The organism is Helicobacter labetoulli (genome assembly GCF_003670275.1).
In the GTDB taxonomy this organism is placed as follows: Bacteria; Campylobacterota; Campylobacteria; order Campylobacterales; family Helicobacteraceae; genus Helicobacter_C; species Helicobacter_C labetoulli.
The window spans coordinates 77,420-135,090 of sequence record NZ_QXJF01000001.1; the positions used below are offsets into that span (position 1 = coordinate 77,420).

Annotated in this window: 52 protein-coding genes, 1 other RNA gene and 1 pseudogene (1 of these 54 cut by a window edge); 9 read left to right on the forward strand and 45 right to left on the reverse strand. The window is 39.1% G+C overall.

What is annotated here, in order from left to right; translation table 11 throughout:
* Positions 1 to 277: 277 nt before the first annotated feature.
* Positions 278 to 1,255 (reverse strand): catalase, encoded by a 978-nt coding sequence (locus EBF12_RS00375; protein WP_121725886.1) that lies wholly within the window; start codon positions 1,253 to 1,255, stop codon positions 278 to 280.
* A 146-nt stretch (positions 1,256 to 1,401) separates the two neighbouring features.
* Positions 1,402 to 1,582 (reverse strand): annotated as a pseudogene (locus EBF12_RS12290) (flagellar basal body rod C-terminal domain-containing protein); the annotation flags it as partial.
* A 334-nt stretch (positions 1,583 to 1,916) separates the two neighbouring features.
* Here EBF12_RS12290 and ciaB point away from each other — a divergent pair.
* Positions 1,917 to 3,989, forward strand: a complete 2,073-nt coding sequence (gene ciaB / locus EBF12_RS00385; protein ID WP_121725887.1) for an invasion protein CiaB — start codon at positions 1,917 to 1,919, stop codon at positions 3,987 to 3,989.
* Positions 3,990 to 4,231: 242 nt separating this feature from the next.
* Here ciaB and EBF12_RS00390 read toward each other — a convergent pair whose 3' ends face one another.
* The 11 genes from EBF12_RS00390 to EBF12_RS00430 form a co-directional block, all read right to left on the reverse strand.
* Positions 4,232 to 5,527 (reverse strand): CCA tRNA nucleotidyltransferase, encoded by a 1,296-nt coding sequence (locus EBF12_RS00390; RefSeq protein ID WP_121725888.1) that lies wholly within the window; start codon positions 5,525 to 5,527, stop codon positions 4,232 to 4,234.
* Positions 5,528 to 5,554: 27 nt separating this feature from the next.
* The gene (locus EBF12_RS00395; RefSeq protein WP_121725889.1) at positions 5,555 to 6,730 is read right to left on the reverse strand and encodes an FAD-binding protein; all 1,176 of its coding nucleotides are present in this window, start codon (positions 6,728 to 6,730) and stop codon (positions 5,555 to 5,557) included.
* 100 nt (positions 6,731 to 6,830) lie between these two features.
* On the reverse strand, positions 6,831 to 7,898 hold the full coding sequence (locus tag EBF12_RS00400; RefSeq protein WP_121725890.1) for an aminotransferase class V-fold PLP-dependent enzyme: 1,068 nt from the start codon (positions 7,896 to 7,898) through the stop codon (positions 6,831 to 6,833).
* 20 nt (positions 7,899 to 7,918) lie between these two features.
* Entirely contained in the window at positions 7,919 to 8,620 is a 702-nt protein-coding gene (locus EBF12_RS00405) for a phosphocholine cytidylyltransferase family protein (RefSeq protein ID WP_121725891.1), read from the reverse strand.
* Entirely contained in the window at positions 8,620 to 9,474 is an 855-nt protein-coding gene (locus tag EBF12_RS00410) for a class I SAM-dependent methyltransferase (RefSeq protein ID WP_121725892.1), read from the reverse strand. The genes EBF12_RS00405 and EBF12_RS00410 overlap by 1 nt, the downstream gene beginning before the upstream one ends.
* A gap of 117 nt (positions 9,475 to 9,591) precedes the next feature.
* A complete protein-coding gene (locus EBF12_RS00415) occupies positions 9,592 to 11,964 on the reverse strand; it encodes a thiamine pyrophosphate-dependent enzyme (protein ID WP_121725893.1) in 2,373 nt (790 codons plus the stop codon).
* Positions 11,964 to 13,334, reverse strand: coding sequence for a phosphoenolpyruvate mutase (aepX, locus tag EBF12_RS00420; RefSeq protein ID WP_244196267.1), 1,371 nt, complete (start codon positions 13,332 to 13,334; stop codon positions 11,964 to 11,966). The genes EBF12_RS00415 and aepX overlap by 1 nt, the downstream gene beginning before the upstream one ends.
* A gap of 85 nt (positions 13,335 to 13,419) precedes the next feature.
* Positions 13,420 to 13,923, reverse strand: a complete 504-nt coding sequence (locus EBF12_RS11220) for an alkaline phosphatase family protein (protein WP_167444776.1) — start codon at positions 13,921 to 13,923, stop codon at positions 13,420 to 13,422.
* Positions 13,924 to 14,026: 103 nt separating this feature from the next.
* Positions 14,027 to 15,088: a hypothetical protein gene (locus EBF12_RS11510; RefSeq protein ID WP_244196268.1), complete on the reverse strand. Its 1,062-nt coding sequence runs from the start codon at positions 15,086 to 15,088 to the stop codon at positions 14,027 to 14,029.
* Positions 15,089 to 15,231: 143 nt separating this feature from the next.
* The gene (locus EBF12_RS11515) at positions 15,232 to 15,924 is read right to left on the reverse strand and encodes a YidC/Oxa1 family membrane protein insertase (RefSeq protein WP_244196269.1); all 693 of its coding nucleotides are present in this window, start codon (positions 15,922 to 15,924) and stop codon (positions 15,232 to 15,234) included.
* Entirely contained in the window at positions 15,921 to 17,549 is a 1,629-nt protein-coding gene (locus EBF12_RS00430; RefSeq protein WP_121725894.1) for a CDP-glycerol glycerophosphotransferase family protein, read from the reverse strand. The genes EBF12_RS11515 and EBF12_RS00430 overlap by 4 nt, the downstream gene beginning before the upstream one ends.
* Before the next feature lie 265 nt (positions 17,550 to 17,814).
* Between EBF12_RS00430 and EBF12_RS00435 the strand changes: the two genes are divergently transcribed.
* On the forward strand, positions 17,815 to 18,321 hold the full coding sequence (locus EBF12_RS00435; RefSeq protein ID WP_121725895.1) for a DUF4149 domain-containing protein: 507 nt from the start codon (positions 17,815 to 17,817) through the stop codon (positions 18,319 to 18,321).
* A 39-nt stretch (positions 18,322 to 18,360) separates the two neighbouring features.
* Here EBF12_RS00435 and flgE read toward each other — a convergent pair whose 3' ends face one another.
* The gene (gene flgE / locus EBF12_RS00440; protein WP_121725896.1) at positions 18,361 to 20,517 is read right to left on the reverse strand and encodes a flagellar hook protein FlgE; all 2,157 of its coding nucleotides are present in this window, start codon (positions 20,515 to 20,517) and stop codon (positions 18,361 to 18,363) included.
* A gap of 173 nt (positions 20,518 to 20,690) precedes the next feature.
* Between flgE and EBF12_RS00445 the strand changes: the two genes are divergently transcribed.
* Entirely contained in the window at positions 20,691 to 21,131 is a 441-nt protein-coding gene (locus tag EBF12_RS00445) for a Sua5 YciO YrdC YwlC family protein (protein ID WP_121725897.1), read from the forward strand.
* A complete protein-coding gene (locus tag EBF12_RS00450; RefSeq protein WP_121725898.1) occupies positions 21,132 to 21,395 on the forward strand; it encodes an RNA-binding S4 domain-containing protein in 264 nt (87 codons plus the stop codon).
* Between the two features lie 60 nt (positions 21,396 to 21,455).
* On the opposite strand, the gene EBF12_RS00455 is transcribed toward EBF12_RS00450, so the two are convergent.
* From EBF12_RS00455 to EBF12_RS00515, 14 genes are all read right to left on the reverse strand, one after another.
* Positions 21,456 to 23,291: an alkaline phosphatase family protein gene (locus EBF12_RS00455; protein ID WP_121725899.1), complete on the reverse strand. Its 1,836-nt coding sequence runs from the start codon at positions 23,289 to 23,291 to the stop codon at positions 21,456 to 21,458.
* Between the two features lie 265 nt (positions 23,292 to 23,556).
* Positions 23,557 to 24,354: a diaminopimelate epimerase gene (gene dapF / locus EBF12_RS00460; protein ID WP_121725900.1), complete on the reverse strand. Its 798-nt coding sequence runs from the start codon at positions 24,352 to 24,354 to the stop codon at positions 23,557 to 23,559.
* Between the two features lies 1 nt (position 24,355).
* Positions 24,356 to 24,964: a dephospho-CoA kinase gene (gene coaE / locus EBF12_RS00465; RefSeq protein ID WP_121725901.1), complete on the reverse strand. Its 609-nt coding sequence runs from the start codon at positions 24,962 to 24,964 to the stop codon at positions 24,356 to 24,358.
* A 9-nt stretch (positions 24,965 to 24,973) separates the two neighbouring features.
* Entirely contained in the window at positions 24,974 to 25,762 is a 789-nt protein-coding gene (locus EBF12_RS00470; protein WP_121725902.1) for a spermidine synthase, read from the reverse strand.
* A 93-nt stretch (positions 25,763 to 25,855) separates the two neighbouring features.
* An RNA gene (ffs, locus tag EBF12_RS12295) (signal recognition particle sRNA small type) lies at positions 25,856 to 25,953 on the reverse strand.
* A gap of 44 nt (positions 25,954 to 25,997) precedes the next feature.
* Positions 25,998 to 26,678: a homeostatic response regulator transcription factor HsrA gene (gene hsrA / locus EBF12_RS00475; RefSeq protein WP_121725903.1), complete on the reverse strand. Its 681-nt coding sequence runs from the start codon at positions 26,676 to 26,678 to the stop codon at positions 25,998 to 26,000.
* Positions 26,679 to 26,726: 48 nt separating this feature from the next.
* Positions 26,727 to 27,485 carry a polysaccharide deacetylase family protein gene (locus EBF12_RS00480; RefSeq protein ID WP_121725904.1) on the reverse strand — a complete coding sequence of 253 codons (759 nt, stop codon included), beginning with the start codon at positions 27,483 to 27,485 and terminating at the stop codon, positions 26,727 to 26,729.
* Complete coding sequence (gene flgL, locus EBF12_RS00485; protein ID WP_121725905.1) at positions 27,482 to 30,049, reverse strand: flagellar hook-associated protein FlgL; 2,568 nt, start codon at positions 30,047 to 30,049, stop codon at positions 27,482 to 27,484. The genes EBF12_RS00480 and flgL overlap by 4 nt, the downstream gene beginning before the upstream one ends.
* 157 nt (positions 30,050 to 30,206) lie before the next feature.
* Positions 30,207 to 33,923 (reverse strand): carbamoyl-phosphate synthase large subunit, encoded by a 3,717-nt coding sequence (gene carB / locus EBF12_RS00490; RefSeq protein WP_121725906.1) that lies wholly within the window; start codon positions 33,921 to 33,923, stop codon positions 30,207 to 30,209.
* Positions 33,924 to 34,026: 103 nt separating this feature from the next.
* Positions 34,027 to 34,341 carry a hypothetical protein gene (locus tag EBF12_RS00495; RefSeq protein WP_121725907.1) on the reverse strand — a complete coding sequence of 105 codons (315 nt, stop codon included), beginning with the start codon at positions 34,339 to 34,341 and terminating at the stop codon, positions 34,027 to 34,029.
* Between the two features lie 9 nt (positions 34,342 to 34,350).
* Positions 34,351 to 34,569 carry a hypothetical protein gene (locus tag EBF12_RS00500; protein ID WP_121725908.1) on the reverse strand — a complete coding sequence of 73 codons (219 nt, stop codon included), beginning with the start codon at positions 34,567 to 34,569 and terminating at the stop codon, positions 34,351 to 34,353.
* An 18-nt stretch (positions 34,570 to 34,587) separates the two neighbouring features.
* A complete protein-coding gene (gene purU / locus EBF12_RS00505) occupies positions 34,588 to 35,457 on the reverse strand; it encodes a formyltetrahydrofolate deformylase (RefSeq protein WP_121725909.1) in 870 nt (289 codons plus the stop codon).
* A complete protein-coding gene (sppA, locus tag EBF12_RS00510; protein WP_208630924.1) occupies positions 35,454 to 36,338 on the reverse strand; it encodes a signal peptide peptidase SppA in 885 nt (294 codons plus the stop codon). The genes purU and sppA overlap by 4 nt, the downstream gene beginning before the upstream one ends.
* Before the next feature lie 19 nt (positions 36,339 to 36,357).
* Positions 36,358 to 36,738: a RidA family protein gene (locus tag EBF12_RS00515; protein ID WP_121725910.1), complete on the reverse strand. Its 381-nt coding sequence runs from the start codon at positions 36,736 to 36,738 to the stop codon at positions 36,358 to 36,360.
* A gap of 83 nt (positions 36,739 to 36,821) precedes the next feature.
* On the opposite strand from EBF12_RS00515, the gene EBF12_RS00520 reads away from it, so the two are divergent.
* Entirely contained in the window at positions 36,822 to 37,289 is a 468-nt protein-coding gene (locus EBF12_RS00520) for a hypothetical protein (protein WP_121725911.1), read from the forward strand.
* An 83-nt stretch (positions 37,290 to 37,372) separates the two neighbouring features.
* Here EBF12_RS00520 and oadA read toward each other — a convergent pair whose 3' ends face one another.
* From oadA to pgsA, 7 genes are all read right to left on the reverse strand, one after another.
* A complete protein-coding gene (gene oadA, locus EBF12_RS00525) occupies positions 37,373 to 39,172 on the reverse strand; it encodes a sodium-extruding oxaloacetate decarboxylase subunit alpha (protein ID WP_121725912.1) in 1,800 nt (599 codons plus the stop codon).
* 105 nt (positions 39,173 to 39,277) lie between these two features.
* Positions 39,278 to 40,024 carry a YaaA family protein gene (locus EBF12_RS00530; protein ID WP_121725913.1) on the reverse strand — a complete coding sequence of 249 codons (747 nt, stop codon included), beginning with the start codon at positions 40,022 to 40,024 and terminating at the stop codon, positions 39,278 to 39,280.
* The gene (locus EBF12_RS00535) at positions 40,021 to 41,193 is read right to left on the reverse strand and encodes a DUF3298 and DUF4163 domain-containing protein (protein ID WP_121725914.1); all 1,173 of its coding nucleotides are present in this window, start codon (positions 41,191 to 41,193) and stop codon (positions 40,021 to 40,023) included. The genes EBF12_RS00530 and EBF12_RS00535 overlap by 4 nt, the downstream gene beginning before the upstream one ends.
* Before the next feature lie 26 nt (positions 41,194 to 41,219).
* A complete protein-coding gene (locus EBF12_RS00540; protein WP_121725915.1) occupies positions 41,220 to 41,603 on the reverse strand; it encodes a hypothetical protein in 384 nt (127 codons plus the stop codon).
* A gap of 13 nt (positions 41,604 to 41,616) precedes the next feature.
* Positions 41,617 to 42,297: a YggS family pyridoxal phosphate-dependent enzyme gene (locus EBF12_RS00545; RefSeq protein WP_121725916.1), complete on the reverse strand. Its 681-nt coding sequence runs from the start codon at positions 42,295 to 42,297 to the stop codon at positions 41,617 to 41,619.
* Positions 42,298 to 42,311: 14 nt separating this feature from the next.
* On the reverse strand, positions 42,312 to 43,391 hold the full coding sequence (rseP, locus tag EBF12_RS00550; RefSeq protein WP_121725917.1) for an RIP metalloprotease RseP: 1,080 nt from the start codon (positions 43,389 to 43,391) through the stop codon (positions 42,312 to 42,314).
* Positions 43,388 to 43,933, reverse strand: coding sequence for a CDP-diacylglycerol--glycerol-3-phosphate 3-phosphatidyltransferase (pgsA, locus tag EBF12_RS00555; protein ID WP_121725918.1), 546 nt, complete (start codon positions 43,931 to 43,933; stop codon positions 43,388 to 43,390). Before pgsA ends, rseP begins: the two co-directional genes overlap by 4 nt.
* 184 nt (positions 43,934 to 44,117) lie before the next feature.
* On the opposite strand from pgsA, the gene corA reads away from it, so the two are divergent.
* The 4 genes from corA to EBF12_RS10990 all read left to right on the forward strand — a co-directional run bounded on the left by corA (position 44,118) and on the right by EBF12_RS10990 (position 47,598).
* The gene (corA, locus tag EBF12_RS00560; RefSeq protein WP_121725919.1) at positions 44,118 to 45,086 is read left to right on the forward strand and encodes a magnesium/cobalt transporter CorA; all 969 of its coding nucleotides are present in this window, start codon (positions 44,118 to 44,120) and stop codon (positions 45,084 to 45,086) included.
* Positions 45,086 to 45,835 (forward strand): TerC family protein, encoded by a 750-nt coding sequence (locus tag EBF12_RS00565; protein ID WP_121725920.1) that lies wholly within the window; start codon positions 45,086 to 45,088, stop codon positions 45,833 to 45,835. The genes corA and EBF12_RS00565 overlap by 1 nt, the downstream gene beginning before the upstream one ends.
* A gap of 79 nt (positions 45,836 to 45,914) precedes the next feature.
* Entirely contained in the window at positions 45,915 to 47,465 is a 1,551-nt protein-coding gene (locus tag EBF12_RS00570) for an OmpP1/FadL family transporter (protein WP_121725921.1), read from the forward strand.
* Positions 47,443 to 47,598: a hypothetical protein gene (locus tag EBF12_RS10990; RefSeq protein ID WP_157979019.1), complete on the forward strand. Its 156-nt coding sequence runs from the start codon at positions 47,443 to 47,445 to the stop codon at positions 47,596 to 47,598. The genes EBF12_RS00570 and EBF12_RS10990 overlap by 23 nt, the downstream gene beginning before the upstream one ends.
* Before the next feature lies 1 nt (position 47,599).
* Here EBF12_RS10990 and EBF12_RS00575 read toward each other — a convergent pair whose 3' ends face one another.
* The 10 genes from EBF12_RS00575 to EBF12_RS00620 form a co-directional block, all read right to left on the reverse strand.
* On the reverse strand, positions 47,600 to 48,157 hold the full coding sequence (locus tag EBF12_RS00575) for a Fe-S-containing hydro-lyase (RefSeq protein ID WP_121725922.1): 558 nt from the start codon (positions 48,155 to 48,157) through the stop codon (positions 47,600 to 47,602).
* Positions 48,158 to 48,175: 18 nt separating this feature from the next.
* Positions 48,176 to 49,021, reverse strand: a complete 846-nt coding sequence (locus tag EBF12_RS00580) for a fumarate hydratase (protein WP_034589277.1) — start codon at positions 49,019 to 49,021, stop codon at positions 48,176 to 48,178.
* 146 nt (positions 49,022 to 49,167) lie between these two features.
* Positions 49,168 to 49,860: a 3-methyladenine DNA glycosylase gene (locus tag EBF12_RS00585; protein ID WP_121725923.1), complete on the reverse strand. Its 693-nt coding sequence runs from the start codon at positions 49,858 to 49,860 to the stop codon at positions 49,168 to 49,170.
* Entirely contained in the window at positions 49,854 to 51,467 is a 1,614-nt protein-coding gene (locus tag EBF12_RS00590; protein ID WP_121725924.1) for an ATP-binding cassette domain-containing protein, read from the reverse strand. Before EBF12_RS00590 ends, EBF12_RS00585 begins: the two co-directional genes overlap by 7 nt.
* Positions 51,461 to 52,615 carry an ABC transporter permease gene (locus EBF12_RS00595; RefSeq protein ID WP_121725925.1) on the reverse strand — a complete coding sequence of 385 codons (1,155 nt, stop codon included), beginning with the start codon at positions 52,613 to 52,615 and terminating at the stop codon, positions 51,461 to 51,463. The genes EBF12_RS00590 and EBF12_RS00595 overlap by 7 nt, the downstream gene beginning before the upstream one ends.
* Positions 52,608 to 53,660 (reverse strand): microcin C ABC transporter permease YejB, encoded by a 1,053-nt coding sequence (gene yejB, locus EBF12_RS00600; protein WP_121725926.1) that lies wholly within the window; start codon positions 53,658 to 53,660, stop codon positions 52,608 to 52,610. Before yejB ends, EBF12_RS00595 begins: the two co-directional genes overlap by 8 nt.
* 92 nt (positions 53,661 to 53,752) lie before the next feature.
* Positions 53,753 to 53,956 (reverse strand): KCU-star family selenoprotein, encoded by a 204-nt coding sequence (gene kcuS / locus EBF12_RS00605; protein WP_415579705.1) that lies wholly within the window; start codon positions 53,954 to 53,956, stop codon positions 53,753 to 53,755.
* Between the two features lie 31 nt (positions 53,957 to 53,987).
* Positions 53,988 to 54,875: a hypothetical protein gene (locus tag EBF12_RS00610; protein ID WP_244196270.1), complete on the reverse strand. Its 888-nt coding sequence runs from the start codon at positions 54,873 to 54,875 to the stop codon at positions 53,988 to 53,990.
* 11 nt (positions 54,876 to 54,886) lie between these two features.
* Positions 54,887 to 55,717, reverse strand: a complete 831-nt coding sequence (locus EBF12_RS00615; RefSeq protein WP_244196271.1) for a hypothetical protein — start codon at positions 55,715 to 55,717, stop codon at positions 54,887 to 54,889.
* A gap of 211 nt (positions 55,718 to 55,928) precedes the next feature.
* Positions 55,929 to 57,671: the 3' portion of a carbon starvation CstA family protein gene (locus EBF12_RS00620; protein WP_121725928.1), read on the reverse strand. It continues 414 nt past the right edge of the window; only the last 1,743 of its 2,157 coding nucleotides appear in the window; the start codon falls outside the window, past its right edge — the gene reads right to left on this strand; it ends in the stop codon at positions 55,929 to 55,931.

A 57,671-nucleotide genomic window follows, 5' to 3' on the forward strand; every position in this document is an offset into this window, starting at 1 on the left:
AAAATGGCAATATACACGCATAAAACAGCGTAGGTTTTAAGCTGATTTTGTCTAATAATGCGTTCAAAACGAGAATCCATAAGCTCACTTGAATCCATATTTGCCTCCCTTGCTTAAGTCATTTATTAAGCGATATTATGGCAAAGTTTTGCTAATTTATCTTTTTAATCTTTGAAGAGTGATGTAAGAAGAGAGATATGGGGGATGCTTTGTTAGATGTAGAGGGGGGGGGGCTTAGAGGGTAAGCCCCTTTTTATGGGATGTGTGGATGGTGTAGTTATTGTCTTTTACTAAAGGTAATAGCATAGGTGCTATCGCGTAAGTTAAATAATGGATCTTTGGGTTCACCTATGCCTTGAGGGAGGGTACCTGGCATAAACACATCGCCATTGCAGTCTATGCCATTGTATTTATTTACTTTGAGTGTGCCTATAGCCAACTCTTTATGCTCACCACTCCAAAGGGCTGTTGTGTCATTAAGGGTGTCATTGGCATTAGCAAATACTACTATGAGCTTGTATTCAATAGGTTTTTTAGCTACTTTAGCTTTGAAATCAGATTCTAAAAAGTCATCACCGCGAGCTTGAAGCTCTTCATCTGTGAGGTAGGATACGCCATTTAAGGGCACGAGTTTAAAGCGAGCAGGGAGCATGTCGCCACTTTTGGCGTCTTTAAAATAAAATGCGTGAATGCTGTGATACATTGTGTTAGCTACGCTTCCTGTAATACCTATGGTGCTTAGTAGGGCTTCAAAATTGCGATATGAGGCTACTTTTTGTGTACGCTTTTGAATATTTTTGGTATCTAGCTTGCCATTTTTGGGCACTTTCATAGCAAAAAACTCATAAAACTCCTTAGGATTCTTAGCAAAGTTGATTTCAGTATTAAGCATAACAAGCTCCCAGCTTTCGCTTTTGCCCTCTAGTTTGATAGCAATGCCTCGGGGCTTTGATTTGTCACTTGCTTGTGGGTTACCACCACCTAGAGAAAAGCGAATCTGTGCAGGAATAGAGCTTTGATTGAGTATGGGGATTTGGAGTGTTTGCGTGATGTTTTTAACGGGTTTAAACTCACCAAGAGCACAAAAACCCTTAGCATGGTTGATTTTCTTATGAGGGTTGGCGGCATCTCCATTGAGTGCGTAGAATACATTAGCGATATCTTGGGCATCATATTCTTTTGCCTGGACTTGTAGAAGTAGGGTAGATGAGTATATGCCTATAAGCAATACTTTTGTTATGTTGATTTTTAGCATTTTCTTTCCTTTGGTATTTGAAATAGAAATAGAATACTAAAGGTTCTATGTAAATATTATCTAAATATATAAATTTTCCACTCTATCTTTTTATGCCTTGTGCAAGGCTTTAAAGTAAGGGTAATCTATAGCAAGAAAACTATAGATTACAAGAGGTTAAGGAGAGTATTGAGAATTTGGTCTGAGGTGGCTACGGCTTTGGAGTTTGCTTGGGAATCCTCTCTATACAACAATGAGTTGTGTTAAGCTGCGACTTAAATCCACATTACTCATCGCAAGTTTAGAGCCAGATACCCCACCTTTTCGCCCTGTATTTGGCACTCCAATCATCGGCTCACTATCTTTCATCAAATACGCCGCACCAGAATCCGCCATATACTCGCGGTTGCGAGAAATAAACAAACTGCAATACAAACAAAATATTTCTAGCCATACGCACCCCTTGAGAGTTTGAGCTACTAAAATAAAAGGCAAAATGGCAATATACACGCATAAAACAGCGTAGGTTTTAAGCTGATTTTGTCTAATAATGCGTTCAAAACGAGAATCCATAAGCTCACTTGAATCCATATTTGCCTCCCTTGCTTAAGTCATTTATTAAGCGATATTATGGCAAAGTTTTGCTAATTTATCCCACACAAGCAAAAATCAAGGAGATATTATGAAAAAATCAAAAGCAGTATTTGAAAATGAACTCGCACAGATTTATGAGCTTAGTCAGCTTCAAAGTAAAGAGATTTATACATTCTTTGATTCTATTATGCAAAAAGATTCTAAGAAATATGCTCTGCTTTGCGATTTGAGTAAGCAATGTGAGCTTGAGCCTACTCAATCTACGCTTATGGCTTTGTGTGAGCGTATCATCAACTTGCGAGAGGATAAAATCGTGCAGATTTTACAAACGCAATATGCAGAGAATGAAAACAAACAAAATAAGATTGACAAAGCACGATATATGCTCCTTAGCTTTGTGATGAGATTCTATCAAGCTCAGTTTGAAAATCTTTTACAAAGCATAGAGCAAAAGGGGCTTTTAAGTGCATTTTATAGGGAGATTTTATATAGCACACATCGCGTTGGACTTGCGATGAATGACTTTTTTGTATCGTGGCAAAAACGATTGATTGATAAGATAAACCGAGACTTTGAGAAAACATATAGCTTCGTAGAATCTCCCACAAACCTAGATTTTACACAAGATGTCGCCGCAGAAGTATCTTGTGATGATTTTTTGGGTTCTCAAGGTGGAGGCGAAGGGAGTTTGCCAAATGCAAATGACCGAGCCAACACCGCAGACTCTCACAAAAGCACACAAGAGATAAGGCAGATTCTAGAATCTAGCCTTGACACAGATAAAAATGGCGTATATATCGGGAGGTGCTACTCTATCCCGCTGCAAGTTGGCACAAAGTTTATCTCACAGCCCTATGTCAAGGCATTCTCACAAGATGTGGAGCGTATTATTGCAGCTCTAAAACAAAGTATTGCACATCTTAACTTGCTTGAAGATTCTATCTATCAGGCAAAAGAGGCTTATATTGCCTATTTTGAGGCACTTATAAAAGCGTGGGGAGAGAGTGAGAGTAAAAATCTCATTCAGCGATGGCAGGAAGTGGATTTAGCGTGGATGGCTATCAAAACGCCTTTGCAAATCGCCCACCCCTTTGAATATTATGAAGATATTTATCGCCATAGTGTCGCACCTGAATGGGACTTACGCCTAGAGAATAAAAAGAATGAAACACAAAGCTATGCAAAGAATCTTGTGGGGGCAATGTTTCAAACATTAAGTCAAGAATTAGAGCTAGATTCTACGCTTTATAATGCCATTACTTGTGCGTTTAAGCAAACAAGCTTGTATAACTCAATGCCGCTTTTGTATTATGGAGCGGAGAATAATGGACTATTTTCCGCACAAGTGGTGCCAAATGATGAGACAATCTCCAGTCAAAAGGGCAAAAAGATCTTTGCTTTCCCAGATAGAATCATCAATCAAGCTAAAGCCAAACCGCAGATGAAAATTAATGTAGAGTTTTTCGGGGCGGAGCTTTTGGAGAAGTGGCGTGAGATTTTATTTCATAATGAAAGGCTTTGGCACTTTATGTATGACATTAGCACGAATGGACACGAGTTTGGGCATATTCTGTGGGTGGATTGGCAGAGTGAGGGGCTTATGAATATTGATGGAGAGTTTAAAAATATAGAAGAATTTAAGGCTACTTGCGGTGGACTTGTGGCGTGGTTTTTACACTATGAGAAAGCAAAAAATATGGGGCAAGATTCTGCGGATTGCAAAGATTTGAAAGAGATTCTTGCTTATGAAACAAGCTTGGGTGGAATGGATAAAATTTTAGAATCTTTACTTGAAGACCACATTAGGCGTTGCGTTGGGCTTATGGCGTGGAGGAAGAGCTTGGAAGTTCTGGCATATTATTGCGAGGGATTATTGCATTTGAGTGGGTTATTTCAAAGCGGGGTATTAAGCTTTGATAAGACACAAACACCGCATTTGCAGATTCACAAAGAGCATTACCCTAAGCTCATAGCGTGGTATCAGCACACTTATAAATCCCTTGCCAACCACTATATACAAAAGCTCCCGGCAAATGCGTGGCTTAAGACTTACATAAACAACAAAGGCTATCACGCTTTGAATCCACAAGTTAGAGAGTTTGTCGACTTTTATTGGGAACGATACAAAAGCATTGGGAATGAGATTTACACACCTTTGTAATGCTTAGAATCTCACGCAAACTCCGCAACTTGTCATACTGAAGCGTTAGCTGAAGTATCTTACAAGGAATCTAACAAAGATATTTCGCCTTTTTCAAAGGCTCGCACGAGCAAAGCTCTTGCCTACACTTGCAAATATGACAAAGGCTTAAAATCTCAAAGTAGATTCTAGCTACACAAACAAAAGCCTAGAATATCACGCAAAGCTTCAATAAGCTAAGATTCAACAACAAAAGCATAAACCTAACCCCTTAGCTCCCTCGCCCTTACAAGCAAAGCTTCCCTAGAATGCTTTAATTTTTCACTCACAATCTCTTCAAGCAATATCTGCAAGATTCTGCCAATGTCTTTTTCCACAAAGCCCAATGCCCTTAAGTCATCGCCATTTATACACAGCTCCTTGAGACTTAAGGGCAATGTAGAATCTAGCACCTGTTCCACATTTTTTTTAAACTCTTTTAGCCCCTGTTCATCTGCAATAACACTCTTAAGCCTTATCATATCACGCAAAATCCGCTCTCCACTCAGCCATTCACGCCTAGCCTCTCGCCCACCAAGAGCAATAATGTGCCTTGCTATCTCATCTTTACTTGCCCTAAGTGGTATTTCACACGCTTTTAGAATCTCCACGATATGCCGCCTTGTTTTATTATCAAACCTTAAAGATTCTAAGAGTGCTTCTACTCTCTGCCTTTGACACACTTGAGCCAAAAATAAAGCCCAAACAAGCGTGTGAGATTCTACATTTTGTGGCAATATCACTGCTAGTCCTTGAAGTCTTATCATTCCGCCAAGTGCTACACAAAGCACATCGCTATACTCACGCACAATTTTTTGAGCTGCCCTCCCGCATAGAAGTTTTGTTAGCTCATCTCTTATGCGTTCTTTTGAGATATAGCATAAATTCTTAGCACATTCTCGCAATGCAGAATCCGTGTGAGATTCTATCTCAAAGCCCAAAGTCGCAGCAAAACGCAACGCACGCAAGATTCTTAAAGCATCTTCATCAAAACGCAAATGTGCCTCCCCCACACACATAATCTTACGATTGATAATATCCCTTAGCCCACCTACCTTATCAATAAGTCCCGTATATGGCGAATACGCAAGGGCATTCATCGTAAAATCCCGCCTTTGCAAATCCTGCTTCAACTCAAGGGTAAAACTCACGCTATCTGGAGCGCGTTTATTACTATAAGTCCCCTCTATGCGAAAGGTGCTAACCTCATACATTATATTATCATACATAACACTTATCGTGCCGTGCTTTAAGCCGGTGGGGATTGTGCGGGGGAAAAGCCTTATCACTTCACTTGGCAGGGCAGAAGTGGCAATATCATAATCACTTGGTAGATTTTGAGACTTCACATCGCTTTTGGCATTGCTTTGAGATTCTAAAATATGTAAAATCATATCACGCACACACCCACCGACAATATACGCCTCATATCCGTGCGATTGCAAGTGATGAAGGATAAATTGCACATCTTTTGGTAAAGATGGGGAGAATGTTTTGGGATTAAAGCAAGATTCTAGCATTGTCCATATTCTAAACTAGATTCTACGCTAGATGATTTTGCCATTTTCTAGCCCTTTTCTTAGACGCAATAGCCCAAAACGCAAAATCAAACGCCGAATGCAAGGCACAAACATAAAAGGATACCGCACATAATGGCGAAACAAAGTTTTTAAAATAAGCATTCTAGCCTTTGTTCTATATGCTTTATGCAGGGCGTTGTGAATCTTATCGGCAGAATGCAACGCATTTATATCACAGGCATTTAAAATATGGGCTAGAATCCTAGAGCTATTCATCGCTCCGCTTATGCCTTCCAGCGTGCTTGCATTAATAAACCCAGCTGCCTCACCGATTAAAAACACACCACTATGCCCTAAGACAAAATCCTTGAATCTCGTGGGTTGCAGCACTAAACACGCCTCCTTTTTGAGCGGTTTTCCAAAAATAAAGCCTAAAGTGCTAAGTCGCTCTATCTGTGTGGCAAATCGCTCTTGGCAATTTGCGTTCGGATACGCCCCACCGAAAATAAAATAACCATTTTTTGACATACTCCAGCTATAACTTGGCGTGAGCTGCTTATCAAACACACAAGAAAGCATAGGGGCGTTATTTTCCTTATACCATTCTTGAATACACACAAGCGACTTTGTCTTAAGCTGTGGGTAGAGATAACGCCTAAGGTGGCTTTTTGCCCCATCTGCCCCGATGACAATTCTAGCCTTACAGGTAAAATCTTGGGATATTTTTGAGTGTTTAGAATCTTGTTGCTTAAAATGAAGTGTGTAGATTCTATCCTCTTCTTGTTTTAGGCTTTTAAAATACGCATTATGAAATGTGGAGATATGACTAGGAATGCGTGATTTTTGCCATAAATCAAAGGCGTGTCGCTCCATATTGATATAACCCTTTTGGATATATGAGGCGTGAGAATAGCCATAATCAATGGTATTAATAGCAAAGATTTGAGGCTCTACAAGCAAAGATGTAGGGAGATTTAGCCCTTGTGCGGCAAATGCCTTTTGCCCACCCTCGGATAGTAGCCCACCACAAGGCTTATGAAAGCTCTCATCAAAACAATCTCCGCTAGAATCTTTTTTATCAATAGCGATGACTTTGAGACGAGAATCTAAAAGCGAGGCAAGATTGCTCCCTGCTACGCCTAGACCGATTATAGCTATATCAAACTCCCCTAAATCACGCATTGCCATTGTATTTTCACGCATTGCCCCATCTACAATCCTTTCTATAAATTTTTATCCCATCAAAATAAGCAAAGAATTTTAACATAGCTTTGATACAATACTTGTTATGCTTGATAATATTTTATTTATACTTTCCTACAAATGTCTCCAATACATCTAAAAACCCTTGTAAATCACTTGATTCAATATCTCCAATATTTGCTATGCGAAACATATTTAAACCAGCAATTTTTCCGGGATAAATCGTATAGCCCCTTTCTTTACAATAAGAGTGCAATTCATTAAATTCCATACCACCAGAAAGAGTAATAGCTGTAATAATAACACCATAAGAGTTTTTTGGGTAAATATCAAAGCCAAGCCGAGTTAAACCATCTCTTAGAATCTTGTTGCTTTGCTCATATCTTTTATAGCGATTTTTTAAGCCCTCTATTCTTAATTCATTAATAGCCTGCCTTAGCGCATAAAGTGTTTGCACAGGTGGGGTAAATCGCATTTGGTAATTATGTGTGAAGTACTCATATTGTGCTTTTAAGTCAAGATAAAGGCTTTTTGCATAGGTAGCCTTTAAAATATTTGCTTCATTGGCGATTACAAAGCTTACTCCTGCCATTCCTTGAATATTTTTATTGCTTGATGCAATAATGAAATCCACAATATCAAGGCTTAAGGGATAACACGCATAGCTACTCATACAATCAGCAATTATCTTAATATTCAAAGGTTTGCAAATACGACTTATAGAATCTAAATCATTTATTAAACCACTTGTTGTTTCGCTATGGATAAGGGCTAGAAATTGTGGTTTTTCCTTTTGTAGAAATTCATCTAGTTTCGCAAAATCAATGGGATTCAAAAAATCAGATTCAAATGCTACATAGTTAATACCCGCATATTTTGCCATATCAGCAATTCTTTGTCCATACGCACCATTTATGATAATCGCTAATTTATCATTACTGCCTACAACGGAGCTAACACACGCCTCAACCGCTAGAGTCCCACTCCCACCAAAAAGCACTGCCTTTACTTTATCACCACCTTCCACAAACTCAACAAGTCCTTTGCTTACTTCCTCCATAACTTTACCAAACTCTTCTTCTCGCGGACAAATATCTTCTACCACCTGTGCTAGTTTCACGCTTAGAGTTGTGTTTGCTGGACCCGGATTTAAAAGTATGTTTTTCATATTTTTCCTTTTTTATAATTTTATTGAGAATCTTTTTTAAGAATCTTTGGGATAATAAGCTTTTTTGCTCGCTCTAAATGCTCCAAGCAATCAATCTCACACCATATAAGATTCTCAATCTTTAACACATCAAAACCTTTTAGTAAATATTCATAATCATTTTGACTATGGCAATCAAGCTTTACAAAGCTTTGTAAAGAAATCTTAGAAATGCCAACTAGCTCTCCATCAATAGAATCTAGCTTTGTTTTATCCTTGCTTAAATCTTGTAGTTTGCCTTGCACGATACTCATATACACTTCATCGCCACTCCGTGTTGTGCCACTTGCTAAAACAAGATTTTTTCTTTCATCTTGAAGCAGAGCTTTAATCGCCAAAGGATTATATACCAAATCAGATTCTAAAAGTAAAAAATCTTGTGTAATCAACTCTCTTAAACACCACAGCGTATAAGCACTTCCAGTGGTTGCAAAATCTTTATTTTTATGCGTTATTATCTTAAAATCTTTAGTTGAAAGCCTATCTGCTAGGGCATCATAAGCTTTGTTTTCATACCCTGTGCCAATAATGATTTCTTGTATGCCTGCTTCCTTTAAAAGCCTTAAGCTTCGCTCAATCAAAGTTTCTTGTAAAGATTCTATATAGAGAAAGCCTTTTGGTAGATTCTTCTTAATATCGCCAAGCCTAGAACCAAGCCCAGCTGCTAAAATAACCGCTTGCATTAATCTTTTTTCTCCATTATGACATTGAATCTAAAAGGCGAGTTTGCATAACCTTTAATATTTTGTTGCTCTATATAGATCTCGCACTGCTTAGATTCTGCAAGCTCCACAAACAAATCCTTTGGACAATACAAATGTTTTGTTGTGCCTTCATATAGCTTTTCATAGTCATCACCACATATTTGCTTTTTATAGGCAATGTCTGCTTCTCTCTGGTCTAAATCCAAAATATCAAGAAATAAAACCTTTTTTCTAGCCTTATCAATCATCTTTGCAATCACTTCTTTTGCATACTGTAAAGACGGAAAATAATGAAACACACCAAATGAGCAAACACTATCATAAGACGCAGAATCTATATCCTTTGCCTCACCTTGAGTGATATTTGCATAAGGCAATACTAACTTTGCAATGTGAGATAAATTCTTAGAATAGTCAATACCGCCAAGTTTTTTAAAGCCTCTAATATCCTTAAAATCTAGGGTAGAAAGCGGATTTTCTAACACATCACATTGAGACAGCATTTGCCCCCCCCCCGTAGAATCTGTGCTTGTATTTATGCTATTTATAGCCGTTTGATTGTTTTCTGCTTTTTGCATATTTATTGCATAGAGAAACGCACCAGCCCCACAACCTACTTCATACATACTATCACATTGCCCCAACTTAGCTTTTTGGAATATATCTGCAATAAAATTACGATAAGACTCAATGCTAAACGAACCGGTTTTAGAATCAAAGCCATTACATCGCAATAACTCTTTTATCACTTCGTTTGTGTCCATATTTTGCAAGTTCATACTAGAATCTAGCCTTTTACTTTCCCAAATATCCCGCCAAGTCTTCGTTTGCATTCTCGTTCCTTATTTTGAATTTATTTTTTAAGCTTCAGTTTATGAAACTTCTCTATTTTTAATTTTTGTTTCCAACTATTGTCTCATCTTGTAGTTTTGCAAAAAACCCATCTTGTACTAAAACTCATCGCCCCACCCCCGCATATGCTCGCTTAGCCTTTGTGCTACTTCTTGTGGTGTAATCTTTGGTCGCCCTAAATTCTCTTTAGAGCCTTTTTGGATTTTAAGGTAGATAAACCACGCCCCTTTTTTAGATTCTGTATTGTTAGAATATGCTTGAGATTCTATAACTTTGTCATACTGAGCCGTAAGCGAAGTATCTTTGTTTGAAATGTTTTGATTTTTAGATTTTTTATTTTTTTCTTTAAGGAGGAAGGGCTTAAATTGCGAAGTCGCTCCCTCCCCCTTAAAAATCTCCCACCCCGACAATTCCTTCCTAGTGCTACGCACGAGTGCGGTATTGCTTTGTAAGTTTTGTGTGAATTTGGGGGCAGGAGTTACCTTATGAGTAATGACTGCCTCAAAATCCACACAATCTTGCAAATGACTACCCAAAGACGAATTGCCACAAGCTGAATTCCTCGCATCTAAAAACAACCGAACATACAACTCAAACTCTTCTAAACTCTCCGCTATATACACATTCACATACCCACACGACCTAGCAATACTACTAAAATCCACAAAAGGTGAGAGATTAAACTGCCCACCAGTGCTATCGTGGCTTTCGTTATCTAGCAAAATATGGCAAAAATTATCCCTATTTCTTGTGTAATACGCATTTGTGCTTAATGCACCAAGTCGCATAAGCAAGGCAGAATCGCCATCTATGGCAATGACTTTTTGCTTACTTTTTAACGCAATGCCAAGTGAAAGGGAGCTTACACAGCCCATAGAGCCAACCATATAGAGCTGATTTGGACTATCCTCTATCTCATAAAGCTCCCTACCGCATTTACCTGTGGTAGCAAGTAATAAGGCTTTAGAATCTTTTGCTAGAGTATGCAAAATTGTCAAAGCTTCTAGCCGTGTAGGTATTTTGTTTGTGGGTTGTGTAGGTTTAGAATCTGTGTTGTTAGAATCTACTTGAGATTCTAGAATCTTGTCATTTTGAGCCTTTAAAAAAGGCGAAAAATCTCTTTTAGCTTCTATGTGAGATACTTCGCCTAAAGACTCAGTATGACAAGGGACAGAATCGGCGTGAGATTCTGTATCGTTAGAATCTTGGCATTCTAAGATTGTGTTGCTAATTTGGTGATTAGATAATGTAGTTTGAAAATCCACAATTCTAGTATCTTGGCTAGAGTTTAAATTATGAGATTCTATTTGGCATTCTAAGATTGTGAGTGAATTTTTGGGGTTATGCAAGGTAGGCCAATGAGACGCACTAGAGCGTGCGTCGCTAGACGAAGTGTGTGCCGCATTCCCCGAAAAGTCGCCACAAGCTGAATGCCCATTCACAAGAGCAACTTTAGAAAAGGTTTTATCCTTCACAATAAAGAAAAAACTCTCTCCCTTTTCTAGCCATTCCAAAGCCTCTTGCACTTGCATTTTAGCCCTATCCATATTTGAATCTAAAAAGGTATATTGAATCTCGCAAGTCTCTAGTAATTTATCAGTGATAACGCCTAACAACTCGTGCTGCGGTTCATCTGTGTTTTTACCATAACAATCCCTTTCACCACGCAAGGACACAAAGCCTAGAATTGGAATCTTAAAAGTATAGTTAAGACTTGTTAGGGGGCTTAGGGCGTTAGAGAGACCGCTATTTTGCATTAGCACCACGCCATAGCTATGGGGCGTTGGCTTTTCTGCACTTTTAGGCAATTCAGCTTGTGGCGATAAATGCGGGAGCTGCGAAAAATCGCACAGGTCTCCGCTTAGGTAACTCCCTTGAGATTTTCCTTGCAACCCACATTTTTCACTCACAATCTTAGAATTGCTAGAATCTTGGTGTGTAGAATCCATTTGAGATTCTAAGTTTTTGTCATTTTGAGCTAAATCCATTTGAGATTCTAAGTTTTTGTCATTTTGAGCCTTTGAAAAAGGCGAAAAATCTTTTTTGGATTCTATGTGAGATACTTCGCCTAAAGGCTCAGTATGACAAGGGGTAGAATCTACTTGAGATTCTGCGTTGCTAGAATCTATATTGCTAGAATCTTGGCATTCTAAGATTGTGGTGCTAGTTTGGTGGTTGTCAAAAAAATCGCGATTGAGCTTACTTGAAGTAAGTGATTGAGCGATTTTTGAAGACTCCGCCGAAATAGTGCCACAAGCTGAATGCCCCAAAGACGAATTGCTATGAATTAGCCGACATAAACTCACCCCACTTGCAATCGCTACCGCATCGCCCTCATTATTACTCATAATAAATCGCTTGCTATTAATCGCATAATTAATAAGCGGTGCAAGATATGAGCAAGGCACACCGACAAAATCCCTTAACCCTACACTTTGTAAGTAATCGCCAAATTCTTGTGTGTCTAACATTATATTGTTCCAGGTATAAGTGAGAGAATCTCCTTCACACTCATACAAGAAGATTCCATCTCTTTGCTTCTATCAAACTCCAAAATCCCTTGTGCGACCTTTTGCATTGCTACAAATGAAGATCTAAGCAAGTGATTAGCATAAATGATAATGTTTGCCCCAGCTTCCCCTAGCTCTTTTGCAGTGATTTCATTAAAGCTTGTAGGCACGACTACCACAGGCGTTTTAGAATCTTTCTCTCTAAAGGCTTTAAGAAAAGTTAATACTTCATCAGGGCTTTTTTGGCGTGAATGTATCATTATGCCATCTGCCCCAGCGTTAATATAAGCAAAAGCTCTTTTGAGTGCATCTTCTTGCCCTTTGTCTAAGATTAAAGATTCAATGCGTGCAATAATCATAAAATCCTGTGTGATTTGTGCGTTTTTCCCCGCTCTAATCTTGTCGCAAAAGACTTCAATATCTTCTTGAGTTTGTTCTACATCATTGCCTAAAAGCGAGTTTTTCTTTAATCCCATTTTATCTTCAATAATGACAGCACTAACGCCTGTGCGTTCCAAACTTCTTACCGAAAAGACAAAATGCTCTATCTTGCCACCTGTGTCAGCATCATAAATCAAGGGCTTTGAGGTTACTTCAAAGATTTCATTAATGGTGTTTAAGCGGCTTGTTAGCTCCACTGCTTCAATGTCTGGCTTACCCCTACTTGTGCTATCTGTAAGGCTAGAACTCCAAAAACCATCAAACTCTAGTCTTTTTCCATTAGATTCTACATAGGCATTTTGTGCGATAAGGGCGGATATGGCGGAGTGGGTCTCTAGAATTCTAATAGGACGGCAATGCGGGGGGGGGGTGAGTGCAAGCAATTTTCTCAGGCGAGACTGTCTTGCGTTTGTGCTAATGCCAAGTGAATGCAATGCTTTTTTAATGCCAAGTGCATTAATATTGTGGCTATACGGGATCTCCAAAAGATTTGGATGCGAATCCATACCTGTATGCTGTTGCGGATAAAGCGCGTGTAGCACTTCTATAACCTCGTTTCGATAGTGTCGTAGATAGCCACTCTGCCAGTCATCGCCGTGAATGACAAGAATGGGCTTAATGATATGAAGGTTATATATATAACTAAAAGTTTCTTGCGGAATAATCTCATCGATAAGTTTGAGATTTTCTAATACTTCTTTTCGTTGGTTATAATCCAGAAAAGCTGGTTCATCAACTTCTGCGATCGCACTATCCGTCAATAGCCCAACCACAACTTTTGCTTTTAGCTTATCTGCCTTTTGCCTAGCAATCTTTAAAATATTAATATGTCCAGCGTGTAGTAAATCTGCCGCCATAGCGACATAGACACTTTTTTCATAACTTTTCATACAAGCTCCTTGAGACAACCTCTGCATTATACCATAACTTATACATTCTTTAGATACACATCCTAATAAATAAACTTATCTAGAGTCAAAGAGGTAAAATTCTTATAATCTTATTTTTGCCAAGCATTTTCATCATAGATATCGCTACCATTAAAAGTGAAAATTTAAATATATTAAAGCTATTTGGATTTTGATTTTCAATCTTCCATCCACCACCAATATTTATTGCCCGAATCTTTCTTGTATGGGGGATAGAATCAAGTGTAATTGAATTAATATTGGGACAACCTTCTTTTAGATTATTGCAAAATAATGCGGGAATGTCATAGTTTGTAACGATTCTAGAATCTTGCTTTATTTCACCTTTGGAATGTGATGGCTTGTAAAATAATGGGATATGCAAATTGTATTTTACAGGGAGAAATTTACTTTGTGTACCGTGATCTGAGGTAATAAAAATCTCTGTATTATCATATATGCCTAACTTTTGTAGGCTCTCCAACATTTGGGCTACCCACTGCCACGCACATTTTTCACTATTATAATGTCCTTCCATTACCTCATAGATAGTATCCCTATTTAGAAGCAATCTCTTTGGGATTAAATTGGCACGCTACATCTAATCCATACGAATTATGCGTAATGCTATTGTGGATAAACTTAAATGTAGGCTTAGTAGCATTGGCTGTTGTTTATTCTACTAACGCTCTTATTTCAGATATACCTCTTAATGAACTTGTGCTTATTACTCCATGTTTGCTAAAGAGCCATAAGCCACGGCGATATATACTTTTTCTAATGGTATAAGTTGCACTTCTAAACAAACCATAGGAAACAAGTTGCTTGAGAGGTATCTCATCAGTCTTGGCTCCACTTAAATATTTTTCAATATATATACTTTGTAGACTAGCTGTGTCAAAAAGAATGTTGCTTGTATTTCTAAGCAATGGATATAAATGCACAGAATCTGTGGGAAAGTCAAGTATGCTGGATACTGCATAACCAGCATTTTCAAAAGTATTGAGAATGTCAGCATATCCTCTTGCAATCTCATTTGCTAAACCATCGTTAATATTTCTCGCATTGATATTTAAGGCAGTATAGTGTTCTTCAGCAATAATACTTGTTAGTGTTGGTAGTGTTAGTCCGGATGTGCTCAACGCATTTGTAAAGTCGATAAAACCATCGAAAGAATTCTTCAAATTTTCATTTTCCTTAAATATTTGATGGACGATATATCCATCAGATCTATCCAGTATCAATACTAAAATATTGTTATGTTCTTTTGCAAAATCAAGTATTTGTGTCTTTTTACTCATTTTGTTTGTTGTTAATTTTTCCACACCATTTCTTTTTGCAATATTATCAATGGCAGTCACCAATGAAAAGAGCGATTGAATTACAAGCACTATTAAGAATATTTTGCATAGCCGAATAATATGTTTTGCAAATTTTAAGAAGAGCAAGATGAAAGTAAAAATAAAATAAGCTAAAATCATTGTAATATCAATGATTTTATGGGTCTTATCTAAAACAATACTTTTTTCAAAGAAAAAATGACTCATAACGCCATAATCACCACGCAACACAAAACCATAATTCACGCCTAATAACATAAGAGCTAAAAATATCCACGCTATGAGCCATAAAATAAAGATAAAGATTCTACTATTGTGATTTACAAAGCTTATGATGTAGATAAGCATAAATGAAGTAAGTATAAAAAACCCAAACAATGCTGCTAAAGTTGGCACTATTGTCTTGAGTGTAAAAGCATTTAAATCTGTTACATACAAGGCATAAGGACTAGATACGCATATCATAAAACTTAGACCGATAACTATATATTGAATAAGTTTATAAAGATTCTGATTTGCTACCTGTGTATCTTTAGAATCTACAATTCTGGCATTTTGGCTAAGAGACGACTTCCTCTTACGCTTAACACCGCCTTCAGCAACGCAAACCCCATATTACAAGTCCAATATAACACCAATGCACTTGGCATATTATAGAGCAGTACTAAAAAAAGCAAAGCTATCAAGCTTCCTTGCACTCTTGCACCTAACTCTTTTGAACTATAAAAGACATTGATAAGTGTAAAAGCACTCATTAGTAAAGGTAATATATGAATGCTAAAGCCAAATAGCATAATAGAATCTGGTTTGCTTAAATCATCTATCCAAAGAAAGCTCACATTTTGTAGATACTCTGCATTCTCTATTAAATGAATCATCGCAATAAAAAATGGAATTTGTAACATTAATCCACCAAGACTGCGCAGAGCATAAATAGGATGATACTTATGCTGTCTGTATAGCGCTTGTGTAAAAGCATAGAGTTTTGCTCTCTTATACATGCTCTTCCACGACTTAATCCTTTTGTCTAGTTTTTCTTTTAAATCTGCTTCTTGTTGTGCCTTTTTATCAGTATAGAGAAATATTTTAAGCAAAAAGAGATTAACCACAAGGCTTAGTAAAATAATGCTTACGCCATAGCTTGGTATTACCTTAAGGATATTATGCAATACAACTTCAAGCACTTGTTCTAAAGGAAATATAAATACATAATGGAGAAGTTCAGCAATCATACATTATCCTTTGCAATATCTTTTTTAGAATTTAGATTTTGTATAGAATCTTTTTTATCCTGCAAAATAATATGAGAATCTCCACATATACCAACATTCCCTAGCACTTTGTTAATCGCATTAATCTCATTATGCAGCTCTAGTTTATCTTGTAGTCTAGATTCCAGAATCCCTTTTTCTATTCTTAAAATCTCTTGTGCGGTTTTGATACCACCCACACCTTGATACTCCCAAAGAAGTGCTTTCATCTCTCTAATATTTTCTTTGAGCTTGTCATAACCCTCTTTATCCTGCAGTAAAGATTCTATAACGCTTGGCAGTCTATCAAACTCACTAGGCTCAATGCTTCTGCCTATCTTAGTTAGGGCATCTTTTACCCAAGGTGTTTCATAAATATCTTCTAAGTCATAGCCTATGATATTAAAATCAAATGTAGGTGTTAGCACGGGCTTTTCAAACAAACATACAAAGTCAAATATCACACCAGAGAAATCCCCCATCATCATATCTGCACGATATAGGGCATAGATATTATCCCTGTTATTATCCCATACGATATTCTTGCAATCTTTAGTTTGGACTTGCAGTGAATCTAGCAGTTCTTTTTCGGAATTATAGCTTTGTGGGTGAGGACGAATAATAAGATTAAAAGGAGAGTTTATAAAAGGCTCAATAAGCTTCATACCATATTTGCTAAGCAAAGCCTCTCTTCCCCAAGATGGTGCTAAAAGTATAGTGGTCTTTGTGTCTGTATTTGGAAAAAAGTGTATCTTTTTCTCATCATCAAGCTTTTTGTAGGCTTGCAATTTTTCTTGTAAAATATCAAGATAGGTGCAGCCAGTAATGACAACTTCTTTTGTTTTAAGATTTCTTACTCTTTCTACTTCGTGGATAAAATCTGTATGTATGATTGAGTTTGTGAAAACACTATCAAAGTAATCAAGTGCAAACACCTCATAAATATCTACATGTGGAAGTGAGTGGATAATATGACTATAATGCTTCACACCTTTGCTTCGCTTGATTTGCAATATATCAAGCTGTGGTGTGCTCATCATCACAATATCAGCCCTAAGGCTATTAAGACAAGAAATAGCTTTTGGACTATCGCTACTACCGATGTATTCAAATTGTGCGTTGGGATTGTAATTTTGTGTTGTGTTTTTGTTTGTATTGCTAGAATCTAGATTCTGTGTTGTTTGGTTTATGCTGTCTATAAAATCTGTGTTTTTAGTAGATTCTGTTTTCCGTGCAGAATCTTTTTTAGAATCTAATCCTTTTATGTATAGTTCAAAATCCTCTTTTGATGAAGTAAGATAGGTATAAGGATAAGAGATAGAATCTAGATAAGTTAATATAGGTTTAAAAACATTATGATATTGCTTACCTTCACTATAAAAGACAAGTTTATGATTTTCTTGCTTTCCTTTCTTAAACTTTACCCCCCCCCCTTCAGCTGTCAGGGAAATAACTTTATAAAAAATGCTTTTAAAGAAGAATATTGCTGAAGCAAAGAGGGCAATAGCTGATGAGAGCAATAAAGAACCGGTGCCTGGATCAAGATAGGCAAATGCTATGCTAGGTGATAGGCATAGCAGAATGAATAGTGAGAGAATGGGTTTCACGCGAATTATCTCCTTGTAAAAAAAATTAAAAAATAGCAAAACTCAAAATACTTAGAAGATTTTAGAATCTTAAACCTCAAAATGACAAAGTCCCAAAACCTTGAAAGCTTAAAAAAACAAAAAGGACTCGGATTCTAAACTCAAAATACTTAGAAAAGCATAAAATGCCCCCCCCCCCCGCAATGTAACAAATTTACCAAAAACTATAATTTTTAGATTTAGATTCTTCATTTATAATAATGAAAATCATTAAAGGAGAATAAAAATGAATCTTTACAAAACTTTTCGTATTCTTGATTCTGTGTATGGGCTAATGCTCGGCATTGGCTTTGGATGCATTATTGCCTGTGCGTTTGCAGCAGCGACCATCTTTGGTGCTTCAAGCTTCTTGCCACAGCTTTCAATCGGCGATAGCGGCTTACTTATGGGCAAAATCTTTGAAAAATGCAATGTGTATTTTAATATCCTTGCTCTTGTTATTATCACTTATGAGCTTGCCACATTCTTTACAGCTAGGCTTTTTTCTAACAGCACACAGCGTCAATTATGGCTTATGCTCGGCGGGATAAATGTCATTCTTATCTTTCTTTTTACACTTTATTACACGCCCTATATAATGGAATCTCAAGCTCTAGGGAGCTTTGGCACGGCTGAATTTGATTCTATGCATAAGCAAAGTGAAATGGTTTTTAAGATTTTACTTTTCACACTTTCTTCAAGTGCAATATGGAGAGGGATTATCGGCTCTAAGCCTTTTAATACCCATAAATAAAGGCTAGATTCTATGCTTTAAACATAGAATCTATGAAAATTATTGTTTAAGATTTAAAAGCGTATTTAGAATCTGGTCTGAAGTTGTAACCGCCTTTGAGTTGGCTTGGAAGCCTCTTTGCACGACAATGAGTTGCGTTAAACTTCGGCTCAAATCCACATTACTCATCTCTAGCTTACTTCCGCTAACACCGCCTCTACGCCCTGTGTTTGCCGCACCAATCATCGGCTCACCGCTATTCCCTGTTTGTGAGAATACATTCCCACCTTCAGCTTGCAAACCGGTATTGTTTGCAAAGTTTGCCAACGCTACTTGAGCTAGGGCAATTGAGCGTCCATTACTAAACGCCCCAAGCAACGAGCCATTTGAGTCAAAGCGAATATCCATCAAATCCCCAGCTTGATAGCCATTTTGATTAATCGCATAAGTTTCAGAGATTTTATCCACACTTGTTAAGCCCCCAAAACTCTCATTCGCACCAAATTTAAGCTCAAGTCTTTGAGGACCTTTACTTCCATTTTTTGGGTCAAATTGTAATACCGGCGGATTCATACCAGAGAGTGAGCCATCGCTATTAAATGTCGCCCTCCCACCCTCAAAGACATTAGGCTTAGTTGCCGAACCACCGACAAATTGTGCAGGTTCAGGCACCACAGCCCTAAAGCTCCACACTGCATCGCCTGTCTTCCAAAACTCAAAGCGGATATTATGCTTACTCCCCAAACTATCTACAATATCCACACTTGTGGCGTGTGTAGCCTTATTAATCTTGCCTGTATTGACAGCCGCACCACCCTCAATAAGTGAAGCGGTATTTAATGCCTTAAATGTTTCTTTGAAAAGGACATTGTTTGTTACATTGTCTGAAAAGTGGCTTGTTACATAAAGGCTTAGGTTGCGTTGCTCATCATCAGCATCATCACCATTTGTGATCTCAAACATACCCCAACGATTCAGCGTTACAGCCACTGAAGCGGTGCTTTCTTGGTAAGTTTTCTCTGGATTTTTAATCATATTTGCATCATATTGAATAAGCGCTCTTAAATCCTCTGTTGTCCTAAACTGCCCTGTTGTAGAATCTGCATCTTCGGATTTTGTATAGCGGTATCTAAAGGCAGTAATATCCTCTTCACCCTTCACAAAGTTTTGGAATACACCCGTGCCATCAGCAGTAATGCGGACATTTTTGACCTTCTCTCCGCCGTCCATTTGATTGCGATTTTCAATCCTTAGCTGCCCCGCATCCACATAGGCATTTACACCCGTTTTGTCCCTTATTGAATTAATCGCATTCTGTGCTGCTACAATGGAGCTAACACCCGTTATCGCAGAATTGTTAGAAAAGCTTACTTTCTCGCCATTAATACCTATTGTGCTAACTTCATCGGTTGCCACAGTATCGTGCTTAATCACCGCTGTTTTATAGCTCATCCAAATGCCTTGATTTTCATTTAACGCAAACGCATCGCCATCATCATTAAACAACACACCCATATCTTCACCCACTTGCATAAGCACACCACGAGAATCATACACTGGCGAAATCCCATCAGCAGCAGTTCTTGCTGTAGAATCTAGTGCCGCTATCTCTTGCATTTGGTTAATATGTCGCCCTGCGTTAAGATTAGCTCTCAAAGTGATAGTTTTTGTCGCGCGTGCTGGCATAACCATACCCGGATCAATTTGAATATTCCTCACCGGTCCTGTATTATCCACTCTAAAAAAGTCAAAATCACTCATTGTACCAGATTCAGCAGATTCAAGCGGAGGACGCACCCAGCCTTGCACCACATAGCCACCTGTTGTTACAAGATTCCCATTTGCATCAAAGAGAAACTCTCCATTACGCGTATAATTGTGCGTTGTCCCGCGGTCTGGCGAGATGATGAAAAATCCATCGCCCTCAATGGCAATATCAGTTTTCACATCGGTATTTTGCGTATTCCCTTGTGAAAAAACCTTTGTCGTTGCATCAATCCCAACACCCAGACCGATTGAGAAGTCATTCTGCCCTCCTAGCCCGTTTTTGTAAGGTGAAGTAGCAATAAGTTTGATTTGGGATAGCATATCCACAAACGATGCCCTTGAGTATTTGAAACCAACCGTATTAACATTGGCAATATTGTTACTCTCCACATCAAGTGCGATTTGATGTGCTTGCATACCGCTAACGCCTGACCATAAAGACCTTAACATATTGTATCCTTTCCATTAAAATCTGCAATATTCACACAAAACTACAAGCAATAGATATTCCAAAAATATAAAACTTCAAAAAAAATTGCAATATTTTAAAACGCACATCAAAAGGGATTATTTATCTTATGATAAGATTTTGAATCTTTAATTAAGATTCTAGGGAGCTTAAGATGAGGCAAGATTCTATATTTTTAGCACAAAGTGATACTACAGCAGGATTATTAAGCAAGAATCCCAAGATTCTAAACCTTTGCAAATCACGCCCAGAATCTCAACCATTACTCATAGAATCTTCTCATTTGTCGGGGCTAAAAAAACTTGTGCGTGTGCCAAACAAGCATAAAAATACTATCCGCAAAGCTAAAAATAGCACCTTTATCTATCCTAATGGCAAGGCAGTGCGAGTGGTGAAAGATGAGCTTCACTCACGCTTTTTGTTAGATTTTCAAATGCTTTATTCCACTTCAGCCAACCCAACAGGGAAGAGTTTTAGCAAACAATGGGCTTATGAAGTGTGCGATGTGATTGTGTGTGATAGGCGAGGATTTAAAGAATCTAGCCCATCAAAAATGTATAAAATCAATCGTTGCAAAATCCAAAGGAGGCGGTAAATGCGTGTAGATAAGTTTTTGAGTAGTGTAAATATCCTTAAGCGGCGGAGTATTGCCCAAGATATGTGCGATAATGGTGTGGTAAAGATTAATGGTAATGTCGCAAAAAGTAGCAAGGAAGTGCGTGTGGGTGATAGAATCTCGCTTCATTACTTAGAATACACAAAGCACTATGAAGTCCTAGCCCTCCCCACAACAAAAACAATTCCCAAAAGCAAAAGTAGCGAGTATTTTAAGGAGATGTTTTTAAATCCTAGCTCCTAACTTCCCTTAAATTCTAAACATTTCTAAATCCTCCTAACAATAATCAATACAATCTCTCTCCTACTTAAATGTGCCGTTTTTGACTTCTTCTGTAATATCTTGCCAATTTGACAAATCAAAAATGCTATTTCTAACCTTGTAGCTCAATAAAATATCATACATATTGCTAAGCATTCTGCCCGTTCCACCATCAACAAACGAAAAAATTAGCTCTCTATTTTTGATTGGTTTTTTCAATACACTTGGTCCAATATGAGGGCATACAGACCCTATCTCATCACAAGCAAACGCCATTGCATCGCTATTGCTGACAAAAATATCTCGGTTTATTTTCAATTTTCCCCTTGCATTAAATTCCTTCACAAGAATAAGAACATGAGAATTTCTAAGTTCCTTCCTCGGAAAATCAATAAGCGGAGCACCAACTCCACCATTGCCGTGATCACTTATGATAATAATCTTTGTATTATCATATATCCCCTGTTTTTTAAACCAATCCAACCACTGTGTAAGTTTCCGAATATAACACAAATGATTAGAATATGCCAATCCATCTTGATCATTTAACACTTTTAGGCGATACTCTGAGTGCGAATTAATAGGCATACAATTATTTTTAATATCGAGCAAATATGGAAAATGTTCGCTTGCTTCAAGCAAATACTTAAAAGTTTGTTTTTTTGCGTCAAGATTTGACAATTCAGCAAAAGTTGCAAGTGTCGAAACATTGCTAATAGCACTTTCATAATGATTATTTAAAAGTGAATGAGAAAAAAACCAGCCTCCACCTTGATATATCCTAGTTCTCAAAATATATGGAGTAGCCCTAAAAAGTCCAATAGAGAATAATTCACCAATAGGCAAAGATTCTTCCAAACCAATATTTTGTATCTTGTAAATATCTCTGTAAAATGTATTCCATGATTTATAAGCTTCAGACGGAATAAGAAAAACTTGCTTGCTCAATTTTTTAGCAAGCAATTCTTCATCCGTTAAGTGCACTGTCCCTATTGTTACCTCATAATTCTCTCTCGCAAAAGTGTTGGCAACTCCAGCGACTGCGTTTGCGGTCTCCTCAGATAAATTATATTTTAATTTTCGTTCATTAATCGCTATTGGATGATAGTGTGCACCTCCACTTATAGATGGAGATGAACCAAATGTAATATTCGAAGCTGAAAGTGAATTTTCATAATATGTAAAGCCATCAAAAATATCAAAAAGCTCTGGCTGATCCTTAAGTGCTTGAGTGAAGTTATCTGCCTGCACCATATCTGAAAATAGCACGAGGATATTCTTTTTTTTTGAAAAACTTAAATATGGAGCAATATATTTAGGTGCTTTAAATACATCTTCAGAACTACGCATCTGTATAATCTTATCCTGTTTAGCTATATCTGTTTGTGTAGATGCAATCTTATGTACTTGAGAAACAATATCACCAACACTGACAAGAGTGGATATTACAAATATAGCAAGCAAAAATAATAAAACAAACAAAGCAAATAGTCCTATCTTCCTAATAAATAAAACGAAACACAATATGCAGAGAAACAAAATATATAACATATCAAAATACTTGGCATATATATGTGAAATCCCAGCCCCACCATCACGAAATAACAAGCCATCAAGCTGAGCGTAAGGTAAACCTGTAAAAATATTTCCTGTAAAAATGAAAGTATAGCTAAAGCATACCAATGCCAACACACTTACACCATAAGCTCCAAGTTTTAACAACCTTGTCTTATAAAAGAAGCTTGTAAGATAGATAAATCCAAATGAAGAAAGAATAAAAAAGCCAAACAATGCACCAAGCGTTTGATAAGTTTGGCTTATATCAAATTGAGATACATCACTGCTATATACTGCATAAGGACTAAATACACATATCATAAAGCAGATATTAAGTATGGCTAGAATGCTAATATTACGATAGGTTGTATAGGTTTTAGAATCTAGGGCAGTATGCGGGGTGAATATGCTGAAAAAAAGTTGCTTAAACTCAAATTTTTTGAATTGTGTCCTAGTTTGTACTGGGAATATATCTTTATCAAAGAGATTATTTTGCTGTATGTTAGCTACACTTAAATCTTCTTCTACACTGAGATTACCCCCCCCCCCTGCTGTTTAATATGTGTCTTTTCCACTTATCTCTCCTTTATACAAAATCAAGCCACTCACAAATGGCGATGCGTTGGACTTTGCCCTTAAATAAAATATGCTGATTTTCTGTCATTTGCAGCTCTAAAGTCTCATTGCTCGGTGGGATAAACAAAGCCTTTTTCTCGCAAAACCCCAACCTTAAAGCCATAGCAAACACCGCAGCTGCACCTGTCCCACACGCTTGAGTAATATCCTCCACACCACGCTCATAAGTCATATAAAAAATCCTATCATTTCCAACATAGGCAAGATTCACATTTGCATTATACTTCTCTCGTAAATCTTTCAAAAGCCTATCTTTTGTGTATGTTAGCATTTTTTTATCGCTAACAAACCCTACAAGATGTGTCACCCCTGTATCAAGCAACGCCCAAGTGCTAACACTATAAGGATTAGATTCTATCACGCATTCTTCCATTATTGTATAAGCACCCAAATCACTCTGCACCAAGCTTGTATCACTCTCATCTATTTCAACCCCTATGATTCCAACTTGAGTTAAAAAACTATGCTTTCTAGGAGCTATGCCCTCTGCAAACGCATAATGTCCTATGCTTCTACTCGCATTGCCACACATTCTAGCCTTTGAGCCATCAGCATTGTAAAATTCCCACTCATACGCATAATCTTTGCAATCCTGCCCCAAAAGAAGCACAACCATACCATCAGCACCAATGCCATTATGTCGCTCACATACACGCTTTGCAAGACTAGAGCGACTCCCATCATCACGCTCAAAACTTTGAAAAATCAAAAAATCATTGCCACTGCTACTATATTTGACAAAACGCATATCAACGCCTATATGAAGGAAGGGATTGCAAATAAGATTCTAGCCGTTGTTGTAACGAGCGTAAATCCCCATCATTACCTATAATATCATCTGCCAAGCGACATTTTTCTTCAATGGGCATCTGTGCATCAAGTCGTGCTGTAGTTTCATTAAGACTTAGATTATCACGCTTTATGATTCTAGCAATTGCCTTGTCTTTTGGCGTATAAACCACAAGAGAGCGTACCACAGGATAAGCCTCCTTGCCACCAACTTCAAAAAACAACGGAATATCTAAAAAATACCACACTCCCTTTTCTTCAAGCCGCCACGCTTGAGCTAGAATCTCAGCTTGAATGGATGAATGCAAAATATTTTGAAGTTTCTCTCGCTCTTTACTTGAGCTAAAAACAATTTTGCCCAACTTCTTGCGATTAATCTTTCCATTCTCCTCCACAATAGAATCCCCAAAAGCTTCAATCACTTCAGCCGCATTTTCATCAAGCATTTTATGAGCTATGCTATCCGCACATATACTTTCATATCCATACAATGAGAGAAAGCTTACAAGTGTGCTTTTTCCACTTCCAATAGAGCCTGTCAATGCAATAGCATAACGCAATTCCCCCATCTTTACTCCCTAAAAACGCGCAATACCATTGAGTTTGTCAAACAAAAAGTTTGGCAGCACAAAGGCATTTTCGTGAATCTTGGCATTATAGTATCGCAGCTGTGGAAGAAGATCAATTTTTTGCAAAAGCATATCGGCACAAGGATGAAGTCGCTTGGAAGCAAAAATGTAACTTTTATCACTCAAAATGCTTATATGTGAGAAAAAAGGCATAATGATTTGAAAAAAATCCTCGCAATGTTTGAACGATTCAATAAATAGATGTTCTTCAAGCAAAGGGTGATGATTGCGAATAATCAAAATCCCCTCATTTGTAAGCATACGCGACAAACCATCAATTTGATGTTTATTAAGAATAGAATCCGCTATAATAACATCATATTTTTTAATCTCCAAATCCATCACTTGAGCCACGAGCCTAAAATCTTTGTGTTGCATTACTTGATGAAAATGTGGCAAAAAACTCATTAGCGAATCAAGACTTTTTTTATCCCCCTGTACACAATCAACACTCACATTGTGCTTCAAACACTCATAGGCAATCTCAAGATTAAAGCTATCAAAAAGCAATACATTCTTCGCTTGTTGGATAACACAAAGCGGTATATGTGCAAGAAGCTCGGATTCTATATGGAGATATTTTTTAAGCATTAAATGCTGTTCATCAATCATCACCACTTCATCAAAATCAGCACTTTGAAAAATCTCCACAATATGTGTGCTGCGTGAATCTGCGATTTTTCTCTCAATAGTGTATTCTTGTCTAAAATTTGGCGTAAGCTGTCGTGTAATCCACATAATAAAACCTTTTTCAATATTGAATCTAAGGGTTAAACTCTACAAAATATTTCTAAAGATGAAGTTAATGACAAGCAAATGAAGCCCAAAAACTCCCTTACAGGTGCTTATGGCACACAAAACTATAAGATGCTCTGCTGTGTTCCCACCCTGAAGCGTTGTCTCATAACCCTATTGCATAAGTCTGTAAGGAAGCGGCGAAATTATACCTTAAAGTGCTTAAAAGTGATTGAATTTAGCTTTCACTTGGTTTTTTTGGATAGCAGAAACGATACCCTCTGCGGCGAACCGTTTCAATCGTGCCAATATTAAGAGGCTTGTCCATTTTTTGACGAATCTGATTAATCGCCACTTCAATGACATTTGGCGTTACAAGCTCTGGCTCCTCCCAAATTGCATCAAGAAGCTGCTCTTTTGAAACAATCTGGTCACGATGACGAGCAAGGTGAGTAAGCACCTCAAAAGGCTTACCTTTCACCTCAATCTCTTGCCCCTTATATGTAATTTTCTCCTCATCTGGATTAATAACCAAATCTTCAATCTCAATAACACTTGACCCCCAAAAACGCAATCTTGCCTGAATCCTAACAAGCAAAACTTCAGTATTAAAAGGCTTAGAGATAAAATCATCAGCACCTTCCTTAAAGGCACGAAGCTCATTCTCAACGCTAGATTTGCTAGACATTATTACGACAGGTGTGCGAGGAGATTTTTCTTTAACCTGTGAGATAATATCAACTCCACAGCCATCGGGCAAGTCCCAATCCGACAAAACCAAATCATAATTGCGAATACTAATAAAATACTCACCATCTTTTAGATTCTCTGCAACATCAGTTTGGTAATTGTGCGTGTTCAACAACTCTTCAACACTTTTACATAAAGCTGAATCATCCTCAATAACCAAGATTCTCATTTTCCTTTCCTCTCAATACTTAAAATTAGCTTCAATTATAACACAATTTTATAACAACAATTTCCCAATTCTAAAATTTCTTGTGCTTGATGTAGCAAACAACACTTTTTTAAACCAAAAAAGATTATCTTTTACATCAAACCGCTTGAGTGCATCATTATCCCCTTCTATTTGATTCAAGCCACTTTGCATTGTGTAAAATGCCTCATAGCCCATACTCTTAGCTGTGCGGAGCAAACCTTGATTATAATTCCCATCAGGCCAAGCTAAATGTTTTGTATCTACACCAAGCTGTTCTTTAATCAAACGCTTTGAAAGTTCAAAATCATCGTGCCACGACATTGAGACAACATTTGAAAACTGATAGGTATGCGTCATAGAGCCAATGCTAAACACATCTTGCATTTTACACACCTCTTCCCAATTACACATCACGCTCCTTGGGCTATGCAAAAGCGTATTTTTACATTCGCTATGCGGAATTGGTTGATAATCCTCATTTTGTTTTGAGGCTTCATCTATCCACTCTGTTACGATGAAAAGCCCAGCCTTTACCCAATGATGCTTTAATATTTCATAAGCATTTTGATAAATATCCCTCCACGCCCCATCAAATGTGAGAAGCACACACTTTTGTGGCATATCCATCTTGCCATGCTTGATAGCTATCATATCATCAAGGCTAAGAAAAGTATAAGACTTTTTCTGCAAATACTGAATCTGCTTTTCAAAAACTACCAATGAAACGCTATGAGAATCCTGCATATCACGGATATGTGTATAACGGAGTATGGGAATGCAATTCATAGGTAATTTACCAACGACATTTGATTAATGCGACTTGTTGAAGCAAGCACGGCATTATAATTTGTTGTAAGATTTGAGAAGTGATTATAAGTCTCTGCAACATCGGTGCCAATCGTATCACTCTTAATAGATTCTATCTGCACACGCAAAACTTCATTGCGTCTAATAACATTTTCAAAACTCCTACTATGCGCACCATTAAGTGCTATCATTTTTTCTATATGATCACTCAAATGCCCAAATAACTCAATAGCATTTTGAATCCCCTTATTACGCATTTCACTCGTATATTCCTCCCCATACGCATCAGGGCGATACACCCCAGTCCTCACAGCCTCAATAATACCATCAAGAGATTTGAAAAAATTTACATCAGGCTCATCAATGGTAAGTGCGTTGTTTGCATTAAAAGTCAATGAAGAGCGATAGTTGCGTATCCCCTGCTCACTAAAATCATTACTCGCATTATCATACATCATAAACTTCATACGCGATACAGATCGCATTTCATCACTTATCTCTATGCATCCATCTTGCGTTAGATACGCGCTTACACGCCCTTTTGTTTGAGTTAAAAGTGCTTCATAGACATCTTTTCCTGTTTGGGTTGGTGTGCCACCTTGGGCTTGAGCGTTTTTATAATATTCCATAGGCTGATTGCTATAATTCAACGCGATATTAATCGCATCAAGTAGCTGCCTATAAGACACATCATCAGCTTTACTGATTGTTACTGCCGGTGGCTCATCGTGCGGATTATAAAGTGGGATAGAAAACTCTGCTTGGGACTTTGGGTCATTCAAGTCAAAATCTGCATTTGGCAACACTAAATAAGAGCCTTTATTGCTAAACTCAATCCGTGCATTAACTGGGATTCCATTATGGTCATCAAGCACAAGCTTATAAGTCTGCCCATCTAAACTCCCTCCAGCAACTTCAGAGAGCTTTGTCTCGTCATTGGCATACCCCATACCATTTGATAGAATCTGTGATACATTGGAGATGAGTTTTGAGCCTTGATTATCAAAGCTGACTTGATCATACTCGGTGCGGTAATCCCGCCTAATTCCCTTTGTCTCTAATCCCATATTATTAAGTGTTGTGAGTGAAAGGCTAAAGCCACTTGGTCCATTATATGGCGGATTCATCATATCCCTGTCTTTATGTGTTACATTCATATCACGCAATACAAGCTCACCACGGATAATCTCTCCCTCAACCTTACCGCCAAAATGCTTTTTAATCATCGCAAGCAAATCTTGCACTTCTAAGTCATCACTTATATCCACACTCAAAGCCTCAATAGGCTCTTCATTAATCGTGCCATCATCGTGATTTGGACGAGTCCCAGCTATCACAAGTGTGCTTACATCTTCGCTTAACACATCTTTTAACTTAGTTGTAAGCGTAGCGGGAAAATTATCTTTAGTCAGCAAAGTTGAAGGAAAAGTAAGATTTCTATGATCATAATTATCTTTTATCGCTTCAAGATGAGATTGCGAAAATTCTCCCATAAATGTGCTTTTTTGAAAGCTTGTAACCCTTGCCCCAAGGGAGGGTAATTCATCGATATTCTCAACATCCATATCACTTGATATGAGATTAAAGTCTAAGTTTGCATTACCGGGCTGAAGATTCTTAATCTCAATCTGCCCCCAAAAATTCAAACTCACATCAACAACTTTATTCTTGCTCGTATTCCCAAACTCCTTGCCAATCTTATCAAGTAAATCTTGCACTTTTGTTGCATTGTTTGGATTCTTATATCCCACATCAAAGTCAAACTTGCTCTTAAAACTCGTTCCATCTGGTCGCACACCGCGTAGATAAAAATATTCTTTGCCATTGTTGCTTGTATCATCATCGTTATCACCTAGCAAATCCCTTAGTGTATCACCAGCCTTAATATACACCTCTTCAGGTATATCGCCACGCTTGATTCTGTCCATAATGTCATTATTAAGCTTTGTTTGATTAAATTTACGAATATTTGTCGTTATGCTCTTATGATGGTCAGAATCCCGCCCAAAAAACAGCTCTTGCCCCGTGATGTTGTAAGGTATAGGATTATTGTTACTCACCAAAGCTTCAAGTGTTTCATTATTCCCTTTGTATGTACCATCAGGCTCAAAAGGGCGAATTTTGACATTGCTCCCAGCAAAGAGAAATTCCCCGCCAATGGAAGTGTTGGCAATATTTATCATATGATCTTTAAGCTTTTCTAAATCCCTAGCAATCGCCTCTCGCGAAGTTGGTGAATGTATATCATTTGCCGCTTGAATAAGTTTTGTATTAAACTGCTCAGCAGTTTGGGAAAGCTCAGCTAAAGCCTTATCGGTATTAAGCGTGGAAGTATAGGCATCATTACCCACATCAATGCCTTGATCAAGATTAATTTTTTCATACTCAAGCTTGAGATTCTGATTAAACACACTACTATCTTGATAACCATATTGAATCTTAAGCCCCGAAGCAATCTTGGTATTTATATCCATAAGTTTGCTTTGCATCGTGCCTTGATAATAATTCATTTGGTTATATTTTGTGCCAAATGTAACTCTCATTGTCTTGTTCCTTGCATATTTTTTCATCCTTGAAATAACTCTGCCTTATCTACATCGGCATTTTAAGCAAAAATAATACCTTTTTTTTAGTTTATTGACACTTTTTTCTTACCCAAAACCCCAAAGTTACAGATTCTAGAATCCTGCAAAATACCACCTAGCTTTCTAAATATTCCTGCAAAGCAAAAGCTTGATTAAGATTGTATTTCTTAATATCCCTAATCGCCTCAATCGCCACACGAGCCGCAGCTAAAGTTGTAAAATACGGAATGGAGCTTTTAATAATTTGTGTGCGGATAATATGCGTATCATCTTTATTTGAAAGATTATCGCTTGTATTGATAGCAAGGGCGATTTGATTATTCATCATACGATCTATGATATTTGGTCGCCCCTCACTTACTTTCAAAATATGGCTTGATTCAATGCCGTTTTCACACAAGATCTTATATGTCCCTTCCGTAGCACAAATAGAAAATCCAAGCTTGATAAAATCACTTGCCAAAGCTACGCCCTCTTTTTTATCACATTGTGCAAGTGATAAAAACACCTCCCCCTCTAATGGCAAGGCATTTTTACACGCAAGCTGACTTTTAGCAAAACTTAACCCAAAGCTTCTACCTATCCCCATAACCTCACCTGTGCTTTTCATCTCTGGTCCAAGCGAAAGCTCCGCTCCACTGAGTTTTGTAAAAGGAAAAACAGATTCTTTCAAACATACATATTTAAGTGCTTTTGGCTTTAAGGGCTTTTGTGTGAAATCAACTTTTTTATATTTATCATAAAATCTCAATGCTTCTTCTAGTATAGAATCTGTTTGTGTAAAATCCTTAGATTCTTTTTTTCTTACACTATGATTCCACATTACTCTTGTAGCGATTTTGGCTAAAGGAAGTCCGGTAGCTTTGCTTACAAAAGGCACGGTGCGACTAGCTCTAGGATTTACTTCAATCAAATATAACTCATTATTATAGATTGCATACTGCACATTCATAAGCCCCACTACGCCAAGATTTAGGGCGATTTTAGCCGTGCTTGTTTCTATCTCTTTTATCATAGATTCTCTAATGTTTATTGTTGGCAGGGAGCTTGCACTATCCCCGCTGTGAATCCCTGCCTCTTCAATATGCTCCATTATCCCGCCGATATACACACTCTCCCCATCGCTAATGCAATCTACATCAAGCTCAATGGCGTATTCCAAAAATTTATCAATAAGCACCGGGGAGCTATCACTCACAGCGATTACTTCGTCCATATACTGCTTTAACTCATCATCATCATACACTATCCGCATAGCCCGCCCACCAAGCACATAGCTCGGTCTAACAAGCACTGGAAAGCCGATTTTATTTGCCACGCTATAGGCTTGTTCTTTTTCATAAGCTATGCCATTTTGAGGTTGTTTTAGCCCTAGATTATTAACAAAACTTGCAAACTTTTCTCTATCTTCTGCGGTGTCTATGACTTTTGCACTTGTGCCGATGATTTTAGCATTGATTTTTGTCAAAGAATTAGCAAGTTTTAAGGGCGTTTGTCCGCCAAAATGCACGATTATACCATCTGGTTTTTCTCTCTCAATAACCGCACGGACGCGTTCAAAGTCAATAGGCTCAAAGTAAAGCACATCGCTTGTATCATAATCTGTGCTTACCGTTTCTGGGTTGCAATTATACATTATGCTTTTTATGCCTAAATCATTGAGAGCAAAGCTTGAATGAACGCAGCAGTAGTCAAATTCTATGCCTTGACCGATGCGGTTAGGACCACCACCAATAATCATAACCTTTTTAGGCGTCGTCTCTTTTGGCAATTCAGCTTTTTCATTATTTTCTTTTCGCAAAAAGGGGTTTATCCCCTCCCCGCTCCCCTTAACCCCGAAAAAGCCGCCGCTTTTTCGGCAATCAAGGGGAGTGCCTCGCTTATCCCTCTCTAGCTCCGCTTTGGCGGCGACACTACTGCCGCCTTGAATCCAAAGCTCCGCACCACGAGAGGGGCGAGATTCTGTCATTGTGGAATCTCCTTGAAATTCTAAGCTTACAGAATCCACAATTCTAGGATTTGCGGTATTGTCCGCAGATTCTAAGGAGAAGCTAGAATCTTGGCATTCTAAGGATTGAGATGAGAAATCGGCGTTTTCAAGCGAGCCAACAAGAAGCTTACTAGAGGTAAGTGCCGCAGTTGGCGAACGCAGAATCGCCGATTTATCGCTCAATACTGAATGCCCACCTAGAACTTGAAAGTTGCCTATTGTTGAGTATAGGTAGGGCGTAAGACTAGGAAACTCCGCCGCACAAGTATCCACCTCATTATACACACACTCTACACCAAGCCCAACTCTTGCCTGATACACCTCACTCTCACTTATCTCCATTCCATCATTATGTTTGAGCCAATGGGCTATCATCTTATCGCTAAAGCCATAGCTTTTTATCCGCCGCATAAGAGTTTCATCGCTTAGAATCTGCGAAGTAATGCTAGATTCAGAATCTACAATTTCTTTTATCTCGTGTAAAAACCACTTATCAATCTTGCATAGCTCGTGCATCTCTTCAATACTCATTCCAAGCCCAAAGCCCTCTGCGATATAAAGCAGTCTATTTGCATTAGCTCGTCTAATCTCCTTTTTAATAGTCTCTAAATCATTGCAGATTTGATTTAGCCCAAATATGCCTGTCTCAAGGCTACACAATGCCTTTTGCAAACTCTCTTTGAAGCTCCCACCAATCGCCATTACTTCGCCAATAGACTTCATACTTGTTGTGAGTGTAGAATCTGCCTTTGGGAATTTCTCAAAAGTGAATCTAGGGATTTTTGTAACAATATAATCAATGCTAGGCTCAAAACTCGCTGGTGTGCCTGTAATGTCATTTTTTATCTCATCTAGGCTAAAGCCAACTGCTAGCATTGTAGCAACTTTTGCAATAGGATAGCCTGTTGCCTTACTCGCTAGGGCAGAGCTACGCGATACACGCGGATTCATCTCAATCACAGTCATTCTGCCATTTTTTGGATTTATAGCAAACTGCACATTGCTCCCACCGGTATCTACGCCAATCTCACGCAGGATTTTAAAACTCGCATCACGCATTCTTTGATATTCTTTATCTGTGAGTGTCAAAGCTGGTGCGATAGTAATGGAATCGCCTGTATGCACGCCCATAGGATCAAGATTTTCAATGCTACATACAATAATGCAGTTATCAAACTTATCCCGTATGACTTCCATTTCATATTCTTTCCAGCCAAGCAGGGACTCTTCAATTAAAATTTCATTAATCGGGCTTGTTTCTAAGCCATTTTTTGCCACCGCTTTAAACTCATCAATATTATATGCCACACCACTACCCCCACCTGCAAGGGTAAAACTAGCCCTTATAATAAGCGGGAATCCTATCTCTTTTGCTGCCTCTAGGGCTTCTTCCTCTGTGTAGGCATAGCGGGATTTTGGCAAGTCCATACCAATTTTTAGCATAGCTTCTTTAAAAGCCTGTCTGTCCTCGCCCTTTTTTATCGCACTAGGCTTTGCACCTAAAAACTCTATGCCCTCTAACATTCCCTTTTCATACATACTCATTGCGACATTAAGGGCTGTCTGTCCGCCCATAGTAGGCAGAATCGCATCTACTTTTTCTTTTTTAATAATATCTGCAATAATCTCTTCAGTAATCGGCTCAATATAAGTGCAATCCGCAAAGTCTGGATCTGTCATAATAGTCGCTGGATTTGAGTTTATAAGCACGACACGATAGCCAAGACTTTTTAGTGTCTTTACCGCTTGTGTGCCTGAATAGTCAAACTCACAAGCCTGACCAATGACAATAGGACCTGAACCAATGAGTAAAATCGTGTGAATATCGGTGCGTTTTGGCATAAGAATCCTTTTTATATTCTCTAGATAAATCTTTGGATTCTAGCCTAAATGTGCTTAAGAATTGCTAGAAAACATTGATTGGGCGTAGAATATAAATCTCTCATCATACAAATTCCCACCATAAAAGCTCTCGCCACACAAGATAAAATAGCACAGCCCATAGCATAAAACAAAGTAACCAAGAAATACCCCACGAGATAAACACGCTCATTTGTGATAATGCCTTGTAGATTCTATCCATAATAGAATCTAGCCAAGAAGAGCTACTCTTTTTGCCCTTTTTACTTCTTTTGCCACTTCCCTTACGCGCATTATGTGCTGAAAACAAAGCTCTTTTACGCAAAGCAAAAAGTTCTTTAATACTTCTAGAATCTTGCACTTTTTTGGGCTTTTGAGCTTGAGCTGTTTTTCTAGGCATTTGTCATCTTTATATAAATGGCTTAATCAGCAAGACATATAGCCAAAAAGCTAGTAAAAGTCGCAGGGGTAAAGCCAAGCGGAGTGTGTAGAAGTGTTTTTGAAAGGTTTGGCTTGTATGCGGTGGAGCTTTAATACCACACACAAGATACACCAACCACTGCAACACGCAAAAAATGCCTATACACACATCAATCAGCACTTCAAGTATCGCATATTTTGAATCCATTTTCAACCTAGCTTATTTTTAAAATACAATTGTTTTGTTTCCATACACAAAGATTCTATCTTCCAAAGCGAGATTAAGCCCACGAGATAGGACAATTTTTTCAATATCTCGCCCAGCCTTTTGCATATCCTGCCACGAATAGCTATGATTGATATGTATCACATCTTGGGTGATGATAGGACCCTCATCAAGATTCTCATTGACAAAATGTGCCGTAGCACCGATGAGCTTCACGCCTCTTTGATGTGCTTGTTTGTAGGGATTAGCCCCGATAAATGCAGGTAAAAAGCTGTGATGAATATTGATAATGCGATTTTCAAAATGTGCAACAAACTCATTTGTGAGAATCCGCATATACTTTGCCAACACAATATAACTATGATTAAAGCTATTAATACACTCCAAAAGCTTATCTTCGTGTGCTTTGCGACTTAACCCCTCTGCGGAAATATGAAAAAAAGGTATCCCAAACTTCATAGCTAAAGGTTTCAACACATCATAATTACTAATAATTGCTTCAACTTGTGCGTTTAGCTCTCCGCTATCGTGTCTAAGGAGCAAATCCCCAATGCAATGATTTTCTTTCGTGCAAAGGATAATAATCTTTTTTTTACCCACACCTTGAATCTTAAGTGTGCTGTGTTTGGGCAGAATAGATTCTAGCCTTTCGTGTAAAATCCCATCATCAACCTCGCCACAAGTATGTGTCCGCATAAAAAATCGCTCATTTTCCTTATCCACATACTCATCATTGCGTTCAATATTTAATCCAAGCTCATACAACACTGATGAGATATGATACACAAGCCCTTTTTTGTCCGGCGCACTAATCAATATCACGCGTTCATTATACTTTTCATTAGCTTGAGTAAGATTATGCCCTCTCATAAAGTAGCCTTGAGTGAAGGAAGTGTCAAAGATAGAATCTTGGAATTCATAGTATCAAAAAGCTTATCCATATAAGTTTCAAACTTATCCTTTTCAAGCCAAATAAGCTTATCTAGCCCCGCTTTTTGTTGTAATAAATCCATTGCCTCTTGCATAGATGCCACCTTATCAATCAAGCCAAGCTCCAAAGCTTTATTAGCAGAAAATACCTTTCCTTCAGCAAAATCGTGATAATCCCTACTCTTTAGTTGTTCCAGCCTAGCTTGTAATACATCTGTATAAAACATAGCATATTGCTCTTGCAAAAGCTCTTCAAGGAATTTTCTCTCCTCTTTGCTCCATTGACGCATCATCGTGCCTATCTCTTTATACGCTCCTGCCTTAATGCCCTGCTCTTTTACTCCCACCTTTTGCATAAGCTCTTCAACATTCACACCGCTGAAAATCACCCCCACAGAGCCTATTAATGCTCCACGATTAGCATAAATTTCACTCGCATACATTCCTGCATAGTAGCTTCCACTCGCCATTGAGCCTTGCACATAGGCAATCACGGGCATTTTTTGAGCCAAATCTTTTATCATATCAGCAATTTCAATACTCGCTCCAACTAGCCCACCCGGAGAATCTATCACAAGCAACACACCTTTAATATTTTCATTTTCTTTGATTTTTTTCACTCCTTGTGCAAAACTCTCACTCTCATAAATTGGCATTGTAAGATGAAGCTTTGCCGCATTTGGTGGGTTACTCTCCACTTCATCAACACTTGATAACACCACAAATAGCACAATAAACAAAAAAAGCAACGCCTTAAAGTATTTATTGATAAAATCAAGCGGTGCAGTAAAAATACGAGCAATATTGCGTAAATCCTCCATATTTTCCTCCTTTAGAATCTTAAAGCACGGCAATACACTCAATTTCTACAAGTGCATTTTTGGGAAGTGTTTTTACTGCAATGGTGCTTCTAGCAGGTTTATGTGAGCCAAAAAACTCCGCATACACAGCATTGAGTGCATTAAAATGCTCCATATCACTCAAAAAAACACTTGTCTTAATGACTTTTTGCAAACTGCTCCCTGCAGATTCTAAAATAGCTTTAAGATTCTGCAATACTTGTGTGCTTTGAGCGGTAATATCGCCATCTACAAACTCTCCTTGTGGTGTGAGGGCGATTTGCCCAGAAGTATAGATTAAACCATTATGAACATAGGCTTGAGAATAAGGACCGATGGCTTGGGGGGCATTTTTAGTGCTGATAGGCTGTGTATTTTCCATAAAATTCCTTTAAAAATAAAAAACTTGAGATATAATTCTAGCAATTAAATCTAAATCACAAATTTCATTTTTAAAGGGTGAGTATGCGTATCAAGGGCGTATTTTTGGCAATGTGTGTGGGCTTTGGTAATATTTTAGCGGATAATATGATTCTTGATTTTGAGACTATTGAACGCATTGAGCTTAATCTCAAACCCAATCAAACCCTAATGATTGACCATAAAAGGGGTGTGCTGCTTGGTATTATGGAGATTGCACCTAATGGCTCAATCAAGCGTTTGCCTATCCCAAAAGAGCTATTAGGCAAAAGTGAAGCCGATGTGATGTGTGGCTCAAAAAGCCAATATGAAAGCAATACAAGTCATTTTGGCGGTAGCCCCATGACAATTTATCACAAAAATATTAAAGGCAAAGCAAAATCCGCTACAGGCAATGAAAAAGCAATAGAATCTTCATCAAGCGGGATTAAAAAACGCGAGGGCAACAGAGAATGGGACAAAAGCAAGATTATCTACGAGCAAGAAGAACAAACACTTGATATTTTACGCTAAATTTTAGACAAGTAGAATCTTACGAGCTTGGTGGTTTTAAGCAGATTCTTACAATAAACAGAATCTACTTAGAGCATAACACATTAGCCAAGTAGCATTATAGCTACATCGCTTCCTATTTGTATTCCTTGCGTGGCATAAATCTCTTTGACTACGCCATCTATGGGAGCTAGCACTTCATTTTCCATTTTCATCGCCTCTACAATCGCTAGAGTATCGCCAAGCTTCACCTTATCACCCACTTGCACCTTAAGCTTTGTGAGTGTGCCGGGCATTGGAGACTTAGCGTGTCCGGGAGCTGTGGCTTGTGGCAATGCCCCTGCCTTTTGCTCTTTGTGAATCTTAGCTTCAAGCGATGTATCCACACTTTCTACAAAAACTTCCTTGAGCTCCCCATCTACGCGGATAAAAAACGGACGCACTTCATCAGTTTTCTCCCCACTGCCCTCCACTTTAATTTCATAATGCTCACCATTAACAACGATGTTAAACTCCTTAGGCAGCTTACTATCGCATTTTTCCTCAAAACATTCTAATGGTTCAGGTTTTAACGCATTGGCATTACGCTCACGCAAAAATGTCGCGGCGATATTACCAAAAATAGCAAAAGAAATTACATCGTGTGGGGTTTTTGCAAACTCTACTGAATCTTGCCTTGCTTTCTCTAGCTCTGGCTGCAATAAATCCGCCGGACGCACATTTATGATTTTCTCCCCCTCACCTAGCACTTTTTTGACTAAAGATTCATTTAATGATGCGGGTGTGCGTCCATACAAGCCCTTAATAACATTACGCGTTTCTGTGGTAATGGTCTTATACCGCTCACCCATTAGCACATTAAGCACTGCTTGTGTCCCTACGATTTGACTTGAAGGCGTTACCAAAGGCACATAGCCAAAGTCCGCTCTCACCTTTGGAATCTCACTCATCACAGAATCCATTCTATCAAGGGCATTTTGCTCTTTTAGCTGATTTGCCATATTTGAAATCATACCGCCGGGAATCTGGCTTAACAAAACGCGTGTATCAATTTGATTATATTGAGATTCAAACTTTTTATATTTTCTGCGGTTTTTACGCAAAATCTCCGCTGCCCTCTCCATTGGCTCTAGCTCTAAGCCACTATCCCACTTTCTCCCTTGCAGTGTGGCGACCATTGACTGCGTACAAGGGTGGCTTGTGCCTTCGCTCAAAGCAGAATTTGCCAAATCTAGCACATCAACACCAGCTTCGACTGCCTTTAAATGTGAGCCAAAGGCAAATCCAGCCGTTGAATGCGTATGCAAACTCAAACTCACACCTAGTTCCTCTTTAAGTGCCTTGACCAAATCATAGGCTACAAAAGGTGTCAAAAGCCCTGCCATATCTTTAATAGCAATAGAATCACAGCCCATTTTCACTAGCTCTTTAGCGTATTCCACAAAACTCTGTATTGTATGCACCGGTGAAGTTGTGTAGCAAATCGCCCCTTGTGCGTGCTTGCCATATTTTTTTACAGATTCAATAGAAGTTTTGAGATTCCTAGCATCATTAAATGCATCAAAGATTCTAAAAATATCCATTCCAGCTTGAGCAGATAGCTTGACAAACTCTTCTACCACATCATCAGCATAATGCCGATAGCCGATGAGATTCTGCCCTCGTAAAAGCATTTGCAAAGGCGTTTTCACACAGACTTTTTTAAAAGCATACAAACGCTCAAAAGGATCTTCTTTCAAATACCGCAAACAAGTATCATAAGTCGCCCCACCCCAAACTTCCAAACTATGAAACCCAACAGAATCAAAAATCTCCGCCGCTTGGATTAAATCCTCTGTCCGCATACGCGTAGCTAAAAGTGATTGATGTCCATCTCTTAAGCTATTTTCTGTGATTTTTATCATTGCCTTCACCTTATATTTGAAATTGCACCTTGCCTTTGGACTACACGATGTCTAGCAAAATGCTAGGATTGTATCGCATTTGATATTATAAAAAGTAAAATCCCTTTAGGATATGACCTCATAAGTTAAGATTGTAGCATTTTCAAACGCTTTTTTGTCGCATAAACTCAACTCATCAAATGCCAAATGCTCTAGCTCCCTACTAGAATCCACTCCTTTTTGAGCCACCACCCTCGCATAAATTCCGCGATAGTGTTTAGCATAATGGCTCACTCTCTTGCCATTTTTTAAAAACACCACTTGTGTGTAATGCTTGCATTTGCCCACTTGATATACCTTGAGATACGCCTCTGCACGCAAATCCAGCACTTCATCTTGCTCTAAAAGCCCATCAATATTTGGCTTAAGATTCTTATATAATGTTTTTAGGGCAAATGCCCCCTTGCCCTTGCCTTGATGGAGATTATAATAAGGCAAAAGTGTACCTGCTCTAACCATTCCAAACAAATTACTAAAAATATAAAGATGTTCCCGCATATATGCCATTGCTTGAGAATCTAAGCTCTCAAAATTTAAAGCTTTATACCCCACGCCATTATAAAGCCTTATGGCTTCAATACACGGGGAGCTAAGGCAGTTTTGTGCTAGAGCCAACTCATCTAGGTCTAATTTTTTACTGCCAAAAAGTGTGGCAATCTCACTCTCATCACCACTTTGCAAAAATGCCACATATTCTTTTACCGCTAAAGATATGGCACTAGATTGTGTTTGAAATACTTGTGAATCCCCACTTTGCGATGTTCTATCACTTGGAATTATCTTGCCTTCACTTGGGCTAAATAGAATCTTCATTTAAGCTCTTGTGGCAATGCCAACACTTCATTAATAATGGGCGTATAAACAGAATCTGCTCTTAGTATTTCCCCCAACTGCCCACGCCCCTTTATACCCAAATCTTCAGGGCTAACAACCACGCGTATAAAACCACTCGCATAAGGGGCAATCTCATAAGGCTGCCATATCATCACAATTCCCGCCCTAGTTATAAAAAATAAATTAGTCATTTGCCTTAAGGGCAAAGATTCACCAAAAAGCTCATCTTTTTGCGCCTCTAGCTTTTTGCTTAGCAAAGCTAGAATCTTATCCTCTTTACTCATATCAAACACATCTTCAATCTTATTTGAAAGCTCCTTGCCACTCTGCAGTGAAAAGCTACGGAATGCAATCTCGGTATTGCCGTGCGCCCCACCCTCATAGGTATATTCACTTTGCCTAAAGGTAATGATTTTTGTCCTAGCTACAACTTCTATATTGCTATCATACTCGCTATTAAAGATCAATCCCCCGCCATCTTGTGTGAGCTGACTAAAGCTATCTTGTAGCTCTTTTTTTAGGCTATTTATAAGACTTTGTTTATCTTTTGCTCCATTATTCAAAGCTAAATTTAGATTCTCAATTGCCTCTTGTGGAATCTTATTGTTTTGTGGAATAAAGGCTTTTGTGATACTTTTTATATATTCCACATTTTGCCCTTCAATAATCTCACTTGTCTTAAAGCTCTCTGTAAAAAAATCAACCTCATACAGCTCACAGCTCTCACATACCTTAAAGGCAAACTCCTTGCCCTTTAGCTCACCCTCCGCATTCCACACGCCCTTTAGCACCAATGCTTGAGACTCTAGCCCAGTTTCAACCTGTGAGAGTGAAAAATGCGAAGTCTCATCATTATCCGTTAGAGTAATGTCTATAACCAATACTCCATTTATTCTATTAAGATACATATTCACAGCCTTGTGCTGACTACCAACAATACCAAAGGCGACATAGAATCTTCGCTCGTTTGGCAATAGCCCAAGCATTTGGCTAAACTCACTCTCGCTGCGGACTTTTAGCACAAGAGGGTGCTTATCCTGATTTATGCTAGATTCTTCTTTTTTAGAATCCGTGCTATCCCCACAGCCAACAAACATTACTCCACCAAGTAGCAAAGCAACACCACAAGCAAAAAGATACTTTTTCATTTTCTTCCCTTTAATAGATTCTATCTCTACCAGCCTCGTGCGATAGCGTGGCAGCTCACACACCCAGAGAGAATCCGCCCATACACATCAGCACTTTTCATCATTTCATCTTGTTTCAAAAATCGCTCTAACACCTCAATATTTTCAGCACTCCTATCCACAATCCTGCTTACGACATTGATATTTCGCCTTTGTGTCGCACCAAGATAGGTATTTGGGTCTGTGCGTTGAAGCTCTTTGTTTAAAGCCTTAAACTCCGCCAACCCATCATTAATCCACTCTTTTTTGTTATACAAAAAGCCCTTTTCCATTTGATTCATCGCATATTCCATATTTTGCATAATATGCACTAAAGAGCTTTGAGCAAAAGCCCCGCACACTAAGATTCCACAAATCCACAAGATTTTCATTCTCCACTCCTTTTTATAGCTTTGTTTCAAATAGCTTTGAGCCGATACGCACGAGATTTGCCCCATAAGCAATGGCAATTTCAAAATCCCCACTCATTCCCATAGAGAGAATCTTCGCTCCCCTATCCTGCAAGGAATGAAAAATATCGCTCGTTTTTTGAAAACTTTTTTCAATCTCGCTACGATTTGGGCTATTTGCCCCGATACACATCACCCCTTCCATAATGAGATTAGGACAGACTGACAAAATCTCTTCATACACTTCTTTAGCAGCTTCCACACTCACGCCGCTTTTACTTTCCTCATTTGCCGCATTTATTTGCAATAATGCCCTAACTTTTGCTTCTCCTAAATGCGTTTGCAAACGCTTTTGAATAGCTTGAGCAGTCTTTAGAGAATCCACACTATGAATAAGGCTAGGCTTTAAAGCCAAGAGTGCATTTATCTTATTTTCCTGCAACTTCCCTATAAAATGCCACTCCAAAGGCACATCATCAAGTGCTTCAGCCTTTAAGCGTAAGTCTTGCACCTTATTTTCACCAAATGCCCTTTGTCCGCACTCATACAACGCCCTAATAGAATCCACACTTTGATACTTACTCACCGCCACAAGTGAAATGATTTGATGTGCGTCATAAGCTAAACGCGCCCTTTCAATCCGCCGCAAGATTCGTTCAAGTTGTAAAGCTAACATTTTTTCCCCTTATTTTATGCTAAAAGCCGAAAAATATCATTATACAGCCCAAGCAGCATTAGTCCTAACAACACCGCCCAACCACAAAGCGTGAGATAATACGCCACATTCTCACTTGGAGCTTTTTTCATAATAACTTCATACAGATTAAATAAAATATGCCCTCCATCAAGAGCGGGAATTGGCAGAAGATTTAGGATTCCAAGATTCACAGAGATTAAGGCTACTAGCCAAAGTAGTTGCGTTATCTCCCCCTTCATCAATCCTTCTTGTGAAGCTAAGCCAATCACAGAGACAATGCTTACCACCCCGCCAACTTCACTGCTAGGCACTACTCCGCTTATAAGCTTTATAATACTTTGTGCGATAAGCGTGCTTGCCTTGATACTCTCATCTATGCCAAATATAATAGAATCTAGCCCCTTGTAATGCACCATTCCCACCGCCCCAGCACTTCTTACACCAATAATTTTACGGACAATATTTTCTCTAAAAATATTTTGAGCCTCCTGCTCTATGGACAAAACACGCACACTCACATTTTCCTTTAATGCCCCCTGCCCCCTTTGAAGTGTGAGCTCTAATTCCCCTTGAGATTCTACAACCGCAGAATCTAGCTCCTCCCAAGTCTTAATGCCCTTGCCATTTATCGCTACAATAACATCTCCTGCCCTTATCCCAGCTTGAGCAGCAGGATAGTTTTCCTTTACTTCTCCAACCACAGGCAATAAGCTTACTTTCCCTAAAAGCCCCACCGCCACATACAGCAAAAACGCCAAAAAGAGATTAAAAAATGGACCAGCAAGTAAAATCGCTATACGCTGCCAAGGCGACTTAGAAAGATAGGAATCCGCTTCATAATTTTTTAGCTTAGGGTTACTATCATCTTGCCCTTTGAGTTTGACATAGCCTCCTAGTGGGATAGCTGATAAGGCATATTGTGTTTGCCCAAACCGCCACGAGAGAAGCTTTTTACCAAAGCCTATGCTAAAGACTTCTACCCTTACACCACAGATTCTAGCGACCATAAAATGCCCTAGCTCGTGAAAAAACACAAGAAATGAAAGGATTAAAAGAGCGATAAAAATACTCATACATTTATACTTTTAACATATTTTATTGTGTAATCCGCCCCAGAATACAATGTGAGCACCACCGCAACCCATAGCAAAACTTCTCCGCCCGAAAAAAAATCCGCTAACAAAAAGCCAACAGCCGCAATCTGTGCACCCGTTTTATACTTCCCACTTGCACTTGCTGCTACACTTGCTCCACTCCCAGCAATAATCACCCTTAGCCCCGTAATAAAAAACTCCCTAGAGAGAATCAAAAACACCGCCCAAGGCGAAGCCCTATCCAAAATCAGCAACGCAATAAAAGCCGATAAAATCAGCATTTTATCCGCCAATGGGTCAAATACCTCTCCAAAACGCGAATGCACCCTATATTCCCTCGCTATATATCCATCAAAAAAATCTGTCAATGACGCCACACAAAAAATCAAGCAGGTAAGATAATTTACCCAGCTTTTATCCACAAAATCGGGCAAAATCACATCATAATGCAAAGCAATAAAAAGTAGCAAAACCGCTAGAAAAATCCTTGAAATGCTTAATATATTAGGCAAATGCTTCACTTTATGTCCTTTGTCTTTGTGAATCTTGATAAAATATGCGGAAAAATTAGGTCAGATTCTACAACGGATTGTTTAACTTAACACAAAACCAAGCAAAAGTTATATAAGAGTTATACAAGAATTATACGAGTTTTTGCTACAATCACAACATTTTACAACCACAACAAAATCAAAGGATAAGGCGATGATTAATATTTTTGTAAGACGCAATGGCTTAATTGTGCGTGAGAGTTTGCATCTCAATGACACAAATGCCACAATGCTAAACGAGCAGGATAAGATTCTATGGATTGACTTATTTCACCCTTCAACTGATGAAGTCAATCACATCTCCAAAACTTACAATCTTGAAATCCCCACCAAAGAAGAGAGAGAAGAGATTGAGCAGTCTGCTAGATATTGGGAAGATAGCGGAAGTATTACGATTAATACCTACTTCCTTGTTCGCTCTTTAGAATCTGAGCTCTACAATGAAACAATCACCTTTTTGCTTTGCAAAAATATCCTTTTTACTATCCGTTATAGTGAATTTCGCGTCTTTGATGAGATTCAGCAAATCGTCCTAGCCACACCTAGAGTTTTTGAAGATGGCTTTGATTTAATCGGCAAAATCTTTGAAATCCGTGTAGAAAAGGACGCCGACTTGCTAGAATCTGCGGCAAAAAATACCCGTGCATTACGCAAAAGAGTATTCAACTCTCAAATGATAAATTACGATGAAATGTTAGAAGAGCTATCCTCCTTGCAAGAGCTTAATATGAGTGTGCGAGATTCTCTATTTGACAAAAGGCGTGCAATTACTGCTATCCTTAAAAGCGATAAAGCCGATGCCGATATGAAAAAGAACACCACCATCGTGCTTAAAGACTTAAATTCTCTTGTAGAATTTACCGCTGTAAATATGCACGCCCTAGATAATATTCAAACCATTCTCACAAACCAAATCAACATTGAGCAAAACAAAACCATCAAGCTTTTCACGGTTGTTACCGTGGCGATGATGCCCCCCACACTCATTGGCACAATCTATGGTATGAACTTTGACTATATGCCAGAAACGCATTGGGATTTTGCCTATCCTGTCGTGCTTGTGATTATGATTCTCTCCACAATCTTCCCCATTATCTACTTTAAGAAAAAAGGTTGGATTTAATGGATTTAGCTCATCTTTTTCATCAGGCTTTTTTTTGGATTGGAGATTTTAACGCGTGGATAGCCTTAGCGACACTGATATTTTTAGAGATTGTGCTAGGGATTGATAATCTTATCTTTTTAGCCATTATCATCGTGCGTCTGCCTGAATCTAAACGCGAAAAAGCTAGAATCTTTGGCTTAGCCCTTGCTATGCTTTCTCGCATTGCCCTGCTTGTCTCACTCTTTTGGGTGATGAAGCTTACAAAGCCCCTTTTCACACTATGGGATTTTGCGGTAAGTGGGCGTGATATTGTGCTTTTTTTAGGGGGATTGTTCCTTATCTACAAAGCCACGATAGAGATTCACGCAATGACACAGCCCCAAGATTTAAAGCCCCACGCCAAACAATACGCCGCCTTTGGCATAGTGCTATTGCAAATTGTGGTGCTAGATATTGTTTTTTCACTAGATTCAGTGATTACCGCGGTGGGTATGGTAGATATTCTCCCTGTGATGATTATTGCCATTATTGTAAGCGTGTTTGTTATGCTCTTCGTATCGCAAAGCATTTCACGCTTTATAGAATCTAATCCTAGCATTAAGATTCTAGCCCTTGCGTTTTTAATCCTTGTTGGTGTTACGCTTGTAGCAGATAGTATGCACTTCCATATACCAAAGGGCTACATCTATTTTGCTATTGCGTTTTCTTTGGGCGTGGAGATGATTAATATTTATCTTGCTAAAACACGCACAAAAGATTCTCATTAACTCTTTTATGTTTTAATTCCACTTCTCAAATTAGTTGCATACGCAACTAATTATTTCAAATCAAATTTAAGGATATTTGATGACAAGGCTACCAAGAGAGAGAATGCAATTTGGAGAAAATATGCGATTTATAAAAACCTTTTATCTTTTATGCCTATGTTTATTCAGCTCAAATCTCTTAGCTTCAGGTTTCCGCCTAACAGAGCAAAGTTTAAATGGCACAGCGCTTAATTCCGCTTATATCGCTGGGGCGTATGGAGCAGATTCTACATATTATAATCCCGCGAATATGGGGCTAGGCGAATACGGCAATAGACACGAGCTAGAAATAGATGCAAGCATTATCTATATCCCCGCATTTGAGTTTGATGCAGTAAGTATGGATAAGGGTATGAATCTAAGCTGCGATAAAGCTTCTGGCATAAATATGTGCGGTGCTGCTGGAAACACCATAGGTGGTTGGGGACAATATGGTGGTAAAAATGGAGCTATTGTTGATGGCTATGCTAAGAAAACGCTTCAGCCCGTCCCAAAGATTTTTTATAAAACTCGCACCTATGAGATTCTAGGGCTTAAAACAAACTTTGGGTTAAACTTCACAACCCCTTCAGGCTTATCTATGGACTGGGGTGGGGAAGCTGGAGCATTCCTAGATGATGTAATGATTATGATGATGGAGTTTAATCCCGTAGTTAGCTTTAAGCTAAGCGATCAAGTGGCTATCGGTGGGGGCTTTCGCTTTCTCTACTCGGCTGGGGAATTTGGTAACACCCTTTTTGTGCCAATCTCACAAGATATGAAGCAAGATGCAGTGCTTGGTAACATTCTTATCCACGCTGAAGGCACAACCAAAGTTACACAAACCTCCAATGCTGCTGCTAATGGCTATGGGTATAATCTCGCTCTTACAATCCGCCCTTTTAAAAGCAGCGATTTACTTGTAGCTGTTACTTATCGCTCAAATATCGCCCTAGAGATGAAAGGCTCTTTGAGTGCAGTCTCGTATGTAGATATGGGAAAAATGACTCAAGGCACAATCAATATGGATGCTGACTTAACCCTTGGAGCAGACTTACCGCCCATTGTCAATATTGCCATTGCCAAAAGATTTGGCAAAGTCATAGCCGAATTTGTAATGGAGACAACCTATTATGGCAAAGCTAGAATCTTTGAATTTGCCTATGCCAACCAAAAATTTACACAAAATATCACAGGAACAGAAATATGCACACCTAATGTAGGGTGGCCTTGCTTTGGAAACACAGCCGACTATGTCAAACCCGATGAAATGCTAGGTGCAGCAGATTACTCCGCTGTGGCGTATGGTAATGGCTGGAAAGACGCAACCGCCTATCGTCTAGGACTTACCTATCAGCACTCGCCAAAGCTCAAAATTATGGGGAGTTTTGCCTATGATAAGACTCCCGCTCCACAAGGGCAGTTTGGGATTCCAGATGCGAATACCTATGCCTTTGGCTTAGGTGCAAGGTATGAGCTGTGGGATAGCAAAGCTGATGTGGGTGTCGCCTACTCTCTAGCCTTAAAAGATAATCGCAAAAGCTTTCTTAGAAGCAAGGACGGCTTAGGACAGCTCCAACTCCTCACCTTTGGCGCAAAATACAGATTCTAAAACTACAGAATCTCAAGCAGATTCTGCAATACTAAGTTTCAAATCTCTTTTTGTGGAAGCAAAAACAAAGAAAAAGGTAAAAGATTTAACAAATGAGATTCTCCCACGAAAAAAGAGAATCTCAAGCAAGTAGATTAAATGAGTTTATAAGGAGCTTGTCCTACTTCGTAGTAGTTGTTCCCTTGTGAATCAATAGCTACAATCGCCGGAAAATTCTCAATTGTAAGTCTTGCTACCGCTTCAGGTCCAAGCTCTGGGTAAGCTAGCACCTCATACTTTGTGATACATTTAGAGATAAGTGCCGCCGCACCACCTACAGCCACCATATATACAACGCCGTGTTTCACCATAGAATCTACCACTTCTTGACTACGATAGCCTTTACCTATCATTCCGTGAATGCCTTGCTCTATAATTGTGGGCGTGTATTTATCCATTCTCCCACTTGTTGTAGGACCTGCCGAGCCTATGGCATTACCCGGCTTTGCAGGAGTAGGACCAAGATAGTAAATCGTCTCGCCCTCCAAATCCACAGGGAGCTTTTCTCCCCTTGCTAATGCCTCAGTTAGTGCCTTATGTGCTGCGTCTCTTGCTGCTAAAATTGTTCCGCTAATAAGCACACTTTCCCCTGCTTTTAAGCTTTTTGCCACTTCTTTACTTAAAGGTGCTGTGATTTTCTTTGGCTCTGTCATTTTCTCCTCCTTAAATGCTTATAGCTCAATATCAGCGTGTCGTGCAGCGTGGCAGTTAATATTCACCGCAACAGGAAGCCCGGCAATATGTGTGGGATACCACTCTACATTAACCTTAAACGCCGTTGTCGTGCCACCTAGCCCTTGTGGTCCCACACCCGTTTTATTCGCAATCTCAAGAAGCTCTTCCTCAAGCTTAGCATATCGCTCATCAGCATTTTTAGAATCTATCTCACGCACGGCGGCTTGTTTGGCTAAAAGGGCAGCTTTTTCCATTGTCCCACCAATCCCTACGCCAATCACCATAGGCGGACACGCATTTGGTCCAGCAAGTTTAACAGCTTCTGTGAAAACCTTTTTCACCCCCTCAATACCATCAGCAGGAACGAGCATTTTTAAAATGCTCTTATTTTCACTTCCAAAGCCTTTAGGACAAACTTTCAAATGCAATTTGTCGCCCTTCACAATGCGTGTATGAATCACAGCAGGAGCGTTATTTGTGGTATTTTTACGCTCATAGAGTGGCTCGGCTACGACTGACTTTCTCAAATAGCCATTTGTGTAACCCTCTTTAATCCCTTCATTTATCGCATCTTCAAGGTAACCACCCACAATATGCACATCTTGCCCTATCTCCACAAATACCACAGTCATTCCCGTATCCTGACAAATAGCCATCATATTTGTTTCAGCAATTTTGCCATTTTCCATTAGTGTGTTAAGGATATTTTTTCCAAGCTCAGATTTTTCACTCTCCTTTGCTGCAACAAAGGCGCGTTTAATATCTGGCGTTTGAATACAACACGCATCAATGGCAAGTTTGGCAACAGCGGATTTAATATCTTCAAATCGCACTTCTCTCATTATTTTCTCCTTAAATGTATTTGAAAAACAGGCGAGATTCTACTACCCAAAATGTAAAAAAAGCTTTAAACCACAGCTTTTTGCTTATGTGATTTTTAACTACTCAAACCAAAAGTAGCAAAAAAACACAATAAGACTTTGTTGCCCTATTCCTCACTTATTGCTTCTTTTAAAACCCCAACATCACCCTTTTTCTTCCCAAACTCCACAATCTTGCCGTGAAATCTCGCAAAAATCTGCCCTAAACTTATACTCTCCATCTCGCCCTTATACGCCTCATACACGCAATCTAGATTCTCCCTTATCCCACGCTCACAAAACTCCCTTAGCTCCTCATAGTCATCTATCTGCCGCCCCAACGCACATAAAAGTTTATAAGTGTATTTATCTACGACCATAAATTCCTGCAAACACGCATAGTTTAGGATACTATACGCACTCTCCAGCCCTATGCCTTTTTGCTCTAAGAGCCATTCTAAACTGACAGATTCTACAAATCCTTCAAAACTCCCAAAGTCCCTTAAAATTGCGGAGGCAAGATTCACAATCCGCACAGATTTTTGCTTTTGGAATCCATTGATATGACTTTCAAGCACACAAGAATCTAGCTCTGCTAGTCTTACAAGATTAGATTCACTCTTATGTGGCTCATCTAAGATTCTAGCCTTTCGCATAGAATCTAGGCTTTTTTCCACTCTGCTCCACTGCGTATTTTGCGTTAAAATACTTCCCAAAACCACATCAAAAGTCCCATAACCCTCCCACCACCAGCTTGGCAGTCCGCTTAATAGATTCTGCTTTTTTAACGCCACAAATAAATCAAAACTTGAATCTAGCATTGTTTTTGCTCCCCTTTATCATCTTTACTCCCAAAAAATGCTTCAATCAAAGCCCTTGCCTCCACACTTTGTGGATTTTTAAATACACGCTCACTTTTACCATATTCCACCGCCACACCATTATGTAAAATCAGCACTTCATCGCTCAAAATCCGCAGAATCTCCAAATCGTGCGTAATAAAAATATAGCTCATCTCCATTTTTTCTTGTAACTCTAATAAAAGTGTGAGAATAAGCTTTTGAGAGCTTTTATCAAGGGCGGTTGTAGGCTCATCAAGCAATAAAATTTTAGGCTTTCTTACAACGGCTCTAGCAATAGCTACGCGTTGTTTTTGCCCCCCGCTTAACTCAAATGGATAGGCGTGAGCTAGGCTAGAATCTAGCCCTGTCATTTCTAAAGCCCACTCGATTTGCTTTTTGCATTCTTCATAAGGGAGCTTCCCCAAAGCCTCTTTGATAATATCACCAATACGAAATCTCGGGCAAAGCGATGAAAAAGGATCTTGAAACACCATACTGATTTGCTTTCGCAAAAGCTTCACATCTGCTTTTGTGCGTTTAACCTGCTTTTCATTAAGATATAACTCCCCCTTTGTCTCAAGCAAATGCAAAAGCCCTAGAGCAAGGCTAGACTTCCCGCTGCCAGATTCCCCAGCAATCCCTAGAATCTGCCCTTTTTTGAGGTAAAAACTTAAAGGGGATAGAATCTCTTTATAAGTGCTTTTTAAAAATCCTTGCTTTCTTACCCCCACACTTAAATCCCTAGCTCTTAGCACAATATCTTGCCGCGTAGAATCTAAATCTGTTTGCTCTAAAGCCTTGCGTTTAGGGAGTGTTAAAGAATCAATTAAAAATCGTGTATAAGAATGCTGCGGGGCGTTAAAAAGCCTTTGACTTGAAGCAGATTCTACAATCTTGCCATCTTTTAGCACAATCACCCTATCGGCAAACTCACGCACAACGCCCAAATCGTGGCTAATAAACACAATCGCACTTTGCTTGGCTAGGCTTGAGAGTAGCTCCATAATTTGCCGTTGCACTAGCACATCTAGGGCGGTTGTAGGCTCATCGCAAATGAGCAATTTTGGATTATTAATAATGCTCATAGCAATGGCAACGCGTTGTTTTTGCCCACCGCTTAGTTCAAATGGATAGGCGTGAGCTAGGCTAGAATCTAGCCCAATTAATGCCAAAAGCTCTGCTAGTCGCTCTTTTGCCTTGTTATGCAAAGCCTTGCCTCTAAGATGAGGATAAAGCTCATTGGCGTGGAGATACAAGCTCTCTATGATTTGTTTGCCGACTTTATGCAAGGGATTAAGGCTTGAGAGTGGCTCTTGTGGGATATAGGCAATGTCCTTTCCACGCAGAGATTCTAGATCTTTTTGTGTCAGGCTCAATATATTTTTATTTTCAAACTCTATACTGCCACTTTGCACAGCAATATGCGGATTAAGATTCAAAATAAGTTGAGCCAACATACTTTTGCCCGAGCCAGATTCTCCAACTAACGCAACCTTCTCCCCGGGCTTAATCTGCAAGGAAATATCTTGCAAAGCAAAACGAGTAGAATGCAAAAAATGTGCGTTAAGATGAGAGATGTTTAGCATAATAAGCCTTGTTTTGAATCTTTTAAATTTAAATCTGTTGAATCTAGGTTAGATTCTTGTGTGCTTGTTTTCATATGGGCTTTAATGTGCGGGTCAAGTGCATCACGCAACCCCTCGCCGATAAATACAAGGATTGAAAGCAACACACACAAAGCCAAAAACGCACTTATGCCTAAATGTGGCGAAGTGAGATTGTTTTTACCTTGGGAAAGCAACTCACCCAAACTCGCACTTCCAACGGGCATACCAAAGCCCAAAAAATCAAGGCTACTTAGCGTTACAATGCTTCCTGCCATAATAAAAGGCGTAAAAGTCAAAGTCGCACTCATCGCATTAGGCAAGATATATGAAAAGATGATTTTTATATCACTTACCCCCATAGCTTGAGCGGCTTTGACATACTCTAAATTCCTTGCTTTTAAAAATTCAGCCCGCACAAGATTCACAAGCAGAATCCACGAAAACGCCCCCACCACGCATAAAATCCACCAAAAGCTTGGTTCAAATACACTTGAGATGATGATAATCACAAATAAAATAGGCACAGCGTTAAAAATCTCTATCATTCTTTGCCCCACTAAGTCTAACACCCCACCATAATACCCCTGCAATGCCCCAAGCACAACGCCCACTACCACGCTACACACACTTAAAATAAGCGCAAAAATAATGGAGATTCTATATCCATAAATCAGCCGACTTGCCACATCTCGTGCCTTATCATCTGTGCCAAGCCAATGTTTAGAATCCGGAGGCGTGGGAGCTTGAGCGTCTAAATCCATAATAATGCTATCATAGCTATAAGGGATAATCGCTCTTAGCACAAAGGCGTCTTTAAGTAGCTCATCTCTCACATAGCTATCAAGGTAATCACAAGGTGTTTGAAAATCCCCACCAAAAGCAGTCTCTGGATAATCCACAAAGACAGGAAAATACATCTTAGAATCTTTATAGATAAAAAGGGGCTTTTCATTAGCGATAAATTCTGCAAACATACTGCACACAAACAAAACAAGAAAGATAAGCAAAGAATAAAATGCGCGTTTATTTTGCCTAAATACTGCCCAACGCAACCTCAAATTGCTTTGCTCTAGTTTATTCTGTTTTATAGATTCTGTGTGCTTTGTGGGATTTTGAATCTTAGACATTTTGACTTCCAAAGTGAATGCGTGGGTCAATAAAACAATATAATATATCACTAATAATGCCTATCACAAGGGCAATAAAGGTAAAAATATAAAGTGTGCCAAACACCACAGGGTAATCACGGCTCACCACGCTTTCATAACCCAAAAGCCCAAGCCCATCAAGGCTAAAAATAATCTCTATAAGCAAACTTCCACTCAAAAATGCCCCAACAAACACCGCAGGAAACCCACTTACAATTAAAAGCATAGCGTTGCGAAAAATATGCTTATAAAGGATATGCTTCTCACTTCCACCCTTTGCCCTAGCACTTACTACATAGCTTTTATGAATCTCTTCTAAAAAACAATTTTTACTTAGCATACTCAAAGTTGCAAGCCCACCGATAGAAATACACAGCACCGGCAAAAATAAATGCCATAAATAATCTACAATCTTTTCAAAAACGCTTAAAGATTCAAAATTCTCACTCACTAGCCCACGCAAAGGAAATATATCAAAATAGCTCCCCCCACAAAATAGCACCACAAGCACCACCGCAAACATAAACGCCGGAATAGCATTTAGCACGACAATCACAACGCTGCTAAACACATCAAATTTTGAGCCATTACGCACCGCCTTTGCAATACCCAATGGAATACTGATAAGATAAATAAGCAAAGTGCTAAACACTCCTAGTGAGATGGATACGGGAAGTTTTTGAGCGATGATTGAAAGCACACTTGATTGAGCATAAAAACTTTCACCAAAGTCAAAGCACACAAAACGCCATAGCATTTCAAAATACCGCTCACTCAAAGGCTTATCAAATCCATAGAGCTTTTTTATCTCCTCAACAAGTTCAGAATCTAGCCCTACAGAGCCTTTATAAAGTGTGTTTGAGCCTACTGCTGCTTCAGTAATTTGGGACAGATTTTCCATTTTAGCAATGCTTTGCTCCACTGGACCGCCCGGGGAGAGCTGCATAAGTAAGAAGTTGATAGTCATAACCCCCAAAAGTGTTGGGACAAGCAACAATAAACGCTTGAAAATGTAGCCTAGCACCGCTTTCCTTTAGAATCTAAGAGTTTAAAAGTGGTATTGTAGCAAAATGAAGATAAGTTTTTGTCATCGCAAACCTTGCGAGTTTATCCTTATCAACACTTTGTGCTGCCCGCTCCGTATTTTGCCTCTAATGCCTCGGCAAAAAACTCTTTTTGCGTTTTTGGAATCTTATCGGGGTGGTGGATTCTCATATGTTCCACATATTTATCATAGCTTGGCATACCCACCAGCAAGTGAAAGAATCTATCACTTCGCCGATACAATGCCTTTATTTTAGCAAAATAGCCACTCAATATTTTTTTCACTCTTTTTGCACACTCCTTTGTATTAGAATCTATAACTATACTGCAAAAGTAGCCTATGCGTTGAGTTTTCTGGCTCATAGATTGCTGTGGGAGCACTTGTAATGCTACTGCTTGTTCGCATAGGATCTGCTGTACCAATGTGCCAATACTCATACACTAAGCGGATAGACCGCAAAGTAGAATCTTCACCATAATATGTGCGACCAATAAATGCACTTAAGCCAAAACCATCTTTTTGTGTTACATAATAATCATCATTGAATCCATATTCCGAAGCAGTGGAGAGATGATTGCCAAAGATTAAATACCGATAGCCCAACCCATAGTTAAGCACACCCTTATTGCCTATATGCACTTCACCTTCAAGCTCAAGAGGCACATATAGATAGCCTTGAAGCCTATCCATTACCAAAAATTCCGTACGGTTGAAAAAATACCCCAATCCACCTTGAATATACAAACTCGCCCTATGAGAAGCCCTTAAAAGATTGTATCCACTTTTTAGCTCCACATCACCAGCAAGCATACCCATTATGCTGACAAGCTTTTGCCCATTTCTTTGCTCATTATCCGTATCAAGTATGCCGCCGGTATAGATTCCAAGCGCATACCCAAGCCTTGCACTCCCCTCAAGCTTTACTCCCAAAGGATTTATCACGCCAAGCTCTCCTAGTAGCCCAAAAGTTGCGCTATCCACTCGCATTACCCTAGAGCCATCATATGCCACCTCGCCATAATGATGATAGCCTGTATAAAAACCCAAAGAACGATACAAACCACTTTTCATAAGGCTTTTTTGACTACCATAAGCGATATACTCCTCATCTGCTAGGCTTCCCACCACGCCAAAACTCACGCACAACACGCCTAGCATATAAGCTTTAAGATAAGCTAAGATTGTATTTTTCATCACAGCACCTCCTAAAACCCAAAGCCCACGCGTAAGCCTACAAAGCTTGTGTGGGATTTAGGATAATGGATTGTAGCAGTTGCATTCGCTTTTACACCCGGCGTGGTAGAATCTGCTGGCATACTGACATTGACGCTTGAAGATGCACCTAAGCTTTCAAATCTCGCATAAAGCTGAGTAAAGAAAAAAGAGGTCTCATTCACATAATACCGAAGCCCTAGCATAAAACGCAGTGCATTTTGCCCCCCAGCAAATGACAATGTATGAGATTGTATATTTTTGCCACCATACACAGCTACTGCACCACTTGTAGCCAAAAGCACATCATATGCAGCAAGGTATTCTAATCTTACCTTATGATTTAAAGCCACATCGCCGTGTAGCTCTAAGGGCAAATATGTCCCAATAAACTCCACCATAGTGGGCATATTGCCATAAGCAATAGCTCCAAGAGATTCACGCAAACCCACACCAAGATACAGCGGCTTATCCCTCGTGCGAGTGATGAAGTAGTAGCCTAAGCCAAAATTTGCATCAAGATTTAGCCCCATTCCCCCACGCACTGGTGCTTTGCTTAAAGATTGAGAACCTGCAACAGGTGCAATACCATTAAGATTCCCGGCACTACTCCCAATACCTACAAGCACATTGTGTGCTACACGATTATCATAAGTTGTCTCATACTCATAATAAAGCATTGTATGTGCGGCATTAAACTCGCTCTCTCCAGCCTTATGATTAAGCCACGCCTCTTGAATCCCAATCCTATCAATACTCTCACGCCCCTGCAAAGAGCAAAGGAAGATTCCACACAATAAGAGAGAGAAAAAATACTTTTTCACCTTAACTCCTTCAAACCTATATACCTTTATTTTCATTGACCCTAAAAACCATCACAAAGGATAAAAACATAACAAGCTTTACATATTAAGGAAATCTTTTAAGGAAATCTTTTTTTCTAGCCTATCCACTATGAGAAGCCCTAAGGCTACTCTCACAAAGGCTAGGCTTCAAAAACAAGCAAGAAGTTAAAAAGCAGAATCTAGCACACCTTTAATGCGCTCCTGCCATACGCCCTTCAAAATCACTTGCCTTACGATAAGGAGTTTCAGCCATTGGGAGCTTTTCTCCATTCACACAACGCCAACAAATCATCACACATTTAATCAGTATCAAACAAGTAACCACCATAAACAAGCCACAAAGCAAGGCATTGATAAGGTTATTATTTGCGATAGTAGCAAACTTCGCCGCCTCTTGTATGAGATTTGCAATAACGCTTTCATCTGTTGTTTCTTGAATCTTTTGCATAGTTGCCGCTGCTTTTTGAGTATTAATCTGCCATAGTGCTATATGACTTACTGCATCATGCACCTTTTCGCCATTTGCCGGAAGAAGCTTTAAGATTCCAGCATAAAGCGTGCTAACAAGCACCCACACTGCCGGGACAATAGCCACCCAAGCTTGTTTTGCTTTACCCATTTTGAAAAGCACTACAATCACGGTAAGTAGTGCCATTCCTGCCAACATTTGATTAGAAACACCAAAGAGTGTCCATAGTGATTTTACCCCACCTTGTGGGTCTGTAACACCTTGATACAGGATATAACCCCAACCAGCTACGCAAATCAAAGTCGCCACAATACCCCAAAACATTGAGTGAATATTACCAATAGGCTTATACACATTCCCTAGCACATCTTGCACCATAAAGCGTCCTGCTCTAGTCCCCGCATCAACAGCAGTAAGAATAAACAACGCTTCAAACAAAATCGCAAAGTGATACCAAAATGCCATAGAGCCTTGATTGAAAAGTGGCACTTGAGAGATGATGGTCGCTAGTCCAATAGCAAATGTCGGCGCTCCACCGGTTTTACTTAGAATCGTTGGCTCTCCTACTTCTTTTGCCATACCAAGAATGTCTTCAGGCGTGATGACAAAGCCCCAGCTATTAATCGTCTGTGCAGCAATGGCTGCTGCTTCTGCGACATCTTTTACCCCAGCTGTGCCAAGTGCTGCAGGAGCGACATTGATTGAAAAATAAAGCCCGGGGGTGAGAATCACCGCTGCGATAAGTGCCATTACAGCCACTGCAGATTCCATAATCATAGAGCCATAACCCACCATTCGTGCGTGAGATTCTTTCTCTAGCATTTTTGGCGTTGTCCCACTTGAAATAAGTGCGTGGAATCCACTTATCGCCCCACAAGCAATGGTGATAAATAAAAATGGAAAGAGCTGTCCGCTAAAAACAGGTCCCGTGCCATCAATGTATTTTGTAACGCTTTCAAATCGCACTTCAGGCATAACCACCAAGATTCCACCTGCCATAAGCACAATAACACCAATCTTTAAAAATGTGCTAAGATAATCACGCGGTGCAAGCAAAAACCACACGGGCAAAATCGCTGCAATAAAGCCATACACGATCATTACATAAGTAAGCGTTACAGGAGTTAAAGTAAAAATCTCTGCCAACTGCGGATTTGCCGCAACATCTCGTCCATAATACAAGGCTAAAAGCAAGAGTGCAAAGCCAATGACACTTGCCTCGCCAATTTTACCCGGACGGATAAAACGCATATGTAGCCCCATATAAATCGCGATAGGAATTGTCATAGCGATTGTGAAAAGTCCCCACGGAGATTCAGCCAAGGCATTTACCACCACAAGAGCCAAAATCGCAATAATCAACATCATAATGCCCAAAATCCCAACCATTGCGATACTTCCAACACCCTTACCTAGCTCAAGCTTAATGATTTCACCGATAGACTTACCATTCCTACGCATAGA

Excerpts from the sequence above, each read along its gene's own strand:
- EBF12_RS00375 (WP_121725886.1), bottom strand. The coding sequence starts at position 1,255 with ATGCTAAAAATCAACATAACAAAAGTATTGCTTATAGGCATATACTCA.
- ciaB (WP_121725887.1), top strand. The coding sequence starts at position 1,917 with ATGAAAAAATCAAAAGCAGTATTTGAAAATGAACTCGCACAGATTTAT.
- EBF12_RS00390 (WP_121725888.1), bottom strand. The coding sequence starts at position 5,527 with ATGCTAGAATCTTGCTTTAATCCCAAAACATTCTCCCCATCTTTACCA.
- EBF12_RS00395 (WP_121725889.1), bottom strand. The coding sequence starts at position 6,730 with ATGCGTGAAAATACAATGGCAATGCGTGATTTAGGGGAGTTTGATATA.
- EBF12_RS00400 (WP_121725890.1), bottom strand. The coding sequence starts at position 7,898 with ATGAAAAACATACTTTTAAATCCGGGTCCAGCAAACACAACTCTAAGC.
- EBF12_RS00405 (WP_121725891.1), bottom strand. The coding sequence starts at position 8,620 with ATGCAAGCGGTTATTTTAGCAGCTGGGCTTGGTTCTAGGCTTGGCGAT.
- EBF12_RS00410 (WP_121725892.1), bottom strand. The coding sequence starts at position 9,474 with ATGCAAACGAAGACTTGGCGGGATATTTGGGAAAGTAAAAGGCTAGAT.
- EBF12_RS00415 (WP_121725893.1), bottom strand. The coding sequence starts at position 11,964 with ATGTTAGACACACAAGAATTTGGCGATTACTTACAAAGTGTAGGGTTA.
- aepX (WP_244196267.1), bottom strand. The coding sequence starts at position 13,334 with ATGAAAAGTTATGAAAAAAGTGTCTATGTCGCTATGGCGGCAGATTTA.
- EBF12_RS11515 (WP_244196269.1), bottom strand. The coding sequence starts at position 15,924 with ATGATTGCTGAACTTCTCCATTATGTATTTATATTTCCTTTAGAACAA.
- EBF12_RS00435 (WP_121725895.1), top strand. The coding sequence starts at position 17,815 with ATGAATCTTTACAAAACTTTTCGTATTCTTGATTCTGTGTATGGGCTA.
- flgE (WP_121725896.1), bottom strand. The coding sequence starts at position 20,517 with ATGTTAAGGTCTTTATGGTCAGGCGTTAGCGGTATGCAAGCACATCAA.
- EBF12_RS00445 (WP_121725897.1), top strand. The coding sequence starts at position 20,691 with ATGAGGCAAGATTCTATATTTTTAGCACAAAGTGATACTACAGCAGGA.
- EBF12_RS00450 (WP_121725898.1), top strand. The coding sequence starts at position 21,132 with ATGCGTGTAGATAAGTTTTTGAGTAGTGTAAATATCCTTAAGCGGCGG.
- EBF12_RS00455 (WP_121725899.1), bottom strand. The coding sequence starts at position 23,291 with ATGATATGTGTATTTAGTCCTTATGCAGTATATAGCAGTGATGTATCT.
- dapF (WP_121725900.1), bottom strand. The coding sequence starts at position 24,354 with ATGCGTTTTGTCAAATATAGTAGCAGTGGCAATGATTTTTTGATTTTT.
- coaE (WP_121725901.1), bottom strand. The coding sequence starts at position 24,964 with ATGGGGGAATTGCGTTATGCTATTGCATTGACAGGCTCTATTGGAAGT.
- EBF12_RS00470 (WP_121725902.1), bottom strand. The coding sequence starts at position 25,762 with ATGTGGATTACACGACAGCTTACGCCAAATTTTAGACAAGAATACACT.
- hsrA (WP_121725903.1), bottom strand. The coding sequence starts at position 26,678 with ATGAGAATCTTGGTTATTGAGGATGATTCAGCTTTATGTAAAAGTGTT.
- EBF12_RS00480 (WP_121725904.1), bottom strand. The coding sequence starts at position 27,485 with ATGAATTGCATTCCCATACTCCGTTATACACATATCCGTGATATGCAG.
- flgL (WP_121725905.1), bottom strand. The coding sequence starts at position 30,049 with ATGAGAGTTACATTTGGCACAAAATATAACCAAATGAATTATTATCAA.
- carB (WP_121725906.1), bottom strand. The coding sequence starts at position 33,923 with ATGCCAAAACGCACCGATATTCACACGATTTTACTCATTGGTTCAGGT.
- EBF12_RS00495 (WP_121725907.1), bottom strand. The coding sequence starts at position 34,341 with ATGCCTAGAAAAACAGCTCAAGCTCAAAAGCCCAAAAAAGTGCAAGAT.
- EBF12_RS00500 (WP_121725908.1), bottom strand. The coding sequence starts at position 34,569 with ATGGATTCAAAATATGCGATACTTGAAGTGCTGATTGATGTGTGTATA.
- purU (WP_121725909.1), bottom strand. The coding sequence starts at position 35,457 with ATGAGAGGGCATAATCTTACTCAAGCTAATGAAAAGTATAATGAACGC.
- sppA (WP_208630924.1), bottom strand. The coding sequence starts at position 36,338 with ATGGAGGATTTACGCAATATTGCTCGTATTTTTACTGCACCGCTTGAT.
- EBF12_RS00515 (WP_121725910.1), bottom strand. The coding sequence starts at position 36,738 with ATGGAAAATACACAGCCTATCAGCACTAAAAATGCCCCCCAAGCCATC.
- EBF12_RS00520 (WP_121725911.1), top strand. The coding sequence starts at position 36,822 with ATGCGTATCAAGGGCGTATTTTTGGCAATGTGTGTGGGCTTTGGTAAT.
- oadA (WP_121725912.1), bottom strand. The coding sequence starts at position 39,172 with ATGATAAAAATCACAGAAAATAGCTTAAGAGATGGACATCAATCACTT.
- EBF12_RS00530 (WP_121725913.1), bottom strand. The coding sequence starts at position 40,024 with ATGAAGATTCTATTTAGCCCAAGTGAAGGCAAGATAATTCCAAGTGAT.
- EBF12_RS00535 (WP_121725914.1), bottom strand. The coding sequence starts at position 41,193 with ATGAAAAAGTATCTTTTTGCTTGTGGTGTTGCTTTGCTACTTGGTGGA.
- EBF12_RS00540 (WP_121725915.1), bottom strand. The coding sequence starts at position 41,603 with ATGAAAATCTTGTGGATTTGTGGAATCTTAGTGTGCGGGGCTTTTGCT.
- EBF12_RS00545 (WP_121725916.1), bottom strand. The coding sequence starts at position 42,297 with ATGTTAGCTTTACAACTTGAACGAATCTTGCGGCGGATTGAAAGGGCG.
- rseP (WP_121725917.1), bottom strand. The coding sequence starts at position 43,391 with ATGAGTATTTTTATCGCTCTTTTAATCCTTTCATTTCTTGTGTTTTTT.
- corA (WP_121725919.1), top strand. The coding sequence starts at position 44,118 with ATGATTAATATTTTTGTAAGACGCAATGGCTTAATTGTGCGTGAGAGT.
- EBF12_RS00565 (WP_121725920.1), top strand. The coding sequence starts at position 45,086 with ATGGATTTAGCTCATCTTTTTCATCAGGCTTTTTTTTGGATTGGAGAT.
- EBF12_RS00570 (WP_121725921.1), top strand. The coding sequence starts at position 45,915 with ATGACAAGGCTACCAAGAGAGAGAATGCAATTTGGAGAAAATATGCGA.
- EBF12_RS00575 (WP_121725922.1), bottom strand. The coding sequence starts at position 48,157 with ATGACAGAGCCAAAGAAAATCACAGCACCTTTAAGTAAAGAAGTGGCA.
- EBF12_RS00580 (WP_034589277.1), bottom strand. The coding sequence starts at position 49,021 with ATGAGAGAAGTGCGATTTGAAGATATTAAATCCGCTGTTGCCAAACTT.
- EBF12_RS00585 (WP_121725923.1), bottom strand. The coding sequence starts at position 49,860 with ATGCTAGATTCAAGTTTTGATTTATTTGTGGCGTTAAAAAAGCAGAAT.
- EBF12_RS00590 (WP_121725924.1), bottom strand. The coding sequence starts at position 51,467 with ATGCTAAACATCTCTCATCTTAACGCACATTTTTTGCATTCTACTCGT.
- EBF12_RS00595 (WP_121725925.1), bottom strand. The coding sequence starts at position 52,615 with ATGTCTAAGATTCAAAATCCCACAAAGCACACAGAATCTATAAAACAG.
- EBF12_RS00610 (WP_244196270.1), bottom strand. The coding sequence starts at position 54,875 with ATGAAAAATACAATCTTAGCTTATCTTAAAGCTTATATGCTAGGCGTG.